General features: G+C 62.3%; 48 protein-coding genes (1 of these 48 running past the window's edge). 32 read left to right on the plus strand and 16 right to left on the minus strand.

What is annotated here, in order from left to right; genetic code table 11:
• Nucleotides 1-100: 100 nt before the first annotated feature.
• The 3 genes from ACCD05_RS21330 to ACCD05_RS21340 all read right to left on the minus strand — a co-directional run bounded on the left by ACCD05_RS21330 (nt 101) and on the right by ACCD05_RS21340 (nt 2007).
• Entirely contained in the window at nt 101-553 is a 453-nt protein-coding gene (locus ACCD05_RS21330) for a DUF2721 domain-containing protein (protein WP_413395162.1), read from the minus strand.
• Nucleotides 554-931: 378 nt separating this feature from the next.
• Entirely contained in the window at nt 932-1297 is a 366-nt protein-coding gene (locus ACCD05_RS21335) for a hypothetical protein (RefSeq protein ID WP_413395164.1), read from the minus strand.
• A gap of 62 nt (nt 1298-1359) precedes the next feature.
• A complete protein-coding gene (locus ACCD05_RS21340; RefSeq protein ID WP_413395166.1) occupies nt 1360-2007 on the minus strand; it encodes a helix-turn-helix domain-containing protein in 648 nt (215 codons plus the stop codon).
• A 168-nt stretch (nt 2008-2175) separates the two neighbouring features.
• On the opposite strand from ACCD05_RS21340, the gene ACCD05_RS21345 reads away from it, so the two are divergent.
• Nucleotides 2176-3150 carry a hypothetical protein gene (locus ACCD05_RS21345; RefSeq protein ID WP_413395168.1) on the plus strand — a complete coding sequence of 325 codons (975 nt, stop codon included), beginning with the start codon at nt 2176-2178 and terminating at the stop codon, nt 3148-3150.
• Nucleotides 3151-3183: 33 nt separating this feature from the next.
• Here ACCD05_RS21345 and ACCD05_RS21350 read toward each other — a convergent pair whose 3' ends face one another.
• The gene (locus ACCD05_RS21350) at nt 3184-4980 is read right to left on the minus strand and encodes a hypothetical protein (RefSeq protein WP_413395170.1); all 1797 of its coding nucleotides are present in this window, start codon (nt 4978-4980) and stop codon (nt 3184-3186) included.
• A gap of 98 nt (nt 4981-5078) precedes the next feature.
• On the minus strand, nt 5079-5747 hold the full coding sequence (locus ACCD05_RS21355; RefSeq protein ID WP_047514070.1) for a response regulator transcription factor: 669 nt from the start codon (nt 5745-5747) through the stop codon (nt 5079-5081).
• A 268-nt stretch (nt 5748-6015) separates the two neighbouring features.
• Here ACCD05_RS21355 and ACCD05_RS21360 point away from each other — a divergent pair, with 268 nt between their 5' ends.
• The 4 genes from ACCD05_RS21360 to arcC all read left to right on the plus strand — a co-directional run bounded on the left by ACCD05_RS21360 (nt 6016) and on the right by arcC (nt 9726).
• Complete coding sequence (locus ACCD05_RS21360) at nt 6016-6366, plus strand: hypothetical protein (protein WP_111564052.1); 351 nt, start codon at nt 6016-6018, stop codon at nt 6364-6366.
• A 148-nt stretch (nt 6367-6514) separates the two neighbouring features.
• The gene (gene arcA / locus ACCD05_RS21365; protein WP_111564053.1) at nt 6515-7744 is read left to right on the plus strand and encodes an arginine deiminase; all 1230 of its coding nucleotides are present in this window, start codon (nt 6515-6517) and stop codon (nt 7742-7744) included.
• A 37-nt stretch (nt 7745-7781) separates the two neighbouring features.
• Nucleotides 7782-8786: an ornithine carbamoyltransferase gene (locus ACCD05_RS21370; RefSeq protein WP_413395173.1), complete on the plus strand. Its 1005-nt coding sequence runs from the start codon at nt 7782-7784 to the stop codon at nt 8784-8786.
• Nucleotide 8787: 1 nt separating this feature from the next.
• Nucleotides 8788-9726, plus strand: a complete 939-nt coding sequence (gene arcC, locus ACCD05_RS21375) for a carbamate kinase (protein ID WP_413395175.1) — start codon at nt 8788-8790, stop codon at nt 9724-9726.
• 24 nt (nt 9727-9750) lie between these two features.
• Here the strand turns inward: arcC and ACCD05_RS21380 are convergent, their stop codons facing one another.
• A complete protein-coding gene (locus tag ACCD05_RS21380; protein WP_413395177.1) occupies nt 9751-11100 on the minus strand; it encodes an amino acid permease in 1350 nt (449 codons plus the stop codon).
• A 208-nt stretch (nt 11101-11308) separates the two neighbouring features.
• Here ACCD05_RS21380 and ACCD05_RS21385 point away from each other — a divergent pair, with 208 nt between their 5' ends.
• The 6 genes from ACCD05_RS21385 to ACCD05_RS21410 all read left to right on the plus strand — a co-directional run bounded on the left by ACCD05_RS21385 (nt 11309) and on the right by ACCD05_RS21410 (nt 19701).
• On the plus strand, nt 11309-12235 hold the full coding sequence (locus ACCD05_RS21385; protein ID WP_413395179.1) for a cation diffusion facilitator family transporter: 927 nt from the start codon (nt 11309-11311) through the stop codon (nt 12233-12235).
• Nucleotides 12236-12381: 146 nt separating this feature from the next.
• Nucleotides 12382-14643: an Orn/Lys/Arg decarboxylase N-terminal domain-containing protein gene (locus ACCD05_RS21390; RefSeq protein WP_413395181.1), complete on the plus strand. Its 2262-nt coding sequence runs from the start codon at nt 12382-12384 to the stop codon at nt 14641-14643.
• Nucleotides 14640-17003 carry an ornithine decarboxylase gene (gene speC / locus ACCD05_RS21395; protein WP_413395183.1) on the plus strand — a complete coding sequence of 788 codons (2364 nt, stop codon included), beginning with the start codon at nt 14640-14642 and terminating at the stop codon, nt 17001-17003. Before ACCD05_RS21390 ends, speC begins: the two co-directional genes overlap by 4 nt.
• A gap of 18 nt (nt 17004-17021) precedes the next feature.
• Entirely contained in the window at nt 17022-18383 is a 1362-nt protein-coding gene (gene potE / locus ACCD05_RS21400; RefSeq protein WP_018896905.1) for a putrescine-ornithine antiporter, read from the plus strand.
• Nucleotides 18384-18401: 18 nt separating this feature from the next.
• Nucleotides 18402-19328: an amino acid ABC transporter substrate-binding protein gene (locus ACCD05_RS21405; protein WP_413395185.1), complete on the plus strand. Its 927-nt coding sequence runs from the start codon at nt 18402-18404 to the stop codon at nt 19326-19328.
• A 121-nt stretch (nt 19329-19449) separates the two neighbouring features.
• Nucleotides 19450-19701, plus strand: coding sequence for a hypothetical protein (locus tag ACCD05_RS21410; protein ID WP_209234831.1), 252 nt, complete (start codon nt 19450-19452; stop codon nt 19699-19701).
• A gap of 27 nt (nt 19702-19728) precedes the next feature.
• Here ACCD05_RS21410 and ACCD05_RS21415 read toward each other — a convergent pair whose 3' ends face one another.
• The 5 genes from ACCD05_RS21415 to ACCD05_RS21435 form a co-directional block, all read right to left on the minus strand.
• On the minus strand, nt 19729-20850 hold the full coding sequence (locus ACCD05_RS21415; RefSeq protein ID WP_413395187.1) for an AI-2E family transporter: 1122 nt from the start codon (nt 20848-20850) through the stop codon (nt 19729-19731).
• A 38-nt stretch (nt 20851-20888) separates the two neighbouring features.
• Nucleotides 20889-21737 (minus strand): polyphosphate kinase 2, encoded by an 849-nt coding sequence (gene ppk2, locus ACCD05_RS21420; RefSeq protein WP_047514045.1) that lies wholly within the window; start codon nt 21735-21737, stop codon nt 20889-20891.
• Nucleotides 21738-21755: 18 nt separating this feature from the next.
• Nucleotides 21756-23471, minus strand: coding sequence for a SulP family inorganic anion transporter (locus tag ACCD05_RS21425; protein ID WP_413395189.1), 1716 nt, complete (start codon nt 23469-23471; stop codon nt 21756-21758).
• Between the two features lie 82 nt (nt 23472-23553).
• Complete coding sequence (locus ACCD05_RS21430) at nt 23554-24711, minus strand: HlyD family secretion protein (protein WP_047514040.1); 1158 nt, start codon at nt 24709-24711, stop codon at nt 23554-23556.
• Nucleotides 24711-25064 (minus strand): DUF3302 domain-containing protein, encoded by a 354-nt coding sequence (locus ACCD05_RS21435; protein ID WP_047514037.1) that lies wholly within the window; start codon nt 25062-25064, stop codon nt 24711-24713. The genes ACCD05_RS21430 and ACCD05_RS21435 overlap by 1 nt, the downstream gene beginning before the upstream one ends.
• 322 nt (nt 25065-25386) lie before the next feature.
• On the opposite strand from ACCD05_RS21435, the gene ACCD05_RS21440 reads away from it, so the two are divergent.
• From ACCD05_RS21440 to ACCD05_RS21450, 3 genes are all read left to right on the plus strand, one after another.
• Complete coding sequence (locus ACCD05_RS21440; protein ID WP_413395192.1) at nt 25387-25677, plus strand: hypothetical protein; 291 nt, start codon at nt 25387-25389, stop codon at nt 25675-25677.
• 66 nt (nt 25678-25743) lie between these two features.
• The gene (locus tag ACCD05_RS21445) at nt 25744-27186 is read left to right on the plus strand and encodes a DUF3300 domain-containing protein (protein ID WP_413395194.1); all 1443 of its coding nucleotides are present in this window, start codon (nt 25744-25746) and stop codon (nt 27184-27186) included.
• Between the two features lie 36 nt (nt 27187-27222).
• Nucleotides 27223-28155, plus strand: coding sequence for a DUF2950 domain-containing protein (locus ACCD05_RS21450; RefSeq protein WP_413395196.1), 933 nt, complete (start codon nt 27223-27225; stop codon nt 28153-28155).
• A gap of 82 nt (nt 28156-28237) precedes the next feature.
• On the opposite strand, the gene ACCD05_RS21455 is transcribed toward ACCD05_RS21450, so the two are convergent.
• The gene (locus tag ACCD05_RS21455) at nt 28238-28672 is read right to left on the minus strand and encodes a hypothetical protein (RefSeq protein WP_402928721.1); all 435 of its coding nucleotides are present in this window, start codon (nt 28670-28672) and stop codon (nt 28238-28240) included.
• A gap of 325 nt (nt 28673-28997) precedes the next feature.
• On the opposite strand from ACCD05_RS21455, the gene ACCD05_RS21460 reads away from it, so the two are divergent.
• From ACCD05_RS21460 to ACCD05_RS21490, 7 genes are all read left to right on the plus strand, one after another.
• Nucleotides 28998-29426: a hypothetical protein gene (locus ACCD05_RS21460; RefSeq protein WP_413395198.1), complete on the plus strand. Its 429-nt coding sequence runs from the start codon at nt 28998-29000 to the stop codon at nt 29424-29426.
• A 4-nt stretch (nt 29427-29430) separates the two neighbouring features.
• Nucleotides 29431-30012 (plus strand): OmpA family protein, encoded by a 582-nt coding sequence (locus tag ACCD05_RS21465; protein ID WP_112945288.1) that lies wholly within the window; start codon nt 29431-29433, stop codon nt 30010-30012.
• A gap of 232 nt (nt 30013-30244) precedes the next feature.
• Nucleotides 30245-31006, plus strand: a complete 762-nt coding sequence (locus ACCD05_RS21470; protein WP_047514022.1) for a glycosyltransferase family 2 protein — start codon at nt 30245-30247, stop codon at nt 31004-31006.
• Nucleotides 31003-31671 (plus strand): phosphodiesterase, encoded by a 669-nt coding sequence (locus ACCD05_RS21475; RefSeq protein ID WP_413395201.1) that lies wholly within the window; start codon nt 31003-31005, stop codon nt 31669-31671. The genes ACCD05_RS21470 and ACCD05_RS21475 overlap by 4 nt, the downstream gene beginning before the upstream one ends.
• The gene (locus tag ACCD05_RS21480) at nt 31668-32294 is read left to right on the plus strand and encodes an HAD family hydrolase (protein ID WP_047514019.1); all 627 of its coding nucleotides are present in this window, start codon (nt 31668-31670) and stop codon (nt 32292-32294) included. The genes ACCD05_RS21475 and ACCD05_RS21480 overlap by 4 nt, the downstream gene beginning before the upstream one ends.
• A 10-nt stretch (nt 32295-32304) precedes the next feature.
• Nucleotides 32305-33027 carry a glycosyltransferase family 2 protein gene (locus ACCD05_RS21485; RefSeq protein WP_413395203.1) on the plus strand — a complete coding sequence of 241 codons (723 nt, stop codon included), beginning with the start codon at nt 32305-32307 and terminating at the stop codon, nt 33025-33027.
• Nucleotides 33024-33350 (plus strand): cupin domain-containing protein, encoded by a 327-nt coding sequence (locus tag ACCD05_RS21490; RefSeq protein WP_112980746.1) that lies wholly within the window; start codon nt 33024-33026, stop codon nt 33348-33350. Before ACCD05_RS21485 ends, ACCD05_RS21490 begins: the two co-directional genes overlap by 4 nt.
• 123 nt (nt 33351-33473) lie before the next feature.
• Here ACCD05_RS21490 and ACCD05_RS21495 read toward each other — a convergent pair whose 3' ends face one another.
• Nucleotides 33474-34181 (minus strand): hypothetical protein, encoded by a 708-nt coding sequence (locus ACCD05_RS21495; protein ID WP_146618528.1) that lies wholly within the window; start codon nt 34179-34181, stop codon nt 33474-33476.
• An 869-nt stretch (nt 34182-35050) separates the two neighbouring features.
• Here ACCD05_RS21495 and ACCD05_RS21500 point away from each other — a divergent pair.
• The 9 genes from ACCD05_RS21500 (at nt 35051) to ACCD05_RS21540 (ending at nt 51378) form a co-directional block, all read left to right on the plus strand.
• Nucleotides 35051-40288, plus strand: a complete 5238-nt coding sequence (locus ACCD05_RS21500) for a beta strand repeat-containing protein (RefSeq protein WP_413395206.1) — start codon at nt 35051-35053, stop codon at nt 40286-40288.
• A gap of 217 nt (nt 40289-40505) precedes the next feature.
• The gene (locus tag ACCD05_RS21505) at nt 40506-42551 is read left to right on the plus strand and encodes a glycosyl transferase (protein ID WP_413395208.1); all 2046 of its coding nucleotides are present in this window, start codon (nt 40506-40508) and stop codon (nt 42549-42551) included.
• Nucleotides 42552-42618: 67 nt separating this feature from the next.
• Complete coding sequence (gene glf, locus ACCD05_RS21510; protein ID WP_413395210.1) at nt 42619-43776, plus strand: UDP-galactopyranose mutase; 1158 nt, start codon at nt 42619-42621, stop codon at nt 43774-43776.
• Between the two features lie 331 nt (nt 43777-44107).
• Complete coding sequence (gene msrB, locus ACCD05_RS21515) at nt 44108-44599, plus strand: peptide-methionine (R)-S-oxide reductase MsrB (protein ID WP_413395212.1); 492 nt, start codon at nt 44108-44110, stop codon at nt 44597-44599.
• A gap of 15 nt (nt 44600-44614) precedes the next feature.
• On the plus strand, nt 44615-46489 hold the full coding sequence (locus ACCD05_RS21520) for a cytochrome c biogenesis protein DipZ (protein WP_413395214.1): 1875 nt from the start codon (nt 44615-44617) through the stop codon (nt 46487-46489).
• A gap of 12 nt (nt 46490-46501) precedes the next feature.
• Nucleotides 46502-47251 carry a peptide-methionine (S)-S-oxide reductase MsrA gene (gene msrA / locus ACCD05_RS21525; protein WP_413395216.1) on the plus strand — a complete coding sequence of 250 codons (750 nt, stop codon included), beginning with the start codon at nt 46502-46504 and terminating at the stop codon, nt 47249-47251.
• 319 nt (nt 47252-47570) lie between these two features.
• On the plus strand, nt 47571-48272 hold the full coding sequence (locus tag ACCD05_RS21530) for a gluconate 2-dehydrogenase subunit 3 family protein (RefSeq protein ID WP_413395218.1): 702 nt from the start codon (nt 47571-47573) through the stop codon (nt 48270-48272).
• 5 nt (nt 48273-48277) lie between these two features.
• Nucleotides 48278-50047, plus strand: a complete 1770-nt coding sequence (locus tag ACCD05_RS21535; protein WP_413395220.1) for a GMC family oxidoreductase — start codon at nt 48278-48280, stop codon at nt 50045-50047.
• 11 nt (nt 50048-50058) lie between these two features.
• The gene (locus tag ACCD05_RS21540; protein ID WP_413395222.1) at nt 50059-51378 is read left to right on the plus strand and encodes a c-type cytochrome; all 1320 of its coding nucleotides are present in this window, start codon (nt 50059-50061) and stop codon (nt 51376-51378) included.
• Nucleotides 51379-51499: 121 nt separating this feature from the next.
• On the opposite strand, the gene ACCD05_RS21545 is transcribed toward ACCD05_RS21540, so the two are convergent.
• Nucleotides 51500-54061, minus strand: coding sequence for a GcvT family protein (locus tag ACCD05_RS21545; protein ID WP_413395224.1), 2562 nt, complete (start codon nt 54059-54061; stop codon nt 51500-51502).
• Between the two features lie 275 nt (nt 54062-54336).
• Between ACCD05_RS21545 and ACCD05_RS21550 the strand changes: the two genes are divergently transcribed.
• Both ACCD05_RS21550 and ACCD05_RS21555 read left to right on the plus strand, forming a co-directional pair.
• Complete coding sequence (locus ACCD05_RS21550; RefSeq protein ID WP_113199456.1) at nt 54337-55365, plus strand: CorA family divalent cation transporter; 1029 nt, start codon at nt 54337-54339, stop codon at nt 55363-55365.
• Between the two features lie 162 nt (nt 55366-55527).
• Nucleotides 55528-56016 carry an RrF2 family transcriptional regulator gene (locus tag ACCD05_RS21555; RefSeq protein WP_413395227.1) on the plus strand — a complete coding sequence of 163 codons (489 nt, stop codon included), beginning with the start codon at nt 55528-55530 and terminating at the stop codon, nt 56014-56016.
• Between the two features lie 163 nt (nt 56017-56179).
• Here ACCD05_RS21555 and ACCD05_RS21560 read toward each other — a convergent pair whose 3' ends face one another.
• Both ACCD05_RS21560 and ACCD05_RS21565 read right to left on the minus strand, forming a co-directional pair.
• On the minus strand, nt 56180-57187 hold the full coding sequence (locus ACCD05_RS21560) for a porin (protein WP_111564079.1): 1008 nt from the start codon (nt 57185-57187) through the stop codon (nt 56180-56182).
• A 342-nt stretch (nt 57188-57529) separates the two neighbouring features.
• Nucleotides 57530-57671, minus strand: partial view of an NAD/NADP transhydrogenase subunit alpha gene (locus ACCD05_RS21565; protein ID WP_413395229.1) — the final stretch only. Its footprint extends 947 nt past the window's final position; only the last 142 of its 1089 coding nucleotides appear in the window; its start codon lies off the right edge, out of view — the gene reads right to left on this strand; its stop codon occupies nt 57530-57532.

Consider the following 57671-nt stretch of genomic DNA (forward strand, 5'->3'; position numbering starts at 1 on the left):
GGAGCAGCCCGGTAGCTCGTCAGGCTCATAACCTGAAGGCCGCAGGTTCAAATCCTGCCCCCGCAACCAATCTTCTTTCCCAAAACACAACACGACAGACTTACCGACCCACCTTCGGAGGCCGGTTGTCGCGGATCTGCAGCAGGATGCTACGGCCGGCTGAGATCAGCTCCATCAGGAAGGCAATGAGCGAGAGCATCAGGGCGACGATGGCACTGCCGAAGAACCAGACGAGGTTCAGCGGGCGGATGCGGATGGCGAGCGCGCCGGACAGCAGATTGAGGATCGCGCAGCAGGTGCAGATGCCGGCGATGACACCGAGGATCACGGCGATTTCGAGCACCAGCGTGCGCCGGCGTAGATAGATCAGCTGCCGCTCTCGCTTGTCGTCGGGCTCATTCTTCTCGACGACCTCGTTCAGCCGATCGGAGACGCGCCCGAGGCGGGTGGCGTAGATGCCGACGAAGGCTGCCGTGCCGGCCAGCAGAAAGACCGGCGCCAGCGAGGTCTGGATGATCCCGGCATAGTCGATGACGATCGGAGGGGTGTCCATCGGTGTCTCCTCGCAAGCCACGCGCCCGTCGCTGCGATACCTGTCGGAGGCCTGTCACGGCACAAGGATCGCTGCGATGGTCGGCCGACACTAACGCTGACGGCCCCGGCAGGGCAAGCCGGAACCCGATTGCCGTTGCCGAAGTCGTTTTTCCGTGGCGGAAGGCGGGTCGCGGTGGATACTGCGCGGGGCAAGGAAGGGCGCGGCATCGACAGACGCAGCTCAAGCGCATCGTTGGTGGCGGCGCTGGTCGCCACATGACGGTTTGAGTGGCGTGGAAGGCTGCCGCTTGTGTCGCTTGGCCGGCATCATTTCAACGGCTTCACTTGGCCGGTGTCATTTGGCTCGTATCACTTGGCTGGTGTCGTAGGGCTGGTCTCACTGCGGCTTCAGATCATAGGCCTGATGGGCGGCGCGGAGATCCGCGAGCGTCTTGCCGACACAGTTGCCGCCGCCTTCGCCGCCGACGACGGCCTTGGCCTGGCCGTCGAGCGAGATGGTGCCGGCGATGCGATCGGAGGCGACGTAGGTTGCGAGACCAGCGTCGGTGACTCTGGATAGGTAGAAGATGTGGGTCGTATCCTTCTGCTGGCAGTGGATGACGATTGGGAAGCTCTTCAAGGGATCATCGGCGGCGTAAGCCGTGGCTGTGCCGGCGAGATAGGGCAGGACGATCGTGGCGGCCGCTAGCGGCAATGCCGGCACGAGGCGTCTGATGGAACGTCGAAGCGCAGCATCTGTCATCGAGATCTCCTGTTTTTCCGGTGCGATATCGTTTGCGATTTGTCGTTGCGCGTTCACCAGGCCTAGAGCGCGAGGGCGGCGAGCGCGTCCCTGTCCATCAATTGCACGCGCCGCTGCAGCTTGCCCTTGAGGCGGATGATGTGTCTCTCGCGCAGCTTGGTGAAGGAGCGCGCCACGGTTTCGATGGTCAGGCCGAGATAATCGGCGACGTCGCTGCGGCACATCATCAGGTCGAATTCGCTCTCGCCGGGGTGACGTTCGGCCATCTCCTCGATGAAGACGGCGACGCGTTTTAAGGCGCTCTGTTCGATCATCGCCAGCTGCCGCGACTGGGCCTTCGCTAGATTGGCAAGGGCGATGTTGAGCAGGCTGCCCGTGGGGGTGCTGTTTGCTGTCGTGGCGAAAGGGCGGATCCTTGCTTCGCAGACGGCCTCGGCGAAGTCGGCGCGGCAGTCGCCCTGTTCTAGGCCGAACCAATCGCCCTTGGCGCAGAAGGACAAGATGTGCCGGTGCCCATCGGGCATCAGCCGGTAGATCCTGATCGCGCCGGCCTCCACCTGGTAGAAGGCGAGCACCTTCTGGCCCTCGCTATAGACGATCTGGTCCTGTTTCAGCCTGATCGTCTGGTCGGCATGGGCGGCAGGTTCAAAAGCGCGCGGACGCGTGGGGACTTGGATAGGCTCCTGTCGCAGATCGTGAACATGCAACATCGTATCTCCCTCCATTCCCCACAGAATAGGCAAATCGGGCGGCGCGGCACATTCGAAATTCCCCTTACGTAGTGCTACGGAAGCTCACTTCGCGCACGGGGTGTATAACGGCCCAAGGTGAGAATCCCAGCCCCACAGAACGACCGGGTCTTTCCGCAGGAGGGATCGATGGCAGCGAGCGACGGCGAGAACCGCGACGCCGAACAGAACCGTGCCGAGATCATCGACCAGCTCGAGCGGATCTTGAGAAGTCGCGAGTTCCAGGCGCCGGATCGTGGCCGTCGTTTTCTGCGCTATATCGTCGAAGAGGCGGTCGATGGTCGAGCCGAGTGGCTGACCGCCTATAATATCGCGCAGGCGGTGTTCGGTCGCGGCGCGGATTTCGATGCGCAGAGCGATCCTGTCGTCAGGATCGAGGCGGGCCGCATCCGGCGGGCGCTAGAGCGCTATTACCTTGTCAGCGGTGGTGGCGACCCCGTGCATATCACCATTCCCAAGGGGCATTACGCGCCGCGTTTCGAGCGGCGAGCCGCGACCCAGGGGGCGGTGAATGGGCCCGCCGCGAGCTCAGGCTTGGCGAGCGGCTCGGCACAGCCGGGGCGGAGTGCGCGCAAGCCCGGCTATCGCGATCTTCTGGTGCCGGTTGGCGTTCCCGCCGTCTTCGCGGCGCTTGCCATGCTGGCGCTTGTTCGTCCGCTGGAGGAGTATCTTGCGCCCGCGCCGGACCGACCGGCGGCAGCGCAGGACCAGGTGGGTGGCGTGCGTGTTATCGTCGAGCCGCTTGCTGTCCTCGGCGCTCCCTCAGGCGGCGCGGAGATCGCTAGGGGATTGAACGACCAGATCATCTCGCAGCTGACGAAGCTCGATGGCGTCGTGGTCATGACGCCCGCCAGTTCTTCCCCCGCGGATGCTGCGGGGAACGCGGTGTTTGCGTTGCAGGGCAATGTCACCTTCGAGGACGAGGCGCTGCATGTGCAGCTGCGGTTGATCCGCAGCGCCGACGGGCGGGTGATATGGGCGAAGCGGTTCGATCACGACACGACGGGGCAGAACGTCTTCGATCTGCAGGACGCGATCGGGACGCGGGTCGTCAAGGACATCGCCACAATCAATGAAATCAAGGATGCGTCGCAGCGGCGATAGCAATGTTCGGCTGGCCGCCCGCGCTCTGTCGGTTCACTTTGGGCTGTTTGCGTTCGGGCGCTCGCCGCTGAGGCCGGCCATCTCGTTGCCGACACCCACCGCGCGCAGCCCGGTCAGCATTCGCTCAAGATCTTCCGGGCGCTGCAGACGCCGGGATACTTCCTCGCGAACGTTCTTCATCATCTCGGGCGCGTGGGCGTTCAACCAGTCTCTCAATTGCACGGCTTCTTCGGTCTTGCCTTCGGCTCCAAGGATGGAGAGCAGAACCAGGCGGTGCATCGGGTTGTATTCCAGGTCAGACATGCGCGACCACAGCTCGGCGGCCTGCAGGTCACCGCGCATATATGCGCAGAGCGCCATGCCGACTTCATAATAACCCTTGGGGCCGGCATCCTTGTTGACGGCGCGGGAGACGAGCTCGCAGCCGGATTGCCACTTGCCGGACATGGCGAGCCGCAGCCCGTATTCGCCGGCGACCTCGGTGTCGTTGGCGTTGGCGGCATAGGCGGCGGCGCCGAGTTTCAGCGCCTTGTCGATATCGTTGGTAAAGAAGCTGACCTGCATCGCGGCCTGCAGCGCGCGGGTATTGTTTGGAGCCATTGTCGTTGCGCGCTCGGCTGCCTTGGTCGCCAATGTCATGGCCTCGGGCGATGGTTGCGCGCCGAGCTTGTAGCGGAACCGGATTTCATCGATGTAGACGAGCGACAGCAGCGCCCAGGATGTGGCATTGTTCGGGAAGCGCTCGGTCGCGCGAAGGAGGCAATCGCGGGCGGCGGCATGGCTTTTTGCATCCATTCCCCGGCGGTAGCTGTAATAGGCGAGCGTGCAGTCGTAGGCTCCGCCCACTTCGCTCAAGGACGGTTCGGCGATCTTGTCGATATCGGTGACGAAGATCGCGCCGTAGGGCTGGGCGACGGACACCGCGATATCCTGTCCGATATCGGCCTGGATTTGCAGGATGCTCTTGGCGCCAAGATCGGCGTCGTAATTGTTTGCCCAGATGACAGCCGCATCCGAGCGGCGGATCAGCCTCGAGATGGAGCGCAGCCTGTTGCCGTCGCGCTGAACGCTGCCCTGCAAGGCAAAGCCGTGCAGGTTTCCGTCCTTGGCCCTCGATGGGTCGGCGACGACGATGATATCGTCGAAGGTTGCGAGCTGGCCGATGATCTCGTCCCTCAACCCCTGGGCGATGTCGGCGGTGGCGCCTTCTTCCCCATCCGATTGGAAGTTCTCGACGATGATCGTCGGGCTGGAGGTATCGGCGACCGGGGATTGCTGCGCGCCGATCCGGCCGTTCAGCAAGCTCGCCGGCCAAAGGAGGTAACCGGCTGTCGCGGCGATCAGGAGTGTCGCGCCAACGGCAAGCGCGGCGAACGCTCGTGTATCTCGCGTCTTGCGATCGGCCGGTGCGCGTGTCGTCGGGGGCTCGGAACGAGGGGCCGGATCGGCGGATGGATGCGATGGTTCGGCATAGTCGAAATGCGGGACGTAGCCACCCTTGGGTATGGTGATCACGATCGGATCGGACTGCCCGGCGACGAGATAATAGCGCTCGAGGCCACGGCGAATGCGGCCAGCTTCTATCCTGACGACGGGGTCGTTCTGTGCGTCGAACGAACTTTGCCTGCCGAAGATTTCATTGGCGATGGTGAAGGCCTTGAGGAACTGGGCGCGTCCCTCCAGGGTCTCTGTGACCACGAAGCGCAGGAACTTCCGGCCACGCTCGGGCGAGTGAAACTCGTCGCTGGCGAGAACACGCTCGAGTTGCTGGAGGATTTCGTCCGGTTTAGGTCCTGGTTCGCCCGAAAACTCGACCTTTGCGCTACTCATGATGCCCCTCCGACACGATCACGCAATCATCTTTAGTCCATGCTAATTGAGCATATCCCATAACCATGTGTGGTTTCAATGACTTTGTCGAGCGCAGCTTAAAGTAGCCTGGCCGGTACCGCTGGTAGAGCCGGGCCGCGAGGCGCGGCGGGCTGCGGCATGCCGCCTGACGTCAAGACCATGCGCAGCAGTTCCGCCAAGTTGCGCGCCTCCATTTTCGCCATGACGTTGGCGCGATGAACCTCGACGGTGCGGGCGCTGATGCCGAGGTTGAAGGCGATCATCTTGTTCTGCAGACCATCAAGAACGGCGGCCAGAACCTGGTGTTCCCTATCGGTCAGCTGCCGCATCCGGTTGGCGACCGTTTCGGTGTCCACTGGTGTGGGCGAGGGGGGCGTACGACGCGATGTGGCCTGGTTGATCGCGGCGATCAGCGCCTGGTCCTCGAACGGCTTCTTGATAAAATCGGCCGCACCCGCCTTCATCGCCTGCACCGCCGTCTCCACGTCTCCGTCGCCGCCGACGAGGATCGTGGGGATGTTGGCATTGAGCGCATTCAGCCGTTCCAGCAGCTGCAACCCGTCAGTGCAGGACATCCGCGTGACTTTGACGAGGCATGCCCTGCCGGAGACCGGCAGCTGATCCAGAAACGCCGACGCGCTCTCATAGGCGCGAACCGCGAAGCCCGAGGATATCAGCAGGAACGTCAGGGATCGCCGCGGTATCTCCTGGTCGTCGACGAGGTGCACGGTCAGGTCATTCGCCATCGAGTAAACTCTCCCTCAAATGCAACGAAAGCGCGAGAGCGCGGTTCCCCTGTCCACTCTCTCACTGACTGTATATTACCACTACACTGCGCTCTTCAGGCGTAGCATCGCGTAACATCTGTGGTAGCCGACACGTTGAAAACATTGATGTTGGACGTTTCAAGCGCCCGTATGCGTTGATCCGGCTCAATGCCTCTTCCCATCCAACGGCCTATTGTCGCGCGACTTTCCCCAATTCGCGCCCCCAATTCTCAATGGAGCCCCTACGATGAGAAAGCTGGTTCTTGCGACAGGAATTGCGATCGCCGCCGTGATGGCGGCCCCTGTCGGTGCGCAGCAGGATCGCAAGGAATATCGCCGCATGAACTGGGCCGAAAACCTGCCCGATGCGGTGAAGGCCTATCACGGCAAGCGGTTCTCGGTCGTCAGCTATCGCACGGCGATCGAAACCGGCGCGCTGCATCAGCCGGGCAAGCCGGATGAGGTGAAAGCCGTTCGGGCGGCTGCGCGGTCCAACAAGTGGCTGGTCGAACAGCTGAAGGCGAAGAAGCTGACGCCCGATGATATCGAGTGGGTCACGCGGGCGCGCAACGGCAACCTCGTCTTCTACGTGGAATGACCGTGGCCGCAGCAATGGCCTCCTGACCAGCAATACCGCTCCGCGCATTGCTTGCGATCAATGACACGGCCGAACCCGTCCCGTTAGGCTGATCTCATCCGTGGGTAGCAGGGCGATCGCTATCCCAGGCAGCTTGGAGGAGAGCGCGATGCGCGGTTTTGGGGTTCATTCGGAAGTCGGGAAGCTCAGAACGGTGATGGTCTGCCGACCGTCGCTCGCCCACCAGCGGCTGACGCCGGGCAATTGCCATGATCTTCTCTTCGATGACGTGCTCTGGGTTCACGAGGCGCAGAAGGATCACTACGACTTCGTGCTGAAGATGCAGGAGCGCGGCGTCGAGGTTCTTGAGCTGCACGACATGCTGGCGCAGACGCTCGCCGACAAGCCGGCGCGCGACTTCGTGCTCGATCGCCGCATTACGCCCAATGTGCTCGGCTCGCAGATCGCCGAGGCGGTGCGGCCCTGGCTCGACGAGATGCCGGCGACACAACTCGCGGCCTTCATGATCGGCGGCATCGCCATTTCCGACCTTCCCGACGTCAAGGCGAAGACGCTGATGCTGAGCGCGCTGTCGGAGACAGAGTTCGTTATCCCGCCCATCCCGAACACGCTGTTCCAGCGCGATCCTTCCTGCTGGATGTATAATGGTGTGACCTGCAATCCGATGTTCTGGCCGGCGCGGCAGCCCGAGACGCTGATCCAGCGCGCGGTCTACAAGTTCCACCCGACGTTCCGCGACGGCGATTTCAAGATCTGGTGGGGCGACAGCGACGAGGATTTCGCCAATGCCTCGATCGAGGGCGGCGACGTCATGCCGATCGGTAATGGCACCGTTCTGATCGGCATGGGCGAGCGCACCACCTATCAGGCGGTCGGCCAGGTCGCGCGCGCGCTCTTCAAGAACAAGGCGGTCACCAGGGTCATCGGCTGCCTGATGCCGAAGAGCCGGGCGGCCATGCACCTCGACACGGTCTTCAGCTTCTGCGACCGCGATGTGGTGACGCTATTTGCCGAGGTCGTCGATCAGATCCGCTGCTACAGCATGGTGCAGACGGATGACGACGGCAATTTCGACATTCATCCCGAGACGGAGCCGATGCTCGATATCGTCGCCAAGGCGCTCGGTGTCGGCAAGCTCAGGGTCGTGGAAACAGGCGGCAACGCCTACCAGGCCGAGCGCGAGCAATGGGACGACGGCAACAACGTCGTCGCCTTGGAGCCCGGCGTCGTGGTCGGCTACGACCGCAACACCTACACCAACACGCTTCTTCGCAAGGCGGGCATCGAGGTCATTACCGTTCGCGGTTCCGAACTCGGCCGCGGTCGTGGCGGCGGGCATTGCATGACATGCCCGATCTGGCGCGATCCCGCCTATTGACAGCAGACATCCTGAAACAGCCCTACGGAGCAAGACCATGAGCTTCAATCTGCGCAACCGTTCGCTTCTGACCGTGCAGGATTATACGCCGCGTGAATTCCGCTACCTCCTCGATCTCGCGCGCGATCTGAAGCGGGCCAAATATGCCCGCACCGAGCAGCAGCACCTGAAGGGCAAGGAGATCTGCCTGATCTTCGAAAAGACCTCGACGCGCACGCGATGCGCCTTCGAGGTCGCCTGCTCGGACCAGAGGGCGAACGTCACCTATCTTGATCCCTCCGGCTCGCAGATCGGGCACAAGGAATCCTTCAAGGACACGGCGCGCGTGCTTGGCCGCATGTATGATGCGATCGAATATCGCGGTTCGGCGCAGCAAGGCGTGGAGACGCTGGCGCGCTATGCCGGCGTGCCCGTCTATAACGGCCTGACGGATGAGTATCATCCGACGCAGATGATCGCCGACGTGATGACCATGCGCGAACATGCCGACAAGCCGATCGCAGATATCAAATACGCCTATATCGGCGACACACGCTCGAATATGGGCCATTCGCTGCTGATCGTCGGCTGCCTGATGGGCATGGACGTCCGGATTTGCGGGCCGAAATCGCTTTGGCCAGCCGAGGAATACATCAAGATCGCCAGGGAATTGCAGGAGCGATCCGGCGCGCGGCTTCTGATCACCGACGATCCGAAGGAAGCGGTGAAGGGCGTCGATTTCATCCACACCGATGTCTGGGTGTCGATGGGCGAACCGAAGGACGTCTGGCGCGAGCGCATCAAGCTGTTGACGCCCTATCAGGTCAATGAAGCGCTGATGAAGGCGAGCGGCAATCCGCAGACCAAGTTCATGCATTGCCTGCCGGCCTTCCACGACACCGAGACGACACTGGGCAAGCAGATCGCCGAGGATTACGGCATGAGCAATGGTCTGGAGGTGACCGGCGAGGTGTTCGAATCCGAGGCCAATGTGGCGTTCGAGCAGGCGGAAAACCGGCTGCACACGATCAAGGCGCTGCTTGTCGCGACATTGGGAGACTAGGATGCGGATCGTCATCGCGCTTGGCGGCAACGCTCTTCTCCGGCGCGGGGAAGCGATGACCGCGGATGTCCAGAGACGCAATACGCGGGTGGCGGCCGAGGCGATCGCGCCGCTGGCCGCCGAGCATCAGCTGATCATCACCCATGGCAACGGGCCGCAGGTCGGCTTGCTTGCGCTGCAGGGCGCCGCCTACAAGCCTGATGAGGCCTATCCGCTCGACGTGCTCGGCGCCGAGACGGAGGGAATGATCGGCTACATGCTGGAACAGGAGCTCGGCAATGTGCTGCCTTTCGAGCAGCCGCTGGCGACGCTGCTCACCATGGTCGAGGTCGATGCCGACGATCCTGGTTTCACGAACCCCACCAAGTTCGTCGGCCCGGTCTACGAGAAGGCCGATGCCGATCGCATCCGCGCGGAAAAGAACTGGGTGTTCAAGCAGGATGGCGACAAGTGGCGCCGTGTTGTCGCTTCGCCCCTTCCCAAGCGCATCTTCGAGATCCGGCCGGTGCGCTGGCTGCTAGAGCAGCGCACCATCGTCATCTGCGCCGGCGGCGGCGGGATTCCCACCATGTACGAGAAGGGCAAGGAGCGTCACCTGGTTGGCGTCGAGGCGGTCATCGACAAGGACCTCTGCTCGGAACTGCTGGCGCGCGAGATCGGCGCCGATCTGCTGATCATGGCGACCGATGCGCCGGCGGTCTGCCTCGATTGGGGCAAGCCGTCGCAAAAGGCGATCCACAAGGCCCGCCCCGGAGACATGAAGCAGTTCGATTTTCCGGCGGGTTCCATGGGGCCGAAGGTCGATGCCGCATGCCATTTCGCCGAGACGACGGGCAAGGCTTCGGCGATCGGAGCGCTTGCGGATATTGCCGGCATGGTGCGGGGCGAATTGGGCACGATCATCGATGGCCGTTTCGGTGGGCTCAGCTGGCACGGGTGAACGGGCGGACCGAAGAGGCAGAGATTAGAGCGAGGCAGCGGGGCGTATCGGCGCCCCGTTTTGCGTTTCGACGCCTTGTGTGCGCGCGACCTCGCCGTTTCGCCGTTGCCAGACATAGACGGGAATGCCGAGCATCAGGAGGACCATGCCATAGAGCACCGGCTCGGCGCCCGAGCCATAGAGCGTGAACATGGCAAAGAGGAAGGCGATCAATTCGATGATGGTGACGCGGGGCGTCTTCTGCCCGTTGCTCAGCCGCGAGGCGACAAGGGTGCCGGCGAGCGCGCAGAAGGCGTAGGGGACGACTGCCGTCATCGTGCTCAGCCCCACCATCAGCCGGTAGACCGCCGCGAAGCTATCGGAACCGACCGCCTGGACGAGGACGAGCAGGGTCGCGAAGGTGGCCGAGACGACCATGCCGATGGCGGGAACGCCGCGGCTGGAGAGGCGGGCGAAGAGCGGTGGAAACAGGCCGTCGCGGGCGGCGGCCATCGGCACCTGGCCCATCAGCAGGGTCCAGCCATTGAGCGCGCCGATCGAGGAGATCACCACCGCGATCGAGATCGCCAGTTCGCCGCCACGCCCCCACATCAGCCCCGCCGCTTCCGAGAAGGGGGCGACGGAGTGGATGAGTTGCGGGCGCGGCACGACGCCCATCACGACGACGGTGCCAAGCACATAAAGAGCCGCGGCGATGGAAATACCGAGCACGGTCGAACGGGGGATTGTTCGGCGCGCGTCTCGGACATCGCCAGCGGGAACGGTGGCCGATTCAAGACCCAGATAGGCAAACATGGTGAGCGGCGCCAGGGCCGCGAAGGATTGCAGCAGCGACTGGCCGCTCGGGTTGAATTCGGCGAAATGCGAGGTGTCGATATAGAGGAGACCGATGATGGCGACTGCGCCGAAGGGGAGGAGCTTGGCGTAGGTCGTCACCTGCGCGAAGAGCCCGGCCGCGTGCACGCCGCGCAGGTTGATGACGCCAAGCGTCAGGATCGTTGCCGTCAGCCGGTTGCCGAGGGCAGGGAAGAGATCGATCATCACGCCGGTAAAGGCGATGGCGATGACGGGAAGCGACGACCAGATCGAGATCCAGTAACCCCAGGCGATCAGAAAGCCTGCGAAATCGCCATAGGCAAGCCGTGTATAGGCGTAGGGACCGCCGACTGCCGGCACCATGCCGGCAAGCCGCGCGAAGGTGAGACCAAGGCAGATCGCGCCGGCGCCCATGATCATCCACACCAGGATCGCCAGATTGCCATAGGGGGCGACGGCGGCCGGCGACAGATAGAAGCCGGACCCGACCATGTTGCCGACGACGATGGCGGTACAGGCGGCGAGCCCGAGGCTTTTGCCGTTCTGCGAGGTCGTCATGAAATCCCTCCCGAAGATCGGTTCACCGCTGTGGACGATAGCCGTCGGACGGTCCGGGATAGCGTCCCGGCTTGTGCGGCCACGGGCATCCTCTTCCCAATCCGCAAGGCTCGCAATCCGGATCAATGCGTAGTACGCCCCAACGCCTGAAGCCTTCACCATTCGTGTGAACGCGCTAAAATGAGATGGGCAGCCAGCGGAGACGGTGATGCGGAACGAGCAGCGCTTTTTGACCATATCGATCGTGGCGACCGTCGTGGTGGCGGCTCTCGGCATCGTCTTCGGCATCATCTCGGGCTCATTTTCCATCGCCTTCGACGGCGTCTATTCGCTGGCCGATGCGGCGATGACCGGGCTCGCGCTCTGGGTGTCGAGCCTGATCGTGCGGTCGGCGGAAAGCAATGCCAAGTCCGGCCGCATCCGCAATCGCTTCACCATGGGCTTCTGGCATCTGGAGCCTATCGTGCTTTTGCTCAACGGCTGCCTGCTGATGACGGTCGCCGTCTACGCGCTTGTTAATGCCGTCATCAGCGTCATCAATGGCGGGCACGAGCTGCATTTCGGTGCCGCGATCGTCTATTCCGGCGCCACGCTTGTCGTCTGCGTGGTCATGGCGTCGATCGGCATTGCATTGAACCGCAGCCTGAAGTCCGATTTCATCGCGCTCGATATCAAGGCCTGGATCATGTCCGGCGGCATCGCGTTTGCGTTGCTCGTCGCCTTCGTGATCGGTCTTGCGGTGCTGCCGACGCCAATGGCCTGGATCGCCCGATATGTCGACCCCGTCGTGCTCGGCCTCGTCTGCCTGGTGATGATCCCGCTGCCGATCGGCACGATCTGGAAGGCGCTGAGCGAGGTGCTCTTGATCGCGCCCGTCGATCTGCAGGAGCATGTCGACCAGGTGGCGTCGGAGACCGTTCAGCGCCTTGGCTTCCTCTCCTACCGCGCCTATGTCGCGCGCGTCGGAAGGGCGACCGAGGTCGAGCTCTATTTCATCGTGCCCGAGGGGCTGCCCGCCAAGACGATCGAGGAATGGGATGCCCTGCGCGACGATATCGGAGACCGGATCGGCGGCGAGGGGGCCAATCGCTGGCTGACCATCGCCTTTACCGCCGATGCCGAATGGGCCGAATAGGCACCGTTTCTCTTAGCTGTATGCTTTTGCCTTCACGTTGACTGCAATCAACGACGGTCCGCAACCTCCCGTGTACCATCCGCCCAATCTCAGACGCACGCAGCGGCATGGCAGCCGCTGTCCAAACTTGGGTTCTGGAGGGGCGCATGGAATTCCACAAGTCATTTCCGATCGCAGTCATCGACGAGGATTTCGACGGCAAGAGCGCTGCCGGCCGAGGGATGCGCGATCTGGCGGCCGCCATCGAGGCGGAAGGGTTTCGTGTCGTCTCCGGCGTCACTTATGAGGATGCGCGGCGGCTGGTGCATATCTTCAACACGGAGTCCGCCTGGCTGGTTTCCGTCGACGGGACGGAGGACAAGGCGTCGCGCTGGCAGGTGCTGGAGGAGGTTCTGAGCGCCAAGCGCCGCAAGAACGACCGGCTTCCGATTTTCCTGTTCGGCGACGACACGACGGCCGAAGACGTGCCGGCCAGCGTGCTGCGCCATGCCAACGCCTTCCTGCGGCTCTTCGAGGATTCCGCCGAGTTCATGGCCCGCGCCATCGTGCAGGCGGCGCGCAACTATCTCGACCGGCTGCCGCCGCCGATGTTCAAGGCGCTGATGGATTACACGCTGGAGGGGGCGTATTCCTGGCATACGCCGGGCCACGGCGGCGGCGTCGCCTTCCGCAAAAGCCCGGTCGGGCAGCTCTTCTACACCTTCTTCGGCGAGAACACGCTGCGGTCGGACATCTCGGTGTCGGTCGGCAGCGTCGGGTCGCTCCTGGATCACGTCGGGCCGATCGCGGAAGGGGAGCGCAACGCGGCGCGCATCTTCGGCACGGATGAGACGCTGTTCGTCGTCGGCGGCACATCGACCGCCAACAAGATCATCTGGCACGGCATGGTCGGACGCGGCGATCTCGTTCTTTGTGACCGCAATTGCCACAAGTCGATCCTGCATTCGCTGATCATGACCGGCGCGACGCCGATCTATCTCATTCCCTCACGCAACGGGCTCGGCATCATCGGGCCGATCTCCAAGGATCAGTTCACACCCGAGGCGATCGCACAGAAGATCGCGGCCAGCCCGTTTGCGGGCGAGACCAGCGGCAAGGTGCGGCTGATGGTCATCACCAACTCCACCTATGACGGCCTCTGCTACAATGTCGACGCCATCAAGGTGTCGCTCAAGGATTCCGTCGAGGTGCTGCACTTCGACGAGGCCTGGTATGCCTACGCGAATTTTCACGAGTTCTACGACGGCTTCCACGGCATCTCGTCGACGCAGCCGGCGCGCTCGCAGAACGCCATCACCTTTGCAACCCATTCGACGCACAAGCTTCTCGCGGCCTTCTCGCAGGCGTCGATGATCCACATCCAGCACGCCGAGAACAAGAAGCTCGACGTCACGCGCTTCAACGAAGCCTTCATGATGCACACCTCGACCTCGCCGCAATACGGCATCATCGCGTCCTGCGATGTCGCCGCGGCGATGATGGAGCAGCCGGCCGGCCGCGCGCTGGTGCAGGAGACGATCGACGAGGCCATCAGCTTCCGCCGGGCGATGAATGCGGTGCGCGGGCAGATGGGGCAGAGCTGGTGGTTTGATGTGTGGGAGCCCACGATCGCCGAGGAGACGCCGAGCGATACGCATGCAGAGTGGGTGCTGAAGCCCGGCGATGCCTGGCACGGCTTTACCGGGCTTGCCGAAAACCACGTGATGGTCGATCCGATCAAGGTCACCATCCTGTCGCCGGGGCTTTCGGCGGATGGGACGATGCAGGAGCACGGGATACCGGCGGCTGTTATCACCAAGTTCCTCTCCTCGCGCCGGATCGAGATCGAGAAGACCGGGCTTTACTCCTTCCTCGTGCTGTTCTCGATGGGGATCACGCGCGGCAAGTGGAGCACGCTCGTCACCGAGCTCATCAATTTCAAGGATCTCTACGACAGCAACGCGCCATTGACGCGGGCGCTGCCGGCGCTGGCCGCCGCTCATCCCGAGGCCTATGGCAATATGGGCCTGCGCGATCTCTGCGAGCAGATCCACGCCATCTACCGCAAGGACGATGTGCCGAAGGCGCAGCGCGAGATGTATACGGTGCTGCCCGAGATGGCGCTGCGGCCGGCCGATGCCTACGATCATCTCGTCAAGGGACGGATCGAGAGCGTCGAGATCGACAATCTGATGAACCGCATCCTGGCGGTGATGATCGTTCCCTATCCGCCGGGTATTCCGCTGATCATGCCCGGCGAGCGGATCACCGAAACGACGAAGTCCATTCAGGATTACCTGCTTTACGCGCGCGATTTCGACCGCAAGTTCCCCGGCTTCGAGACCGATATTCACGGCCTGCGCTTCGAGGCCGGCAGCAATGGGCGGCGCTACCTCGTCGATTGCGTGGCGGAGGGGGCGGCCCAATGATCCCGCGCGACGTGAAATCCCCGACGGTTGCGATACCGTTTAACAAGATGCTGAAGATCGTCGCGGTCGTCGATCGCGACAACCGCCAAGTGCAGGAGCTGCTGGCGCAGCTTGCCGCCGACAATTTCGAGGTCGAGCTCCGCGATGACTACACGGCCGACGTTTCGGAAGACGCGTCGGTGGGCGCCTATATCGGCTCCGTCGAGGGCGGGTTGTTGCCCTATGCGCGCGGCTTTCTCCGCTCGCTGCGCGAGGCGGGTTTCCGCACGCCGGTCTGGGCGATGGCGGATACGCTCAGTATCTCGGACATGGACGTCGTCGAGATGGCGGGCGAGGTGGATGGCTTCGTCTATCTCGGCCAGCAGACGCCGGCCTTCTACGCCAAGCAGATTGTTTCCAGCCTGATCAACTACGGCAAGTCGCTGCTGCCGCCGTTCTTCGGGGGCATGATGGCCTATGACGGCGAAGCCAATATCGCCTTCGATTGCCCCGGCCACCAGGGCGGGCAGTTTTATCGCAAGTCTCCGGCCGGGCAGCTGTTCTTCAAGTATTTCGGCGAGAGCATCTTCCGCAACGATCTTTGCAATGCAGACGTCGATCTTGGCGACCTGCTGATCCATGAAGGCCCCGCTGTCGAGGCGCAGAAGCAGGCGGCGCGGATATTCGGGGCGGATCGAACCTATTTCATCCTGAACGGCACCAGCACCTCCAACAAGGTGGTGACCAACGCGGTGCTGCGCGCCGGCGATCTCGTGCTGTTCGATCGCAACAATCACAAGTCGCTGCATCAGGGCGCGCTGGTGCAGGCCGGCGCGATCCCGATCTATCTGCCGACGGCGCGCAATTCCTTCGGCATGATCGGCGCCGTCGACTGGGCGGCGTGGGACGAGGGCTGGCTGCGCCAGCAGATCGCGGCCCATCCGCTTCTGGCGGACAAGAGCCGGGCCAATGCCGAGCGGCCCTTCCGGCTCGCCTGCATCCAGCTCGCCACCTATGACGGCACGATCTACAATGTCCGCCAGGTCATGGAGAAGATCGGCCATCTCTGCGACTACGTGCTCTGGGACGAAGCCTGGATCGGCTACAACGCGTTCCATCCGCTGTTCGAGGGCCATAGTCCGATGCGGCTCAAGGACCTCAAGCCCGACATGCCCGGCCTGTTCTCGACGCAGTCGGTGCACAAGCAGGGGGCGGGCTTCTCGCAAGCGTCGCAGATCCACAAGCGCGACGAACATATCAGCGACCAGCGCCGCTTCATCGAGCACAAGCGCTTCAATGAATCGCTGCTGATGCATGTCTCGACATCGCCCTTCTATCCGCTGTTCGCCTCGCTCGACGTCAATGCGAAGGTGCATGAGGGCAAGGCCGGCGAGATGCTCTGGGACCGCTGCATCGGTCTCGGGATCGAGGTGCGCAAGAAGCTGCGCGGTTTCGTTCAGCACTACGAGAGCAAGGCGACGAGCGCCGAGGAGCAATGGTTCTTCGACCCCTTCGTGCCGGACAAGATCTCCGTCACGGGGTCCAAACATACCGGCGATCTCAAGGGCATAAGGTGGGAGGACGTGCCGACCGATGTCTTGAAGCGCGAGCAGCAGTGCTGGCGGTTCGACCCCGAGGCGACGTGGCACGGCTATGCCGGCTACGCGCCCGGCTACACGATGGTCGATCCCAACAAGCTGACGCTTCTGACGCCCGGTATCGACCGGAAGACCGGCGAATATCGCGAGTTCGGCATCCCGGCGACCGTCGTCGCCAACTATCTGCGCGAGCAGCGCGTCGTGCCGGAGAAATGCGATCTGAACAGCCTGCTCTTCCTGCTGACGCCGGCCGAAGACGAAAGCAAGCTCAACACGCTGGTCGCCAAGCTGGTGAAATTCAAGAACCTGTGGGATCGCGACGCGCCGCTACAGGATGTGTTGCCGACCGTCTTTGCCGCCAATCGCGAGCGCTATCAGGGCTATACGGTGCGGCAGGTCTGCAAGGAGATGCACAGCTTCTACCGCTCTGCCGGCGTCAAGGAATTGCAGCGCCTGTGCTTCCGTTCCGAGAGCTTTCCGGAGCCGGCGATCTCGTCGAAGCAGGCTTACGAGGCGCTGGTCGCCAACAATGTCGACTACGTGCCGCTGTCGGAAGCCGCCGGGCGCATTTCGGCGACGCTGGCGCTGATTTATCCGCCCGGCATCGGCGTGATCGTGCCCGGAGAGCGCTGGGACAACAGGGCGCGGCCGATGCGCGATTATTTCCTGGCCTTCGAGGAGTCCTTCAATCGCTTCCCTGGCTTCAACTACGAAGTCCAGGGCGTGTTTCAGGAACGGATCGATGGGCGCATCAAGTTCCACACATATGTCGTGCGCGAGTAGGGCGAGGGGAGTGTCATCATGACCGATCACACAATGCATGCTGCGGCCGATACCACGGCCAAGAAGAAGATGAACCTGATGCAGCTGACCTTCATCGTCGCCGTCAACATGATGGGGTCGGGCATCATCATGCTGCCGGCGAACATGGCGCAGGTCGGCGCCATCTCGCTGCTCTCCTGGATCGTCACGGCGCTCGGCTCGATGGCGATTGCCTACGGTTTCGCGCAGGCCGGGTTGTTCAATCAACGCCCCGGCGGCATGTCAGCTTACGCCGAGGATGCCTATGGCAAGGACGGCTACTTCCTCGTCTTCTTCCTCTATTTCCTGTCGCTGGCGATCGGCAATGTCGCGATCGGCATCTCGGCGGTGGGCTATCTCGCCGGCTTCTTCCCGGTGCTGACCTCGACGCCCGTCATGACCTGCGTCGCGCTGATCGCCCTCCTGTGGCTCACCACGGCCGCCAATTTCGGCGGCCCGCGCATCACCGGGCGGATCGGGTCGATCACCGTGTGGGGCGTCATCATTCCGGTCGGTCTCTTGTCGATCATCGGCTGGTTCTGGTTCAGTTCGAGCACGTTTGGTGCTGCCTGGAATCCGAAGGGGCTGACGCTGGCGCAGGGGATGGGATCCAGCATCTCGCTGACGCTCTGGGCGTTCCTCGGCATGGAATCGGCGGCGCAGAACTCCGATGCCGTCGAAAATCCGAAGCGTGACGTGCCGCTTGCCTGCATGTTCGGCACGCTCGGCGCCGCCGTCATCTACATCCTGTCGACGACTGTGATCCAGGGCATCGTGCCGAACGCCGATCTTGCGGCCTCGACCGGTCCCTTCGCGCTTGCCTATGCAACCATGTTCAATCCGACGATCGGCTCGATCATCATGGCGCTCGCAGTGCTTGCCTGCGTCGGGTCGCTGCTCGGCTGGCAGTTCACCATCGCGCAGACGGCGCGCACGGCGGCGCAGGAGCGGATGTTCCCGGCGATCTTCTCGCGGGTGAACCAGATGGGGGCGCCGGTCCAGGGCATGATCATCCTCGGCATCGTGCAGACGGGCCTTGCCCTGATGACCATTTCTCCGACGCTCAACGAGCAGTTTTCGGCGCTCGTCAACCTCGCGGTCGTCACCAACGTGCTCCCCTATATCGTGGCGCTTTCGGCTCTCTTCGTGATGATGAAGAAGGCGGGTGTGCCGCCGGCGAAGTACCGGCTGAACTCCATCATCGCCACGCTCGGCATGCTCTACAGCGTGTTCGCGATCTATGCCTCGGGCAAGGACGCGGTGCTTGGCGGCATGCTGGTGACGGGTATCAGCTTCATCATCTACGGCCGGATCGCGCCGCGCTTTGCGAGCGGCCTGAACCGTGTCGCGGCGGCAGAATAGTTCCGGGGAGGATGTGTCATGCAACAGAAAAGTCGTTTGAAGACATTGCTGACCGCGTCGATCCTCGCCGGCGCGGCCGCCTCCATGGCGCTGTCGGCGGCCGAAGCGCAGACGCTCGATCGCATCAAGACGAGCAGTTCGCTGAAGCTCGGCTATGAGCCGGATGCCCGGCCATTCTCGTTCAAGACCGAGCAGGCGGCACCCGGCGGCTACGCGGTCGCGCTGTGCGGCAAGATCGCCGATAGCCTGAAGACGGCGCTGAACCTGCCGCAGCTGAATGTCGAATGGGTACCGCTGACGGACAAGGGGCGGGAGCCGGCGATAAAGGACGGGACGGTGGATCTCGTCTGCGGGGCCGAGCCGATCACGCTCACGCGTCGCGCCGAAGTGTCCTTCTCGCTGCCGATCTTTCCGAGCGGCACGGGCGTGGTTTTGAGCAAGAGCGCGCCTTTGGCGTTGACCGAGGTGCTGGCCTATGGGCAGCCCACCAGCCGGCCGATCTGGCGCGGCTCTCCCGCTCGCACCATCCTCGAGCACAAGACCTTCTCGTCGATCGCGGGCACGACCAGCGAGCGCTGGCTGGCTGACCGGATCAAGACATTCCAGCTGGCGGCGACATCCGTGCCGGTGGAAAGCTATGCGATCGGTATCGAGCGTGTCGTCGACGGCAGTTCGGCCGCGCTGTTCGGCGACATGCCGTTGCTGATGGATGCGGCCGCCCGCAGCGACAATGCCGGCAATCTCGTGGTGCTGAGGCGGCATTTCACCTATGAGCCGCTGGGGCTGGAACTGGCGCGTGGTGACGAAGACTTCCGGCTCGCCGTCGATCGCGCGCTCAGCCAGACTTATGCCGCGGCCGACTTCGTGGACCTCTTCACGACATGGTTCGGCGTGCCCGACGAGGCGATCGTCACCTTCTTCCGGCAGACCGCGCTGCCGGAGTAATCCTGATGCCCACTCGCCTCATCATGGTTGTTAGTCGATAAAAAGCGATATTTGTTGCATCGCGGAACAATCCGACACCCTCAGGGATTCGTACAAGGAGTAGCGAATGCGGAGGTAAGCCATGAACCGGGAGCGCGGACGGAGGAGGCTGATGCTCAGACTGCCGGATATCCGGCATGTGCTGTCAGGCGTGCCCACGGAAGCGCTCGGTGACATGTTCGAGTCCTACGCATTGGCCGCCGACGCACTTGACCGGTTTCGCAGCGAGAAGCCGCTGCAGGAAAGTCTGATCGCGGAGTATTCCGAGCTCTGTCATGAGATCGAGCAGGAGGTCATCCTCTATTGCTCCGGCGGGCTCAGATCTCAGGGGTGAGGTCGTTCAGCCATCATGCGTTCTTGCTCAATCAACCGGCACAAGCGGCTTCGTCTCGGTGCTCTCTCGCGGCGGCCAAGCCCAGGCACGCAGCAGTTCGTAAAACACGCTGAGCACGATCGGCCCGAGGAACAGGCCCAGCAGCCCATAGGATAGCGTGCCGCCGATAACCCCGATCAGGATCACCAGCATCGGCGTCGAGAGACCTTTCGCCATCAGGATCGGCTTCAGCACATTGTCGACAAGCATGATCGGTACCGCGACGACTGTCAGTGCCAAGGCGACCGATGTCGGCCATGAGAGCCAGCCCCAGATGATCGCCGGCACGAGAACGAGCCCCGGACCCAGCTGCATCACGCAGAGCATGAAGATGATGAAGGTCAGCGCGCCCCGTGCGGGCAGGTCGAAGAAGGCGAAGCACAGGCCGCACATCAACGTCTGCAGGAAGGCAACGCCGATGACGCCGCGCGAGACGTTCCTGACCGTCGTTCCCGCGAGCTTGGCGAAGCCGACGCCCCGGTCGCCGGCGATACGGCTTGCCAGAACCTGAATGGTTTCGGCGAGCCGCGTCGACTGGGTGAGGAAGAAGCCGGAGAGGATGACGGAGGCGACGAAGCTCAACACGCCGCCGCTGATCGAGGCGAGCTTGGCGACTACGATGCCCATCACATGCAGGATCGGCTTCTGATATTCGATGATGTTGGAGGCGAGATCGCCGGCGACCTTGTTCCAGCCGGCATAAAGGCGTTCGCCGATGACGGGCCATGCGCGAATGCTCTCGGGTGCTGACGGCAGCGCGAAGCTTTCCGCCTGGAGCTTTCCGACCAGCCCTTCCACCGCGTCGGCGAAATTGACCGCCACGAGCGCCACGGGCGCGATGATCAGCACGAGGCAGGCGACGACGATGACCGTCGCGGCGATCACCGGCCGGTTGCCGATCAGCCGCGAGAGTGCGTTGAACATCGGGTAGAGCGCGACGGCAAGGATGGCCGACCAGACGACGATCAGCGCGAACGGCGCGATGAGAAGCACCGTCCAGTAGGCGAAAAGGCCGATGATCCCAAGGCGCACAAGGTCGCTGACCCTTGCCTCGATCGAGATCTGTCCGGCGTCTTTTGCCGCCATGCCCACGTCGTTCGTCTGGTCCATCGTCATAACCCGCGCCGCGAGCCCCCTTGCGCGTCTGGTTACTGCGTCGTGTCAGGTACGACGTGGCGGACGCTGCCGTCCTCGATGAAGTCCGACGGCCGCTTCTGGCGCTTGCCGAGATCGGGCTCCTCGAACTTGATGCGCTCGTAGGGGATGGACTGCAGAATGTGCGAGATGCAGTTGATCCGGGCGCGCTTCTTGTCGTCCGAGGGGACGATCCACCATGGGGCGTGATTGCTGTCGGTCATCCGGAGCATCTCGTCATAGGCGCGGGTATAGTCCCACCAGCGCTGATAGGACTCGACGTCCATCGGGCTCAGCTTCCACTGCCGGACCGGATCGTCGATGCGGCGCCGGAAGCGACGTTCCTGCTCCTCTTCGCTGACGGTCAGGAAGTATTTGAGCAGCGTCACGCCGCTCTCGACGATCGCCGCCTCGAAACGTGGCGCGAGCTCCAGGAAGCGCTGCACCTTCTTCTCGCTGCAGAACCCCATGACGCGGTCGACGCCGGCGCGGTTGTACCAGCTGCGGTCGAAGATCACGACTTCGCCGGCGGCCGGTAGGTAGTTGATGTAGCGCTGCATGTAGATTTGCGATTTCTCGCGTTCGGTGGGGGCGGGCAGCGCGATGACGCGGAAGACGCGCGGGCTGACCTTCTCGGTGATCCGCTTGATCATGCCGCCCTTGCCGGCGGCGTCGCGGCCTTCGAAGACGATGACCACGCGGGCGCCGGATTTCTTGACCCACGCCTGGAGATGCGCCAGCTCCACCTGCAGGCGGGCGATCTGCTTGTCGTAATCCCACGCCTTCTTTTTCTTCTTGTCCTTGCCGTTGGACTTTGCCGATGGCTCCGGGTCGTGCCCCTTGGTTTCCAGTATCTCGTCCATGGTTCTCCCTCCGTGCTCTTAAACCGTGCTGCCTGCCGATGTCGTGCCTGCCTGGTCGTAATTCCCGATCAGCGCCCGCAGCGCTTCTTCCCTGCCGTTGAAGATGTTGTCCGGACCGATCGTCCTGATGACGCCGGCGCGGCTGAGAATGCCGCGGCTCTCCTCGCTGAGATCGGCGATCGCGAAGGTGATGTTGCGCTTGGCGAGGATCTCGGCCACGGCTTCGAGCGCGGTGGCGCCCGTGCTGTCGATATGGGTGATCGCGCTGGCATCGAGCACGAGGCATCGGGTCTCGGCGGGCAGGTTGCGCGCCACCGAAGTCAGGCGGTTCCTGATGTAATCGGCGTTGTAGAAGAGGATGCTGCCCTGCACGGCGAAGACGGCGGCGCCGTCGACCGGGCGGGCTTCGGGGTGGCGGGCTAGGTCGAAGAAACCGTGCCGGCCTTCGATGCGGCCAAGCAGGCCGTCGCGCGGGAACATCGTCTGGCGCAGCAGATAGACCAGCGTTGCGGCCACCGCGACGATGACGCCGTTGAGCACGCCGAAGCTGATCGCGCCCCACATGGCGATCAGCGCGAAGATGAACTCCATGCGGCTGATGCGCCAGATCTTGCGCAGCTCGTGGACGTCGATGAGGCTGATCGCCGCCATGGCGAGGATTGCGGCAAGCGCCGGAATGGGAAGGATGCGAAGCGCGCTGTGCAGGAAGACGAGGGCCGCGATCAGCGTTGCCGCCGAGACGAGGCCGGCCGCCTGCGAGACGCCGCCGGTCGACAGGTTGATTGCCGTGCGGGAATCCGAAACGCTGATCGGAAACGAGCCGAACAGCCCCGGCGCGATGTTGGCCGCGCCGAGGCCTATCAGCTCCTGGTTCGCATCGACCTCTTCGCCGGTGCGCGAGCCGAAGCTGCGGGCCGCCACGATGCCCGCGCCGAAGCTCACCAGAAAGATCGCGGCAGAGCCGAGTATGATCTTGTCGAGTGGCATCTGGTGGAGCGCGGGCAGCGAGAAGCTTGGCAGGCCGCTCGGGATGTCGCCGACGACGGCGATGCCGCGCCCCTGAAAATCGAAGATGGCCGAGAGCACGACCGAGAGGACGACGACCAGCACCGGCCCTGGAATCTTGAGCTGGAAGGCCCGGACGAGCCACAGCAGCGCGAACATCGCAAGGCCGAGGAGCAGCGAGGGCCAATGGATCAGGCCGCTCTTGCCGGCGATCTCGACGAGCGGCGGGATGAGCCCGTCGGATTCGATCTTCACGCCGGTGAAGCGGCCGATCTGGCCGACGAGGATCGACAGCGACACGCCGGCGAAGAAGCCGACGAGGATGGGGCGCGAAAGGAAGCTTGCGAGAACGCCGAGGCGCAGCAGCTTGGCGGCGATGCAGCAGATGCCGACGCCGAGCGCGAGTGCTGCCGCGATGGCGACCCGATCGACCGGCGTGCCGGCGGGATAGGCGGCGACGATCGTTCCCATGGCCGCGGCAAGCACGGTCATGGTGGCCGCATCGGGGCCCACGACGAGGAGCCGCGAGGGGCCGAAGATCGCGTAGGCGATCGGCGCGACGATGCTGGCGTAGATGCCCGTTTCCGGGGGAAGGCCGGCAATGGCGGGATAGGCGATGGCGCTCGGCAGGCCGACAGCCGCAATCGACAGCCCGGCCGGGATATCGCTCTTCAGCCAATCCCTGCTGAAACCGCTCAGGCCTCGCAACATCGGAAGACTGCCTATCACCGCGGGCTCCTTATCACTTCGTCATCGCTATTCCCGTATTGGTGCCGGCCCCACCCGCAAGAGCGGGACCGGCCTTCTCCCCTCAGTGTTCCAGGAAGACGTAGTTCATCCAGCTGCTCATCCGCAGCAGCACCTTTCTCAGAACCGCGACGTGGTGCCAGTGGTGGGTGTAGACGGCGACCTCGGCGACGACACCGCCGGGTAGCTGGTATCCCTCGGTGCTTTCTAGGAGCTCGATGCTGGCGATCGTCTGGCCGGGTGCGGCGCGTTCGGGCGATTGCGGGTCGATCAGCGCGCCGGAGGGCTGCAGCTGGCCTTGCGCCATCACGTCGATGATCCCCTGCACGCGGGCCTTGAAGATCTTGCCCGGGACCGCCTTGAAGGCCACCTCTGCGTCGTCGCCGACATTGACGCGTTGCAGCGAGTTCTGGATGAAGGCGGCGCCGAGCATCTGGTCCTGGCTGTCGATGAAGACCATGACCGGGCGCAGCGGCAGCGGGTTCGCCATCATGCCAGGGCGCAGGAAGACCTGGGTGACGTAACCGTCGCTCGGGGCGCGGACCGTCGTCTGATCGAGCTCGTATTCAGCGTTGGCAAGCTCGGCCTGCAGGCGGGCGACGGTGGGGTTCGTACCGTTGATTTCCGATTCATAAGCCAGTTTTGCCTGCGTGGCCTGGGCGCGGGCGGTATCGACCGCGGCCTCGGCCGTCAGGTAGAGGCCCCTGCGGTTTTCGACTTCGAGTTCGGAGTAGACGGCGCCACGACCGCTCGACTTGGCGTTTTCGTTGGACGCCTGGAATTTCTCGAAGGCCTGCAGCGAACGATCCCTGGAGGCTTCGGCGCCGGTAACGGCCGCGTTGGCGGCGTCGAGTGCCGCTTTCAATTGCAGCACTGTCTGCTTCGCCTCAGCGAGCGCTGCAGTCTTCTGGTCGACCGTGAATTGGTAGGGGCGCGGATCGATGCGGAAGAGGACGTCACCCTTCTTGAGTGGCGCATTGGGCGTTACCGGCACCTCGATCACCTGGCCGCCGACCGTCGGGATGACGGGCGCGGAGGTGAAGTAGATGCGGGCGTCGCTGGTGTAGGGGTGATTGTAGCTCATCAACAGCAACAGCGTCCCGATCAGGAAGATGCCGCCGAGAACCGATGTCGCCAGCGTCCACTGGTTCACAGGGATGCGGAAGATCTTGAAGATCGCGTAGCAGAGCGCCGCGTAGGTCAGTATGAGAAGCAGGTCCATCAGGCGTTCTCCTTCTCCGATGTCTGGCCTTCCGACTGGCCTTCGAGTTCCGCGATGCGCGCATGCAGGCGTGCGATTTCAGCGTTGGCCTCCTGCGCCGGCGACAGTTTCCCATCGCTGCGAATGCCCCAGCCGCGATCCTCGCGGTAGATCGTTGCCCAGATGAACAGGAACGGCCAGATGGCGTGGAGGGTGAACAGGCTCACCCATCCCGCGACATGGATCGCATCCTGATGCGGATGGTTTCTGGCCTTTGCCATCAGGTGCGGGATGTCGTGGATCGCGATCACCGCGTAGAATAGCGTGATCACGACGAAGAACAGAACGCCCAGTGCGAAATAGTCGAGGAACACGGTTTTTGCCTTTCGACAACGAATGGTCGACCTCAGCGGGTGCGGGGAATACGCAAAAACAATAGACCTGCGGGGCCGGAGACGCCCGTAGCATCACGTAACATCTATCGGATCGAGGGCGGGCGGGTGGTCTTTCGCCGCCGTCGGGGTCATCGCCGATCTGCGAGCTCACGGTGTCAATTCGGGCTGTTCGCCACCATCGAGTACAAGCCGAAATGATCGCGGATGCCGCGTATCTTCGCGTATCTTACGTCTGCGTCCGCGCTCATCCGCCCTATAATCAGCTGGTCTTCCTGGGGGGAGATCGGCGGTGGGGGGTGCGATGAGCTGGAGAGAAAGCAATACGCCGCGACTGTCCGCTCTCGCCGTCGCCGAGGTCCATTTTCCCGAGAAGGCCAAGAGGGTTCGGCATCTCTACCAAGTCAGCGAAACGTTCCGCAGCATGTGCGAAGACCTCGCGGTGATCCTGGAGACGCTGGCCCATCTCGACGATCTTCCGCGCACGGAGCGGGAGGCGCGCCGGCAGGAATACAAGGAACTGGAGAAGGCGCTTCTCAGCGAAATCGGCGAGGCGCTGTCGCAATCGAACGTCGTATCGCTCAAGCGCTCCTGAGCGCCCGGACATGGAGCGCGCCAAGAGCAGCATTCATCGCCATTTGCACGGAAAGGTCGACGCGTCATGAAATCAAGATCGTTCAGACTAACTGCCGGCCTGACAACTGGTTTGACGGCGCTGGCGCTCATCTCCATGCAGGAGCCATCCTTCGTGTTCGCCCAGACGGCGGCTCCCGCTGCCGCGCCGGCGCCCGCGGCGCCTGCTGCTGCGACCGACCTCTTGTCCGAGGATGAGCTGGAGGTGCTGGTCGCCCGTATCGCGCTCTATCCGGACGAGCTGGTCGCCGCGATTTCGGCGGCGTCGCTTTTCCCGCTGCAGATCATCGAGGCGCAACGTTTCCTGGACTCCAAGAAAAAGAACGCCGATCTCAAGCCCAAGGATGACTGGGACGGCAGCGTCATTTCGCTGCTGAACTATCCCGACATCGTGAAGATGATGAGCGACGATCTCGACTGGACGCAAAAGCTCGGCGATGCGCTGACCAACCAGCAGAAGGATGTGCTCGTTGCCATCCAGCAGCTGCGCGACGAGGCGGTGGCGAAGAACATCATCAAGACGGACGACAAGGTGACCGTCGTCACCGAAAACAACAACGTGGTGATCCGCCCGACCGATCCTCAGAAGGTCTACATCCCGCAATATGAGCCGCAGATGCTCTACGAGCCGGGCTACGCGGCCGAGCCGATCTCCTACTATCCGAGCTCCTACGACAATTACTATTATCCGGGCGCCGCGTTCTTCGCGGGGGCTGTCACCGGCGTCGCCTGGGCGGCGATCGTCAACTGGGACGATTGGGGTGTCTGGGGCGGCCGGTGGAACGGCGACGTCGATATCGACTGCAACAACTGCTTCAACGACCGGAATTTCAACGGCAAGGTCAAGTGGAACGATGTCGACTGGACGAAGGTCGATCGCAGCAAGCTCAGCATCGACAAGAGCCAGTTCGCCAACCTGGATCGCACGGCGATCAAGTCAGGCCTTGAAGGCGACAAGCGCAACCAGCTGAAAAACCAGGTCGGCGACCGCCGGGCGGATATCGGGGCAGGAGGGCGCAACACGGCGGCGCGCGCCGACGACATCCGCAAGGGAACCGTCAACGGCCTGAAGGCCAACGGCAAGCCGGGCATCGCCAACAGACCGGCGGACCGGCCGAATGCCGGCAACCGTCCGGCGAATGCCTCTCGTCCGGACGCTCGTCCCGGCAATGCCGGGGCCAATCGTCCATCGAAGGGCAATGTGAAGAAAAACGGCGCACCGAAGATGGCGGCGAGACCGGACAACCGCTCACGGCAGCCCAACGCGCTCGGTAACCCCCAATCTTCAGGACGCCGGGAAGCGATCGCATCCCAGCGTGGCGGCCAGAGCATGGGTGGCGGTCAGCGCGGTGCGCCGCGGGCCCAGAGCCGCCCGGCACCGAGGTCTTATGCCGGCGGCGCCGGGCGTGGCGGTGGCGGTCATTCGCGCCCGCCGCCACGGCGCGGCGGTGGTGGTGGCGGAAGACGATAGGATCTGACCGGGTTTCCAGAGCCAATGGAGGCAACCATGGCATTGCGACTGAAGTTGATGCGTTTGCTGGTTGGTGTGGTCCTGCCCTTGACGTTCGCAAGTTCGTCCATGGCGCAGACCGCCCTGTCGGCGTACATCGGCAAGGCGCCGCAACCGTCCTTCGACACGCCTGACATGGCGCTCGACAAGCTGAAGGCGGTGCTTGCGGCGAACGATCTGAATGGGCTTGCGGAGCTGCTCGGGCTGAAGGCCGACAAGCTCAAGGACAACAACGCGGCCATGGTCAGCTATGCGCTGATCCGCGAGGGCGCGTCGCGGCTGATGAAGCTCGAGGATCTCGATGGGCGCAAGGTCGTGGCCATCGGCGACAGGCTCTGGCCGCTGCCGTTTCCGCTGACGAAGGGCGCCGACGACAAGTGGACGTTCGACACGCGCACCGGACTGGAGGAGATCGTCAACCGCCGCATCGGCGAGAACGAGCTCGCGACGATCGAGACCATCCATAACTTCGTGATTGCCCAGCACATCTATGCCTCCGAGGATCGGACTGGTTCTGGCATCTACGAGTATGCGCAGAAGCTGATCAGCTCGCCCGGCAAGCGGGACGGTCTGTACTGGCAGGCAGGCCCCGGCGACGAGGACAGCCCGGCGGGGCCGCTGATCGAGACCGCTGCCTTCGGCAAGGCCAAGCGCGGCGAGGGCTACTTCGGGTATCACTACCGGATCCTGACGGGGCAGGGCGACAACGTGCTTGGCGGCAAGCAGAGCTACATCGTCAACGGTCACATGACGGCGGGCTTCGCGGTGATCGCCTGGCCGGTCAAGTACCGGGAGACGGGTGTGCAGACATTCATCGCCAATGGCATGAGCGTCATCTACCAGCGCGATCTCGGGCCGGAGACGGAAAAGAAGGCGGCGGCGATCAAGACCTTCAATCCCGACAACAACTGGTCGGTCGTGTCCGAATAGGCCGAGATGCATTCGGGTGGCGGTTGTCAGAAACAACCGCCACCCGTGAAATCGATGCGCTCCTGCTGCCCCTCCCGGGGCTTTATTTGACCGGGGGTTCCCAGGTCAGGAACAGACCGACATCGCCGGGCATGCCCCCGGGAAAATCGATGATCATGGCCTTCAGGCCGTAGCCCTGCGGCTTGGCCAGTTGCTCGAACAGGTCGAGAAGCTCCTTCGCCTTGCCTTGAAGCGTCTTCTGCCATCCTGGAAGGCTGTTGTTGATGGCGCGGCCGCCGTCGTCGCAGAAGCTCGAGGGGAAGCTGTAGATCATCGCTTCGTACTTGCCATCCGCCGCGGCCTTCATGACGAGGCGCTTGATCATCGCGCGTTCCTTCTCGTCGATATGCTTGCGGAAGAAGTCCTCGACGAACTCGGCATGCTTTTCAGCTTCTCGCGCCTTGATCTTCTCGTCGCGCTCCATCTCGGCGATCTGGAGCTCAAGGGCGCGTTTGCGCAGTTCTTCGGCGCTGGCCATGGAATGGGGTGCGGATGTCTGCGTCGATGTCATCTCTACGTCCTCCAAGTTCATCCTCAGGGGATGATAGGGCGGATGGAGAAGCGAAGGCAGTATGATACGCGGGGGTGGCTGTAAGATACGGTATGTTACGGCTGCGGCCCGAACGGGCCTGGAAAAGGCTTCGAATGCTGGCCGTCGAGGTCGATCCGACTCCTGTTGCAGTGGTGTGACGGCTCCAATTCAGCCCGCCAAAGCCGATGTGCGTTACGGTAATATACGCTCCATTCGCGTGACATCATGCCATCGTCCCGCCCGTCGATGTGACCAGTCAGGGACGGATAGGATGAAAAGATCAAGACGAGGGATTCTGATAACGGCCGTTGCGTGTGTCTCCATGGGCCTTGCCTGGGGAGCGTCGGCGCAGACCTTGAGCTATGCGGATGCGGTGACGAAGCTCGCAAGCGATTGCGGCACCGACATCCAGAAACTGTGCAAGGGACTGAACCTCGGCAGCGGCCGCATCGCCGACTGCCTGCAGCAGAACGCGGCGAAGGTTTCGCCGAGCTGCAAGGCTTCGCTTACCACCGTCTTCCAATCGATCACGACGCGCGAACAGGCGCAGACGGCCTATGAACGCGTCTGCCAGCGCGACATGTCGAAGAGCTGCAACGGCATCAAGGGGGACGGCTTCGTGCTGGCCTGCCTGATCAAGAAGCAGCCGCGCGTCAGCGATGAATGCAATCAGACGATCACCAATGCGGGATGGAGATGAGATGATGAAGCGGGTTCTTTCGAAAGCAATCATTGTCGCGGCGGCGGTTATCCTCGTTCCTGCCCTGGCATCGGCGCAGGAAGTGTCGCAGGAGCGCATCGTCAAGGGGCTCGGCAAGCTGACCTCTGCTGCGCCAGCCATCGATCTCGAGATCCTGCGGCAGGAGGCGATCAGCGGCGGCAGCAAGCAGATGTCGGAGCTGCCGAACTGGAAGCGTATCGCCAAGCTGCCGCAGATGGTGGTCGAGATCAATTTCGAGAACGATTCCGTCGCGATCCAGCCGAGTTCCTATCGCACGCTAGGCCTGCTTGCCGACGCGCTGCACCATCCGAACCTCTGGGACTATAAATTCCTGGTGGTCGGGCACTCCAGCTCGACGGGCGACGAGAAACACAATCTCGATCTCAGCGAGCAGAGGGCGGCCGCCATCAAGGAGGCGTTGTCCACGACCTTCGCGGTCGATCCGCAGCGGCTTTATGCCGTCGGCGTCGGCGAATACATGCCGATCCCTGGCACGGATACGACAGGATCGAACAACCGGCGGGTACAGCTGATCAATCTCGGCGTTTTCACGAAGAAGTCCTGACGTCGTCTTCAAGTCAGCCGGAAGCTGGTGAAATATTTCCCGCATGCGTCCGAAAGACACTGAATAAGAATAGATGAAACGACCCGCGTGGACCGATCCACGCGGGTCGTTTCATTTCGGGTAAGTTTCTTTGCTCAGCCGGGCTTCTGGCCCATCCGGGACAGCGTGACGCCAGCTTCGGCCGCTATGGGTCGCCTCACGGTGTAAGCTGATACAATTCGGGATATACGCAATGTTGAACATCGTCGTACCAATGGCAGGGCACGGAAGCCGCTTCGCCAAGGCCGGCTATACTCTCCCCAAGCCACTTCTGCCTGTGCACGGCGTGCCGATGATCCGGCTGGTGATCGAAAACCTTCGCCCCTCGGTCGAGCATCGTTTCATCTTCATCTGCCAGGCAGCCCATGTCAGGGAGCACGGGCTGGGCGAGAACCTGCGCGCCTGGGCGCCGGGCTGCGAGATCTTTCTCGTCGAGCAGGTGACCGAGGGTGCCGCCTGCACGGTCCTTCTCGCGCGCGACGAGATCGATAACGATCAGCCGATGATGATCGCCAATTGCGACCAGTATATCGACGTCGACATCGACGATTATCTGCAGGCCATGGGCGATCTCGACGGGATGATCATGACCATGACGGCGGATGATCCGAAGTGGAGCTTCGTTTCCTTCGGTGCCGATGGCTATATCGACAACGTCGTCGAGAAGCAGGTGATTTCCGACCACGCGACCGTCGGGATCTACAATTTCCGCAAGGGCTCCGACTTCGTTTCCTATGCCGACCGGATGATCGAGCGCGACTTCCGCGTCAACGGCGAGTTCTACGTGGCGCCGGTCTATAATTTCATGATCGAGGACGGCTCGAAGATCGGCGCCTATTCGATCGGCTCGGTGGATGCGGGGATGTACGGTCTCGGCGTGCCCGAGGATCTCACCCATTTTCAGAGCCTGCCTCTGTCCGTCGATGTGACGCGCTCGCTGGGTGCCGCGGCATGATCGAGGTTCTCAGCCATCGCGGCTACTGGAAGACGCCTGAAGAGAAGAACTCGGTCGAGGCCTTCGTTCGCTCCTTCTCGCTCGGCTTCGGCACGGAGACCGATGTGCGCGACAGCCAAGCGGACGGCGCGCCTTCGATCGTCATCTCGCACGACATTCCGCGCGGGGGAGAAATCTCCTTTGCGGAGTTGCTCCGGATCGCCAAGCAGCATGGCTCGCCGTTGCTGGCGCTGAACATCAAGGCCGATGGCCTGCATGATATGCTGGCCGAGGTGCTCTCGAGCGAAGGCTACAGCAACTATTTCCTGTTCGATGCGTCGGTCCCCGATCTCATCCAGGGCGTGAAGCGCAAGATGGTCTCGTTCACGCGTCTCAGCGAATATGAGCGCGAGGCGTCGCTTTACGACGATCCCGGCGTGACCGGTGTGTGGATCGACAACTTCCTGCCGGGGCGCTGGTATGACGCGGCGCTGATCGAGCGCATTCTCGCCGACGGCAAGTCGGCCACGCTGGTGGCGCCGGATCTTCATGGCCGGCATGACGAATATGAACCATTTCTCCAGTGGCTGGTGTCTTCGGGGCTCAACGAGCGGGACGGGCTTTCCGTCTGCACCGACTTTCCGGAGCGCGCGCAACTGATTTTGACTGGCCGGGACGCAGCATGACCACGCTTAAGGCGATTATCTTCGACATGGACGGCGTGCTGATCGATGCACGCGAATGGCACTACGAGGCGCTGAACCGGGCGCTCGAGCTCTTTGGATACACCATTCCGCTGCACGAGCACCTGACGATCTTCGACGGCCTGCCGACGCGGCGCAAGCTGGAGATCCTGACGACGACGCGCGGGCTTCCCGAGGCGCTGCACGGCTTCATCAACGAGATGAAGCAGCTCTACACGACCGAGATGATCCATACCAAGTGCAAGCCGACCTTCAAGCAGGAATACGCGCTGGCGCGGCTGCGGGAAGACGGATACCGGCTCGCCGTGGCGTCGAACTCGATCAAGAGCACGGTGTCGCTGATGATGTCGAGAGCCGCGCTCGATGGCTATCTCGAGTTCCAGCTGAGCAACGAGGACGTCAAGCACGGCAAGCCGAGCCCTGAGATCTACACCAAGGCGATCACTATGATGGGCCTGACGCCCGAGGAATGCCTGATCGTCGAGGACAACGAGAACGGCATCAAGGCCGCCAAGGGTTCAGGCGCCCATGTCATGGTGGTGAACGATATCGCGGATGTGAACTACCCCGCGATCACCGAGACCATTCGAAAAATCCACGGTTGATGAGCTTGCGATGAATATTCTGATCCTGATAGCCGGCGAGCCTCGCATCCAGGCGATGGAGGCCTATCCGACCGCGCTGGTGGAAATCAACGGCGTACCCCTGGTGCAGCGGCAGCTGGCCGAATGCGCCAAGATCCCCGGCCACCGCATCATCGTGGCGATGCAGAAGAAAGACCTGGCGCGCTACCATCTCGACGAGGTCGTGCGCCTGCTGTCGCCGGAGGCCGCGGTGGTCTCGGTCGAGGACAAGACCGAAGGGGCTGCCTGCACGGCGCTACTCGCCGCCGGCTATATCGACAATGACGAGCCGCTGCTGATCCTCAACGGCGACGAATTCCTGACAGTTCCCTTCGACGGCGTGATCCAGAACTTCGTGGAGCGCGAGCTCGACGGCGGCACGATGACCTTCAAGTCCGTGCATCCGCGCTACTCCTTCGTTCGGCTCGACGACCAGAACATGGTGGTCGAGGCGGCCGAGAAGCATCCGATCAGCGACAACGCGACGGCCGGTTTCTACTATTTCCGGCAGGGACGCGATTTCGTGCGCGCGGCGAAGAACGCGATCCGCAAGGACGCGCGGCACAACAACATGTTCTATGTCTGCCCCGTCTATAACGAGATGGTGCTCGAGGGTAAGAAGATCGGGATCTTCCCGATCAACGCCAAGGACTTCCATCCCATCAAGTCGGATCGCCAGCTAATCGAACTATCAGTCACGGAAGGTGACAAATGAGCGACAAGCCACTCACCCTCAACGACATGATCGGCGGCTGGTTCATCGGCGACTTCGACCCCACCGTCGTGAAGACGGATGCGTTCGAGGTCGGCGTGAAGCATTACGTGGCCGGCGACAAGGATGCGGCGCATTACCACAAGATCGCCCGCGAGATCACGCTCGTCGTCTCCGGCACGGTGCGGATGATCGATCAGGTGTGGGAAGCGGGGAGCATCATCGATATCGAGCCCGGCAAGGTCAACCAGTTCGAGGCGCTCACCGATGCGACGGTGACGGTCGTGAAGATCCCGAGCGCCAAGAACGACAAGTATCTGGTCTGATCTACCTGGAGAAAGGCGGTCGCGGATGGTTTCGCGGGCGCTATACTTTGAAGGCAGTCCTATAAAGCAGAACGCCCGCATCGATGATCTCGATGCGGGCGTTCTTGTTTGACTGCTTGCTTGTTATTCCGCGCGGATTTCGTGCAGGACCATGCCGGTGCTGCCTGCCATGCTGGTCAGCCGCGGCCGGTTGAAGACCGTGTAGAGCGGGTTGACGCATTCAGGGTTGGCGAACAGCGTGTTGGTGTCGAAGTAACCGTCCTCGATGAACTTCAGATTGTCGTGCATCGTGCGGAGGTAATAGTACATCATGTGCAGATGACCGCGGCCGGCCAGCTGGTTCATGATCAGCGCATTGTGGAAGGCGGGAATGGCGGCCTTGCCGATTACGTGGATCGCATCGCCGACGCGGCGGTGATCGCGCCAGTAGTCGCGATATTCCTTCCAGGTGAAGTGGATGCTGTTGATGTCGATCTTCAGGTCCCAGGCGTCGAAGGGCTTCTTGAAGGCCAGGTCGAAGCGGACCACGACAAGCGCATCGTAATCGGTCTTCTCGAAGATATGCTTCAGCGCTTCCTTGTAGGTCTCTGCCTGCGAGCTTCCCTTGGGGTCGAGCAGGATCAGCTCGCATGGCGCGAACTTTTCCTGCAACTCGGCCAGCGCCGGGCTTTCGTATGTCGCCAGATAGACCGTGGCGTCGGGGTTCTTCGCGCGGATCGGCGCGATCACGTTCTCAAGCAAGGACGCGGCGTTGTCCCGCCCGTCCATCGGCAGGCCGAAACGATCCTTTTCAAGAAAGTTATGGCCTCTAATCAATATAGACAGTCGCATTCTGGTCGTCCCTATCACCCAATAGCTCGATGAACGCCATTTTACTTGTGCCGGGCTTGCCTCGGGGACGAATCGGTGTGCGCCGCAGCATCCGGAGCCGCCGCCACGGCAGGAATTGTGCGTTAGGCCCAAAAAAGGTCGGAAATTATTGCGGGCGGGCGGCTCTATGCTGCTGGAGCGTCGCGCCGACATTTGCTATCCGCCACTTCGGATCGACAGGTAACTTGCGTTTCCATGATGATTCGTTTTTGTTTCTATAGTATTTCTAATTGATAATCTGGGAATTAAAAAAGAGAATCATGGTTCTGGATCAGTTTTTCTCTTTCCTATTCTATCGTTTTGAATTGATACGTTAAGCGCTGGCCCGTGCATGCAGCCATTGTTGCAATCGCCAGTCGAGCCGTACGGTTTCGGCTTGAAAAAAGACATAGTGTCCCAATTGCATCTAAAAAAATGACGATTTAGACTTCCGGCGACCGAATCTGTAACAAGAGTGCAGCTCCGCTACAGCCGACGTTAACTCGAAATTAAAGACTGCCGAATAAGAGTTTTACTGCTCGCGATAGCTCTACCGAGGAGCGCGGTTGGCCGGTTTGTCCATGATGGACGCTGGTAAACGGTGCCGGGGGTTAAGAAGTTCGCGGTCATTGGCGTAGGGATCAGAGCCATTTTGGCTCTGGGCGCATGATGCCCTCCTTTTGCGCTGGCTCGTCCGAGCCATGTTTAGTTTGACCCAATTTTGTTCCGACAGGAAACCCGGATCGTCGATGCCGACGACGCCGTGTGGCCGGCTTAAGTGCGGCTATACGCGTCCGACCGACGAAGCGGGATGATGTCTTTTGATCAGCTAACGCGAGGGGCGCTCGTCCATGACTTCCATTGTAACTTCTCTGACCGTCAATCAGATCCGGGCGCTGTCGACGACCGCGATCGCCAATCTGTCGTCCGATGACGTGGCACTGCTCACGACGACACAGATCAAGGCCTTGAGCTCCACGCAGCTCGGCGCTATCGAAACCCAGGACTTCGTTGCTCTTTCTTCCCAGCAGATGAGCGCCGTATCGGCGACCGCGCTGGTTGGTCTGAAGCTCGAGCAGCTGGCAGTTCTTACCACGGGCCAGCTCGGCGGTCTCTCGACCACGCAGGTTGCTGCTCTCTCCACCACTGAAGTCGCAAACCTCTCCTCCGAACAGATCGGCGCGCTTTCGACCGGTCAGGTGGCTGCTCTTACCTCCAAGCAGATCGCTGCGATGGGCACGGAAGACGTTGCCGCCTTCACGACCAACCAGATCGCGGTTCTGAAGACCACACAGCTCGCCGCGCTCTCCTCCGCGCAGATCGCTGGTCTCTCCACCGATCAGGTCGTTGCGTTCACGTCCTCGCAGGCCGCAGCGCTGACCTCGGTTCAGCTCGGCGCCATCTCGTCCGACGGCATTGCCCTGTTCTCGACCGACGAGATCGCGGCCATCAGCACGAAGGCTCTCGGCGGCCTCAGCACCGATGGCATGGCGGCGCTCACCAGCGACCAGGTCATCGCGCTGAAGACCAGCCAGGTTGCTCTCCTCAGCAGCGCCCAGTTCGGCGCCCTGAGCTCTGACCAGATCGGCGTTCTCACGGGCTCGCAGATCGGCGCTCTCGGCTCCAAGCAGCTTGCTTCGCTCTCCACCGACGTCATCGCATCGCTCAACACCGACCAGATCGTCGCGCTGAAGACCACGCAGGTCGCAGCCCTCACCACCGACCAGCTCGCAGCACTCGACGTCGCCCAGGTCGGCGCATTCAGCTCCGCCCAGACCGCAGTGCTTTCCTCCGCGCAGTTTGGCGCGCTGACCACCGACGACATTGCGAGCTTCTCGACCGACGAGATCGCCGCCATCAACACGAAGACGCTGGCCGGCCTGTCGACCGCGACGCTCGCAGCTCTCGACACGGACCAGTTCGCAGCCCTCAAGTCCAGCCAGATCGCTCTGCTCACGACCTCGCAGGTCGCATCGCTGGGTTCCGACAAGATCGCCGCGCTGAAGAGCGACCAGGTCGTCGCCCTGACCTCCAGGCAGCTTGCAGCACTGACCACCGATGAAGTCGCAGCGATCACCACCGACAACGTCGCCGCCATGAAGACCGGGCAGATCGCCGCTCTGAACAACAGCCAGATCGCCGCGATGTCCTCCGAGCAGATTTCGGCGCTCACCGGCGCACAGATCGGCGCAATGTCCTCGTCCGAACTCTCGGCGCTGTCGACCGACGACATCGCGACGTTCACGACCGATGAAATCGCTGCCATCAGCACCAAGGCTCTCTCCGGCCTGTCGACCGATGTCATCAACTCTCTGACCAGCGATCAGGCAGTCGCCCTGAAGTCGAGCCAGATCGCAATTCTCAGCACCGCCCAGATCGGCGCATTCTCCACGGACAACATCGCTATCCTGACCAGCGATCAGGTCGGCGCCCTGAACTCCAGGCAGATCGGCGCGCTCACGGCGGACGAAATCGGTGCGATTTCGACGGATAACGTTGCCATCCTGAAGACCGCGCAGGTCGCGGCCCTCAGCTCGGCGCAGATCACCGCGATGTCTTCCGAGCAGGTCGAGGCTCTGACCAGCAGCCAGGTTGGCGTCCTCAGCTCCGCACAGCTCGGCGCGATGTCCACGGACGGCGTCAGCTCCTTCACCACGGATGAAATCGCCTCCATCAGCAGCAGAGCTCTGACGGGTCTGAGCACCGACGACGTCGCCGCTCTCAGCAGCGACCAGATCGTTGCGCTGAAGACGAGCCAGGTCGCTCTCCTGAGCAGCGCGCAGCTCGGCGCCATCTCCACCGACAACATTGCTCTCCTGAAGAGCGACCAGGTCGGTGCCCTGACCGCCAAGCAGATCGCCGGTCTCTCCAGCGACGCTCTTAGCGCTATCTCGACCGACAACGTCGCAACTCTGAAGACGGCGCAGATCGCCGCCCTGACGACGGCGCAAATCGGCTTCCTGTCGACAGACCAGGTCAAGGCTCTGACGACCGGCCAGGTCGGCGTCCTGACGGCCGGCCAGATCGGTGCGATGTCGAGCGACGACATCGTCACGTTCTCGACCGACGAAATCGCCGCGATCAGCACGAAGGCCATTGCACAGCTCTCCACCGACGGCCTCGCTGCACTGGATAGCGATCAGGTCAAGGCTCTGAAGTCGACCCAGGTCGCGCTTCTGACCACCGCTCAGGTCGCATCGCTTACGACGGACCAGGTGTCCGTGCTCGGCAGCGACCAGGTTGGCGCCCTGAACTCCAGGCAGATTGGCGCTCTCACCACCGATGAGCTTGCTGCCCTGTCGACCGACAACGTTGCCATCCTGAAGACCACGCAGATCGCCGCGCTGAGCAGCCTGCAGATCGACGCCCTGACGTCCGATCAGGTGACCGCACTGACCAGCACCCAGGTCGGTGTGCTGACCTCCGGCCAGCTGCATGCTCTGTCGAGCGACGACATCGTGTCCTTCACCACGGATGAAATCGCTGCGATCAATACCAGGTCGCTGTCGGGTCTGACCACGGATGCCGTCAACGCTCTCAGCAGCGATCAGGTTGTTGCTCTCAAGACCAGCCAGATTTCCGCGATGGGCACCATCCAGCTGAACGCGCTGACGACTGACAACATCACCAAGCTGCTGAGCGACCAGATCCTGGCGCTGAGCACCAGCCAGCTTGCTTCGCTGTCGACCGATGACATCGCTGCGATCTCCACCGACAATGTCGGCATCTTGAAGAGCTCGCAGGTTGCCGCTCTGACGACGGCGCAGATCGACGCCATGTCGAGCGACCAGGTCGAGGCACTGACGACCGGTCAGGTCGCGGTTCTGACGGCCGCCCAGATCGGCGCAATGTCGAGCGACGACATCGTGACGTTCTCGACCGACGAAGTGGCCGCGATCAGCACGAAGGCCATTGCGCAGCTCTCCACCGACAGCCTCGCGGCTCTGGACACAAACCAGTTTGCCGCTCTGAACTCGGGCCAGGTCGCGCTGCTCACCACCAGCCAGGTCGCATCGCTGTCGACCGACAAGCTGGCTGCCATCGGTAGCGATCAGCTCGGAGCCATGAACTCCAGGCAGATCGCAGCTCTGACCACGGATGACATCGCTGTCCTCTCCACGGATAACGTCGCCATTCTGAAGACCGGCCAGATCGCCGCCATGACCACGGACCAGCTCAATGCGCTGACCGCCGATCAGGTGACCGCGCTGACCGCCGATCAAGTCGGTGCGATGTCCTCGCTCCAGCTTGCGGTCATGACAACCGACGACATCACGTCGTTCTCGACCGATGAAATCGCGGCCATCAGCACCAAGGCGCTTGCCGGTCTGAGCACGGATGACATCAACGCGCTCAGCAGCGACCAGGCCGTTGCCCTGAAGTCGAGCCAGATCGCACTGCTCAGCACGGCGCAGATCGCCGCCCTGTCGACCGACAACATCGCGCTTCTGACCAGCGACCAGGTCGGTGCACTGAAGTCGAACCAGATCGCGGCACTGTCCACGGACGAAGTCGCGGCTCTGAGCACCGACAACATTGCCCTGCTGTCGTCGGGTCAGGTCTCCGCTCTGAACAATACTCAGATCGGCGCCATGTCCTCCGACCAGATCAAGGCTCTGACCAGCGCCCAGATCGGTGTTCTCACCGCCGACGAGTTCGCCGCAATGTCCACCGATGACATCGCGACCTTCTCGACCGACGAAATCGCGGCGATCAACACCAAGATCATCGCGGCCCTGTCGACCGACACGCTCGAGGCATTCGGTACGGATCAGTTCGCTGCTCTGACCACCGGTCAGGTGGCACTGCTGAGCACCTCTCAGATCGCGTCGCTGACGACCGACAAGGCGGTGGCCCTGAGCAGCGATCAGATTGGTGTCCTGAACTCCAGGCAGATCGCGGCGCTCAGCACCGACGACCTCGCGGTTCTGTCCACCGACAACGTGGCACTGCTGAAGACGGCCCAGGTGGCCGCACTCAGCACCGCGCAGATCACGGCGATGTCGTCCGATCAGGTCCAGGCTTTGACCAGCACTCAGATCAGCGTGCTGACCTCGGCCCAGCTCGGCGCCATGTCGACGGATGGTGTCTCGTCCTTCTCGACCGACGAGATTGCGGCGATCAGCACCAGGGCTCTGACCGGCCTGAGCACTGATGATATCAGCGTGCTCAGCAGCGATCAGGTCAAGGCTCTGAAGACCGGCCAGATCGCTCTGCTGACGACCGGCCAGCTGGCTGCGATCAGCACCGACAACATCGCTCTCCTGTCTTCGGATCAGGTCGGTGCGCTGACGTCGGCACAGGTCAAGGGTCTGACCACCGACGAGGTGGCGGCTCTGACCACCGACAACGTCGCAGTGCTGAAGTCGGGTCAGGTCGCGGCTTTGACCACGGATCAGATCACCGCCATGACCTCGGATCAGGTCACGGCGCTGACGAGCTCCCAGGTCGCGGTTCTGACCGCAGCCCAGATCGGCGCCATGGACACGGACGATATCACCTCGTTCACCAACGACGAGATCGCGGCCATCAGCACCAAGGCTATCGTGGAACTTTCCTCGGCCAGCATTGAGGCAATGACCACCGATCAGTTCAAGGCCCTGACGACGAACCAGGTAGCGCTTCTGACCACCAGCCAGATCGCTTCGCTCTCGACCGACAAGATGGCTGCCATGAGCAGCGATCAGCTCGGTGTCCTGAGCTCGCGGCAGGTCGCGGCTCTCAGCACCGACGATATCGCGGTTCTGACCACGGACCAGGTCGCAGTGCTCAAGACCGGCCAGGTGGCTTCGCTGACGACGGCTCAGATCGACGCGATGACGTCCGATCAGATCCAGGCGTTCAACAGCACCCAGATCGCGGCCATGAGCTCGGCGGAGATCGGCGCGATGTCCAGCGAGGACATCGCGACCTTCACCACCGACGAAATCGCGGCGATCAGCACGAGGGCTCTGGCCGGACTTGCAACGGAAGACATCGCGGCCATGAACACCGACCAGCTGGGCGCCTTCACCTCGACGCAGGTGCCGGCTCTGAACTCGGCCCAGGTCGATGCGGTTCTCGCAGCCTACGCAGCGCTGAACTCGTAAGTCACGGATAGACGAAAACAGGACGCCGCCCGATCATCTCGGGCGGCGTTTTTCGTTTCTGCGCCCGGTGCCGAACCGCCTTGGATATCAGGCGTTCTCACGCTGTTTTGACGCCAATCAGCCAGCCCGACGCAAGCTCTATCCGATAGCAAGGAGCCCGACGCTTTCGTGCGTCTGTTGATCTCAGGCCATCCGGCCGCCTTGCCGTAGGACGTCCATGAACGCGAACACCGCAATTGCATCGAGCCAAGTCTCTCCAATCGCAAACATTTTGGAGCAGGCCCGTCATCAACGCCTGTCGCTTGGCGATCTGATTTCCATCGCAGAGGGTCTTGCGAATGCCGACCAGCGGCAGCAGGCGGCAGAGCTCTACAAGACGTGGATCGCGTTCAACGACAACAATCCGCTGCTGCATCTCGCCTATTTCAACTACTCCGTGGTGTCGCGTCAGGCCGGCGACATGGCCGGCGCGATCAGCGCGCTGCGTGCCTGCCTGAAGATCGATCCGCGCTTCGGCCCGGCGCATATCAACCTCGGCCGTGCGCTTGAGGATTGCGGTCTCGGCCATCAGGCCGTCGAGCAGTGGCGCAGCTACGCGGAGACGACCAACGACATCACCAGCGAGCGCATCGAGCACCGCTTGATGACGCTTCAGCATATCGGCCGCGTTCTTGAGGGCGGTGGCGTGCTGGAGGCGGCGGAGACCACGCTGTGGCAGGCGATCGAGCTGCAGCCGAACCGCCCGGAAGCCGGTCAGCACTGGACGTCGCTGCGCCAGCGGCAGTGCAAATGGCCGATCCTGACGCCGTCGATCCATGTCAGCGCACGCCAGCTGCTCGACGCGATGTCGACGCTGACGCTCTCCTGCTACGCCGACGACCCGCTCTATCAGCTCGCCAAGGCCTATCGCTACAACAAGACGCTTGTCGGCCGCCCGAACCTTTCGGCCTTCCCGCGCAAGCCCGCACGCGTGAAGACCGGCACCGGCCAGCGCCTGCGCGTCGGCTATGTCTCGTCGGATCTGCGCGATCACGCCGTCGGCTTCGCGCTCAGCGAAGTGCTGGAGCTGCACGACAAGACGACCGTCGAGATCTTCGGCTATTACTGCGGCGAGCCGCGCACCGGTGACGCGACGCAGGAGCGCATCAAGGCGGCCGTCGACGGCTGGCGCGATATCAGCGCGCTCAGCGATACCGATGCCGCTAACCTGATCCGCAAGGACGAGATCGATATCCTGATCGACGTCAACGGCTACACCAAGCATGCCCGCACGAAGCTGTTCGCCTATCGCCCGGCGCCTGTCATCGTCAATTTCTGCGGCTACCCGGGCTCGATGGGCAGCCCCGTGCACCAGTACATGATCGCCGACGAGACGATCGTGCCCGTCGAAAACGAGATCTACTATACGGAAAAGGTCCTGCGGATCGCCTGCAATCAGCCGATCGACCGCAAACGCCAGATCGCCGCGACGCCGACCCGCACGCAGGCGGGCCTGCCCGAGGATGCCTTCGTCTTCGCCTGCTTCAACGGCATGCAGAAGATCAGCGAGCCGTGCTTCGCGCGCTGGATGACGATCCTGGCTGCGACGCCGGGCAGCGTGCTCTGGCTGCTTGCGGCGGACGAGGCCGTGAACGACCGCCTCGTGCAGGCTGCCGTCAAGGCCGGCATCGATGCCGAGCGGATCATCTTCGCGCCGAAGGCGCCGAACGCGCATCACCTGGCGCGCATCGCCCTTGCCGATCTCTTCCTCGACACCTTCCCTTATGGCGCGCATTCGACCGCGGGCGACGCGATCACCATGGGTCTGCCGGTGCTGACGGTTCCGGGCAAGAGCTTTGCCTCGCGCTTCTGCAACAGCATCGTGGCCGCCGCCGGCGTGCCGGAGCTCGCCTGCAGCGGGCCTGATGATTACGTCAAGCGTGCCATCGGCTTCTTCAAGGACCGTGCAAGCCTGGCCGCCATCCGCCAGTCGCTGAAGGACAAGCGCGAGGGCAGTGCGCTGCGTGATATTCCGGGTCTCGCCCGTCGTCTGGAAGAGCTCTTCTGGCAGATGCAGGGCGAAGCCGAGCGCGGCGAAACGCCGACGCCTGACCTCAGCAACCTCGACGCCTATTACGAGATCGGCGCCGAGCTCGTGCAGACGCTCGGTGAGTTCGAGGACGATGCGAGCTATCGCCGCCACTACCGCGAGAAGCTGGCGCAGTGGAACGACTACGCGCCGCTCGCCATCGACACGCGCCTGTGGACGGAGCCGACGGTCTAACGCCGCCGGTCCATCCTCAAGGGGTTTCAACTTGCCGCAAGGCCACAGGCAACGGGTGCTTTAGAGAATGCAGGGGAATGGAAAGATCGTGATCGTCGGCGCCGGACTGTCGGGCGCCGTGATCGGGCGGGAACTGGCGCTGGTGGGGCACAAGGTCGAGATCCTTGATGCTCGCGACCATATCGCCGGCAACTGCCATACCGAGCGCGATGCCGACACCGGCGTGATGGTGCATGTCTACGGACCGCACATCTTCCATACCGACGATGCCGAGGTCTGGGACTACGTCAACGGTTTCCAGACCTTCATGCCCTACAAGAACCGGGTGAAGACGACAAGCAAGAGCCAAGTCTATTCGCTGCCGGTCAACCTGCACACGATCAACCAGTTCTTCGGCAAGACCTTGCGTCCCGCCGAGGCACGTGCGTTCATCGAGGAGCAGGCCGACAAGACGATCACCGATCCGCAGACCTTCGAGGAGCAGGCCATGCGCTTCGTCGGCAAGGATCTCTACGAGGCCTTCTTCAAGGGTTATACCGAGAAGCAGTGGGGCTGCTCGCCGACCGAACTGCCGGCCTCGATCCTGAAGCGGCTGCCGGTGCGCTTCAACTACGACGACAACTACTTCTTCCATAAATTCCAGGGCATGCCCGAGAATGGCTATACCGACATGATCGGCCGCATTCTCGACCATCCCAATATCAGCGTGAAGCTGAGCACGCGGTTCGAGCGCGCCGAGCATGCGGATGCCAGCCACGTCTTCTACTCCGGACAGCTCGACGGTTATTTTGAGTACGAGGCCGGGCGGCTGGGTTACCGGACGCTGGATTTCGAGCGCTTCAGCTATGATGGCGATTATCAGGGCTGTGCTGTCATGAACTACGGCGATGCCTCGGTTCCCTTTACTCGCATCACCGAACACAAGCACTTCTCCCCGTGGGAGGAGCATCAGGGTTCGGTCTGCTACCGCGAGTTCTCGCGCGCCTGCGGTCCTGATGATATTCCCTACTATCCGATCCGGATGGTCGAGGAGAAAGAACAGCTGGCGCAATATGTTACGCGCGCCGAGAAGGAAGAGGGCGTCACCTTCGTCGGCCGCCTTGGCACCTATCGCTATCTCGACATGGACGTGACGATCCGCGAGGCGCTCGACACGGCGCGGCTCTATCTCTCGACGCTATCAGAGAGCGCCCGCATGCCGGCCTTCCTGCATCGTCCGGTCTGAGCTGAACATCATCGTCGTTATTGCGAAAGGCGCTGGCTGCAAGGCTGGCGCCTTTTGCGTTTCCCGCGTCGGATTTCGGCCAAGCAGCGTTCGATCCGACAAGACAAGCTCCCTTAGGCAATCACATATTGGTGAATTGGCAGTCGCAGCTTGTCCGGAAGGCCGGTTTGGCCTTCGTATAGCGTTGTATTCGCTTGAATATATTGCTCTGCTGATGCGGCAGCCGGCGCTTTGGTGAGGGCGAGGTATTTCGGGTGCGGCGCGTAACAAAATGGCTGCGTCGCCCGTAGTTGTTGTCAGACACACAGTTGATACCGGAGGAGACCACGAGATGATGAATAGACGCAGACTGCTCTTCAGTGCCGGCATTGCCGCGATCGGCCTGCCGCTTGTTCTCGGTCGTTCGAAGGCTTCGGCCGCGGAGACCTTTCCCGTCACCCATACGGATGCCGAGTGGAAGAAGATGCTGACGGCGGATCAATATGCCGTTCTGCGCGAGGAGGGGACCGAGCGCCCCTTCACCAGCGCCCTGCTTCACGAAGAGCGCAAGGGCAACTTCGCCTGCGCCGGCTGCGGACAGGATGGCTTTGCATCCGCGACCAAATTCGACAGCGGAACAGGATGGCCGAGCTTCTGGGCGCCGCTTGACGGCAAGGTCGTCGGCACGACACGCGACACGCAGTTCGGCATGGTACGCGAGGAGGTTCATTGCGGCCGCTGCGGCGGTCATCTCGGGCATGTGTTCGATGACGGGCCGCAGCCGACCGGCCTGCGCTACTGCCTGAACGGTGTTGCCCTGACATTTCATCCGGCTTCGGCCTGATCAACGGGACCTGACATGATCCTCTTCATTCTCGCTTATCTCGGGGGCGTGCTGACCATCGTCAGCCCCTGTATCCTGCCGGTGCTGCCTTTCGTCTTCGCGCGCGCCGGCCAGCCGTTTCTGCGCAGCACGCTGCCGATGCTTGTCGGCATGGCGGCGACGTTTGCGGCCGTTGCGACGCTGGCGGCGCTTGGCGGCGGCTGGGCGGTGCAGGCCAACGAGTATGGCCGCTATGCAGCGCTGGTGCTGCTCGCCGTCTTCGGCGTCATCCTGCTTTTCCCGACCCTGTCCGATTATCTGACGCGGCCGCTGGTATCGCTTGGGGCGCGGCTGTCGCAATCGGCCGATCGTGGTACCCGAAGCGGTGGATCGACCGTCGCTGCGTCGGCCTTGCTGGGTGTTGCCACGGGCCTGCTCTGGGCACCCTGCGCGGGCCCGGTTCTCGGGCTGATCCTGACGGGCGCTGCGTTGCAGGGAGCGAGTGTCGGCACGACGTTTTTGCTGCTCGCTTACGCTCTGGGTGCGGCGACGTCGCTGGCGCTGGCGCTTTTGATCGGTGGCCGGGTGTACCAGGCGATGAAACGGTCGCTTGGCGTCGGTGAATGGGTGCGTCGCGGGCTTGGCGTTGCCGTTCTGGCCGCTGTGGTGGCGATCGGTCTCGGCCTCGACACAGGCTTCCTCACACAGGCCTCGCTGGCCAGCACCGGCACGCTGGAGCAGAGCCTGATCGATAAGCTGCATCCGCAGCAGCAGGCGGCAGAGAATGCCGGCTCCGTCGTGATGAAGGGCGACGCCATGAGCGGCAGCAACCAGATGATGATGTCCGGCAATGCTCCGGCCGTGATATCAGGCAACAATGCGATGATGGCCGGCTCGAACGCGATGATGATGAAGGGCGGCCCGAAGACGACTGCCACTGAAGCGCTTCCGGTCGAGGGAACGATGCCGTCGCTGGATGGTGCCGTGCAGTGGCTCAATTCGTCGCCGCTCTCGGCGCAGTCGCTCAAGGGTAAGGTCGTTCTCGTCGATTTCTGGACCTATTCCTGCATCAACTGCCTGCGCGCCATTCCCTATGTCCGCGCCTGGGCGGAAAAGTACAAGGATCAGGGGTTGGTGGTGATCGGCGTTTATGCGCCGGAGTTTGCATTCGAAAAGAACATCGACAACGTCAAGAAGGCGATCGGCGATCTCAAGATCACCTACCCCGTCGCCATCGATAACGACTATGCCATCTGGCGCGCCTTCGAAAACCAGTATTGGCCGGCGCATTATTTCATCGATGCCGAGGGGCGCGTGCGCCATCATCACTTCGGCGAGGGCGATTACGACGGCTCAGAGCGGGTGATACAGCAGCTTCTGGCGGAGGCCGGCAAGGCAAACGTCGCCGCCGATGTGGTCGAGGTCAAGGCGACCGGTGCCGAAGCCGCATCGAACCAGGCGGATGTGCAATCGCCGGAGACCTATGTCGGCTGGCAGCGCTCCGAAAACTTCGTCGACCAGAAAGGCACGGTCAACGACGCCGCCCATACCTATGTCGCGGCGACACCGCGGCTCAACGAATGGGGCCTGACGGGCAACTGGACTGTCGGTTCCGAGCAGGCCGCGCTGAACGACAAGGACGGCAGCATCTACTACCGCTTCCATGCCCGCGATCTGCATCTGGTGCTTGGTCCGGGTGCCGACGGCAAGCCGGTGCGCTTCCAGGTGACCGTCGATGGCAAGCCGCCCGGTGACGGGCATGGGGCCGATACCGATGCCGACGGCAACGGCACCGTGACCGCACAGCGGCTCTACCAGCTCATCCGCGAGCCGGGCGCCGTTGGCGATCACACATTCGAAATCCGATTTCTTGATCCCGGCGTACAAGCCTACGCCTTCACCTTCGGTTGATAGGAGACCATCATGACTGACCATAAGGGCATGACTGACTATAAGGGTTCGACTACACGCCGCTCGATGCGCATCGTCGCCTTTGGTGCGGCGGGCGTGCTGGCCGCGGGTCTGGCGATGTATTTCACACCTTCGTCCGCCGAAGAGGCGCGTGTCATTCCGGCGCCTGTCATGGACGAGCCGGCCGGCGGTGGCAGCGAGACGGCGACCTTTGCCGGCGGTTGCTTCTGGGGTGTGCAGGGCGTGTTCCAGCACGTGAACGGGGTGAAAAGCGCGACGTCGGGTTATGCCGGCGGCTCCAAGAATACCGCGCAGTACGAAACGGTCAGCGGCGGCGATACGGGCCATGCGGAATCGGTCAAGGTCGTGTTCGATCCGAGCAAGGTCAGCTACGGCCGGCTGCTGCAGATTTACTTCTCCGTTGCGCACGATCCGACGCAGTTGAACCGCCAGGGTCCCGATACCGGCACGCAATATCGCTCGGCGATCTTTCCCGCCAATGACGAACAGGCCAAGGTCGCGAAGGCCTATATCAGCCAGCTGAACCAGGCGCGGGTTTTCGATGCAGCCATCGTCACCAAAATCGAGCCGGGCAAGAGTTTTTATGCCGCGGAGGGGTATCATCAGGACTTCCTGACGAACAATCCAACCTACCCCTATATCGTCATCAACGACCTGCAGAAGGTCGCCGCTCTGAAGCAGCTGTTCCCGAAAGATTACAGCGAAAAGCCGGTATTGGTCGCGGCCTCCGGTTCGAACTGAACGCCATCCGTATCGCATGCAAAACGCCCGCCCGGTTTCGAGCGGGCGTTTTGCGTTGAATCGCACTAGCTGGTCAACTCATTATACCTGAGTGAAAAATTCCACAAAAGAGCGATTGGTACGTGAAATATCGCGACTTGCTTTGAACATGTGCAAAATAATTCTCAATTGTGGCGGAAATCGAACCGGTTTGCGCTCACCGGTGCTTGTCACCCGGCTCCAGCGGGCGTACGGCGCTTAGCGTCAAATTGCCCTGCGCTGAATTGACGCTTCAGCAAAACTTGAGCGACCGACTCCCACGGTCGTGAAGGAGCCAATCATGAGAGACCTCCCGGGCCTGCCGTCCCGCAGAAGCTTCCTGAAAGCTTCCGCGGCGACCGCGGCTATTGCCGGCATTGCCGGTGCAGCGAAAGCCGAAACCAAACCCGAACCCGCCGCGCTCACCGAATACAAGCCGGACTGTCTTCAGCCCACGGAGTGGGCCTTCGTCATGGCTGCGGTCGCCAGACTGATTCCGTCGGAGGGCGACGGCCCCGGCGCGATCGAGACGCGCGTTCCCGTTTTCATCGACAAGCAGCTCGCCGGCGATTACGGCAAGGCATCAGACTGGTACATGGTCGGCCCCTATGAGCCGGCGGCTAGCCCGCTGCGCGGCTGGCAGACGCCGCTCAACCCGCTGGAAACCTACCAGCAGGCGATCCCGGTGTTCAACGAGTGGTGCAAGCAGACCCACGGCAAGATCTTCGCCGAACTCGACCCGGCAACGCAGGACAAGGCGCTCACCTCGCTCCAGAAGGACGAGATGAAGATCAAGCCGGAGCTGCGCGAGTTCTTCTCGATCCTGCTTGCCAACACCAAGGAAGGTTACTTCTCCGACCCGATGTATGGCGGCAACCACGGCATGGCTGCCTGGAAGTATATCGGCTTCCCGGGCGCCCGCGGCTCCTACAAGGAGTGGGTCGGCAAGCATAACGTCAAGTATCCGCTTGGCCCCGTCTCGATCTCCGGCGAAAGGGGCTAACGATCATGGCACGCACAGAAAAGAAAAAAGACGTCGTTCTCGTCGGCTTCGGCTGGACGGGCGCGATCATGGGCATCGAGCTTGCCAATGAAGGCCTCGAGGTTCTGGCGCTGGAGCGCGGTCACGACCAGGCGACCGTTCCCGACTTCCAGTACCCGAACATGATCGACGAGCTGAAGTACGGCATTCGCTACGGGATGATGGAAAAGCCGGCGAACACGACCGTCACCATCCGCCGCTCGCTGGATGAGACCGCGCTGCCTTACCGCAGCCTCGGCACCTTCCTGCTCGGCACCGGCGTCGGCGGCGCTGGCACGCACTGGAACGGCCTCAACTGGCGTCCGATGCAGTCGGAGTATCGCCTGAAGTCCTACGTGACCGAAAAGTTCGGCGCGGGCGTCATGACCGAGGACATGACGATCCAGGACTATCCGATGACCTACGAAGAGCTCGAGCCGCATTTCGATCGCTTCGAGAAGGTCGCGGGCATTTCCGGCCAGGCCGGCAACGTCAACGGCAAGATCGTCGAGGGCGGCAACCCGTTCGAGGCGCCGCGTTCCAACGACTATCCGATGCCGGCCATGCCGTCGACATGGGATGGCGTGAAGTTCCGCGATGCGGCGAAGGCTGCGGGCTATCACCCGTTCCCGAGCCCTGGTGGCATTGCCTCCAAGGACTACGTCAACGAATACAACATGCAGATGGGCCCGTGTAACCATTGCGGTTTCTGCGAGCGCTACGGCTGCTACAACTATTCGAAGTCCTCGCCGCAGACGGCCATCATCGATGCCCTGAAGCGCAAGAAGAACTTCGAATACCGCGTCAACTCGGAAGTGCTGCGCGTCGAGAAGGCTGAAGACGGCAAGACCGCGACTGGCGTTACCTATTTCGACCACAAGACCGGCGAAGAAGTCTTCCAGCCGGCCGATCTGGTCATCCTGACCGCATTTGCGCTGAACAACGTCCACCTGATGCTCGTCTCCGGCATCGGCCAGCCTTACGACCCGAACACCAACGAAGGTGTCGTCGGTCGTAACTATGCCTACCAGATCACCGGTGGCTACACGCTGTTCTTCAAGGACGAGGAATTCAACCCGTTCATCGGCACCGGCGCAAACGGCTTCTGTATCGACGATTTCGGTATCGACAATATCGACTTCGCCAAGGAAGGCTTTGTCGGCGGCGCTTACTGGCGTGCCGGCCAGACCAACGGCCAGCCGGGCCACACCATGCCGCTTCCTGCGGGCACGCCAAGCTGGGGTGCAGGCTGGAAGAAGGGCATCGGCGAATGGTACGGCCATGCGATGAACATCGGCGCCCACGGCTCCGTCATGTCCTATCGCGGTCACTATCTCGACCTCGACCCGACCTACAAGGACCGCCACGGCCGTCCGATGCTGCGCATGACCTACAACTGGCACGAAAACGAAATCCGCCAGACGCAGTTCATGAAGCAGAAGATGGAACCCATCGCCAAGTCGATGAACCCGACCACGATGCAGGAAGGTTTCAAGAAGGAAGGCGCGATGTTTGACGTCCGTCCTTACCAGACCACCCACAATACCGGCGGCACGGTGACCGGCGACGATCCGAAGACCTCGGTTCTCAACCGTTATCTGCAGTCCTGGGACTGCCATAACGTCTTCGTCATGGGTGCCAACGTCTTCCCGCAGAACACGCAGTACAACCCGACCGGCATGGTCGGCGGTCTGGCCTACTGGGCGGCGCATCACATCCGCAAGGATTACCTGCCCAACCCGCGGCCGCTGGCATAAGGAGAACAGAGATGAAAACCTTTCTCCGCATCATCGGAACGCTGGTCGTTCTCGGCGTCATCGCCTTGGTTGCCTTCATCTTCGTGCCGGTGCAGCGCACCGGCCCGGTCACTCAGCTCGCAGCCGACTTCAAGCCGGCCAAGGGGCAGGGTGAATATGTCATGCGCGCCGGCGACTGCATGGCCTGCCACACCAGCGAAGGCGGCAAGCCTTTCGCCGGCGGTCGCGCCATCCAGAGCCCGATGGGCACGATCTGGACCACCAACATCACGCCCGACAAGGACACCGGCATCGGCAACTGGACGCTCGCCGATTTCCGCGCTGCCCTCTACGACGGCGTGACGCCCAACGGTACGCATCTCTATCCGGCCATGCCGTACGAGAACTACCGCAAGCTCTCGGAAGAAGATGTCGTGGCGCTTTACGACTACTTCATGCACGAGGTCGAGCCTGTCTCGAACAAGGTCGAGGAAACCAAGCTTTCCTTCCCGTTCAACATGCGCTTCGGCCTGCGCGCCTGGAACTGGCTGGCCGCCAGCTACCCGGCCGGCTTCAAGCCCGAGCAGGGTGAGGACGAGCAGTTCAACCGCGGCAAGTATCTTGTTGACGGCGCCGGCCACTGTGCCGCCTGCCACAGCCCGCGCAACCTGTTCATGGCGCAGGACGGCATCGACAATTCGTCGAAGGCCTTCCTCTCCGGCGGCGAGATCGACGGCTTCACGGCCCCTGATCTGCGTGGTCCGGCAAGTGGTCCGCAGACGTGGAGCACCGAGCAGCTGGCGGCTTATCTCTCGACCGCTCGCAACGCTCACTCATCGGCAACCGGTGAAATGATGCTCGTCGTTCGTGACTCGCTGCAGTACATGAGCCACGACGATAACCTCGCCATCGCCACCTATCTGAAGAAGATCGGTAGCGCTGGTGGTTCGGCTTCGGCCGTACAGCCGGAGAAGGCAGAGGTGACGGCGACCGAAACGCTGCTTTCGGACGCCAAGCCCGACATGCCGCTCGGCCCGCGTCTCTATATCGACAACTGCGCCGCCTGCCACATGGTAAGCGGCAAGGGTGCCGGCGAGACCTTCCCGGCGCTCGATGGCAACTCGCTGGTTGATGCCAAGTCGCCCAAGGGCCTGATCAGCGTGATCCTGCACGGCGCCGAGCTGCCGTCGACGCCGGATCGCCCGATGAAGCTGCGCATGCAGGGCTACGAAAACCGCCTGTCGGATGACGAAGTCGCCGCACTCGCGACCTTCCTGCGCGATGGCTGGCACAACAAGGCCGCCACTGTTTCGGCAGCCGACGTGACCGCCGTTCGTGGCGAGAAGCACTAGGACAAGAGGCCGGCAGCGCGAGAGTGCTGTCGGTTTTGTTCGTGAGACTGGACATGAAACAGCCCGCGGGAGAGATCCCGCGGGCTGTTTTGTTTCGGATTTTCTGAGCCGGGGCCTGAAATCAGGTGCGCGGCTTCAGGTTCTCAGGGTCGTAGATCGGCTTGTAGCCGACGCTGACCACTTCGACCGGATAGGTCTCGGCGAAATACTCGACATTCAGCTTGCGGCCGACCTGGCAGTATTCCTGCGGGAGGTAGGCAAGCGCGATGTTCTTGCCGACCGTCGGGCCATAGGCGACCGAGGTCGTGTAGGAGATGCGGCCGAGGCTGTCGACCAGCGACTTGCCTGTTTCCGGATCCATGACCGGCATGGAGCCGACGGGGTAGCGCTTGACGCCCTTGCTGTCGGTGTTTTCGGTCATGACGAGGGTGCAGAGCATCGCCGGCTGGTGTTCGCGGGCCTTGTATTCCAGGTGCTTGGCCTTGCCGCGGAAATCGGCTTCCTTGACCTTCGGGCGGGCGAGGTCGGCTTCCAGCAGATTGTACTGGGTGAGCAGGTCGCCGTTCTGCAGGCGCAGCGACTTTTCCATGCGGCGGGAATTGGCATAGGTCTCGACGCCGAAGGGCATGACGCCGGTGGCGCGGAGCGCATCCCAGACGGCGAGGCCATCCTCGTACTTCATGTGCAGTTCCCAGCCCTGTTCGCCGACATAGGAGATGCGGAAGGCGGTGACCGTCTTGCCGGCGATCTCGATCGGCTTGATGGCCGCGAAGGCGAAGTTTTCGGGATCGAGCGCTGCCGGATCGGCGACCACCTTCTTCAGCGTGTCACGGGCATTCGGGCCCCAGATGCCGATCGTGATGAACTTTTCCGAGACGTCCGTGATCGTCACGTCGAGGCCGCGATCTTCTGCCACGCGCTTCATGTAGTGGAAGTCGCGCGGGCCGGCATCGGCGCCGTTGATGAGGCGGCAGCGGTCGGCCATGCGGATGACGGTGAAGTCGGCGCGGACCATGCCCTCGTCATCGAGGAAGTGGGTGTAGATGCCCTTGCCGATGTTTGCGTCGCCGCCGATCTTGGCGGCGCAGAGCCATTCCAAGAGCTCGACATGATCGGGACCTTCGAGGTCGACCATGTGGAAGTGGCTGAGGTTGACGATGCCGCAATCCTCGCTCATCGCCAGATGCTCGGCGTTGGAGACGCGCCAGAAGTGGCGGTTGTCCCATTCGTTTTCGCGCACCGGAACTTGGGAACCGTATTTCTCCAGCAGGTGCTCGTTGGCCTTGTAGCCATGTGCACGCTCCCAGCCGCCGAGCTCCATGAAGTAGCCGCCGAGTTCCTTTTCGCGCTCGTAGAAGGGCGAGCGCTTGGCGTTGCGGCCCGACGCGTAGGGTTCGCGGGTGTGGACGGCGGGGAAGTAGATCTTCTGCGCGGCCTCATAGCAGCGGCCGGCGATGAAGTCCTCGGTCAGCTGGTGCGGGTAGAAGCGGGAATAGTCGATCGAGTTGTGGTCGATCTCGGTGCGGCCGTCGGTCATCCAGTCGGCGATCAGCTTGCCGTAACCAGGGCCGTCCTTGACCCAGATGGCGACGCAATACCACAGGCCGCGCACCTTCTGGCTCTCGCCGCAGGAGGGGCCGCCGGCGGCGGAGACCTGCAGCAGGCCGTTGAAGGAGTGGCCTTCGTTATAGCCGAGTTCGCCGAGGATCGGCGTCAGTTCCATGGCCTTTTCGAGCGGCTCGAGGATCTGCTCCATTTCGAGATCGCGCTGCGAGGGCGAGAGGCGCGCCTCGTGCTTCTCAAGCAGTTCGCGCGGGTGGCACATGCGCGGATTGGTGGTCTCGTAGTAGCCCCACTCGATCTGGCCGCCTTCAGTGGTCTTCGGGTCGCCGGTGTCGCGCATATAGGCGGAGTTGCCCTGGTCGCGCAGCAGCGGATAGCCGATTTCCTTGCCGGTGCCTTCGAACTCGTTATAGGGGCCGAAGAAGGTGAGGGGGTGATCGACCGGCATGACCGGCAGGTCCTCGCCGACCATCTCGGCGATCAGGCGGCCCCAGAGGCCGGCGCAGACGATGACGTGATCGGCCATGATCGTGCCGCGATGGGTGACGACGCCCTTGATGCGGCCGCCTTCGACGATCAGCGACTGGGCCGGCGTGTTGCCGAACATCCTGAGCTTGCCGGATTTCTCGGCAGCATCGACCAGCTTGCCGGCAACGGTCTGCGAGCGCGGAATGACGAGGCCGGCGTCGGGGTCGAACATGCCGCCCTGGACCTGGTCTTCCTCGATCAGCGGGAACATTTCCTTGATCTCAGCGGGAGAGACGTAATGTGCCCGGGTGCCGAAGGCCTTGGCGGAGCTCAGCTTGCGCTTGATCTCTTCCATCCAGGCATCGTCGCCGGTGCGGGCGACTTCCAGGCCCCCGATGCGGGAGTAGTGGCCCATCTTCTCGTAGAAATCGATCGAATACTGGGTGGTCCAGACCGACAGATAGTCGTGTGATGTGGTGTAACAGAAGTCCGAGGCGTGGGCGGTCGAGCCGATGTCGGTCGGAATACCCGACTTGTCGATGCCGACGATGTCGTCCCATCCGCGCTCGATCAGGTGATGGGCGATGGATGCGCCGACGATGCCGCCGAGACCGATGATGACGACCTTAGCCTGCTTAGGAAACTCTGCCATTGAGTGCGACCCTGATTGAATATTGAGATCGGATTTTAGGGATAGAAACGCGACGTGTAGAGCCTGTCTACGACATAATTATCAAACTGCACGACCAGAGCCATGTGGCTTGTGGATGACGGGCGCGGGCGAGGTGCGCTTTCGCGGTCTTCGAGAGCTGACCGGTCGCTGTCGGACAGGGTCGATGTTGCGTCGTTTCCGCGACATGGTAGAATCCTGCTAATATTCAGAGAGTTGGCTCTATTTCCGTCACCCCCGGCGGGCAAGGACCGGCAATGAAGACTGCGAGTGCGCCGATGGCAAGCTACGGTGTCGAACCAGGGATACGCTTTGCGTTGCTCCTTGATGGGCGAGGCGGCTGCAGGCAGATCGACATGGATGATGTCTGCGCCTGGAAGCCGGGCGATGGCGTGATCTGGCTACACTTGGAGCGCGATCATCCGGCTGCCGCCGAATGGGTGAATGCCAAGGGCGGTTTCGACAGTTTCGTGGCCGAAGCGCTGCTGGAGGAGGAGACGCGGCCGCGCGTCGAACCCGTAGACGATGGATTGCTGATCATTCTGCGCGGTGTTTGCGCCACCGCCCCCGACGAGGCCGAGGAGCCGCATTCCGGGCTCGATCTGGTGCCGCTGCATCTGTGGGTGGATGGCGACCGTGTCGTATCTCTGCGCGACAGCGGCCACTATATCACGGCGCTTCGCGATATCAGGGCGGCGTTGGAGAAGGGCAAGGGGCCGCAGCGCAGCGGTGACCTTCTGGCGCTGATCGGCGAGAAGCTGGTGCGCGACCTTGAACCCGTTCTCGACGGCATGGACGAGGAGGTCGACGAGCTCGACGAGATGATCTTTCACGGCGAGGCGAGCGAGGTGCGCGAGCGGCTGAAGCTCCTGCGCCGCCGTTCCGTGCAGCTTCGCCGCTATCTGGCGCCGCAGCGCGACGCGCTGAACCGGATCGAGCACGACGACGCGCCCTGGCTGCTCGAACGCGACAAGCTCAGGTTACGCGAAGTGATCGACAAGCTGATGCGCTTCATCGAATATCTCGACGCGATCCGCGACCGCACGGGCATTTTGCACGACGACCTATCGACCGTGATCAGCGAGCGCATCGCCCGCAATTCCAACCGGCTGGCGGCTCTTGCGGCGCTGCTTCTGCCGCCCAGCGTGGTGGCCGGGCTGTTCGGAATGAATGTCGGGGGGATACCCGGGGTCAACGACACCTGGGCGTTCATCGTCATCGTCGGTTTCGTCACCATCACGTCGATCGCGACGCTGTGGGCGCTCCGGCGGATCGGCTGGCTCTAGCTTGGGCGAGTGGTAGCCGGATATCAAACAAGCGTGATTCCGAGCCTGCTTCATTGACAATGCAATTTCGGAGGAAATATCACTTCCTCTACCGCTGCAGCGTGTGGCTTCCTACATCCGTGTCCCCGCCACCTGTTGCCTTCAACAAGGCTGAAGATCAGCATGATCGATACGCGTTTTTCCACGGCGATGCAGATCGTCGTCAGCGTCGCCGTCAACGACGAAGCCGGCGTGCGCTCGACGAGCCAGTCGCTGGCGGCGGGTTTGGACACGAATGCGAGCTTTGTGCGCAAGCTGCTGCCGCCGTTGACGGAGAGCGGCATTCTGGTTTCGGCAGCGGGGAGCAAGGGCGGGATCAGGCTGGCGCGGCCGAGCAAGGAGATACTGCTCAGCGAGATTTACGCGGCCGTGACGGGAAACAAAAAGCTCTGGGCAACGCGCCACGAAATCCCGCATGCGGGGCTGGTGGGCGAGAATATCGGCGATCTCTCCGAGTATCTCTGCGACCGGGCGGAGCAGGCCGTTGTTGATATGCTGGGAGCGGTGACAGTCGAGGATAGTGTGGCGGAGCTGCGTCGCCTCGATGTGGAGCGGCACAAGCTTGATGCAAGCGCGGCACCAGCGGCCGATCAACGCGATGCCGCCGAGTAGACAATTCAGCCAATAGCAAAAGGTGGCTCAGCAGGGAAACCGAACCACCTTCCGTAAACTGATCGGAGGTCAATCTGATCAGAAACACCTGATTCGGGCGCCATTCCTCGCTCACGCCGGATCAGAGGATCCAGCGTGATTGAAGAGTGGCGCCCGACGATTATTAGAATGCGCGCTGCAGGCGGAAGAAGCCCTTGGTGATGCTGTCTGCGTTGTCGGCGTCCGTGTAGTCCACGGTTGCCTTGACGTAGAGGTTGTCAACGATCTGGTAGTCGACCGTCAGGCCGGCCTTCCAAGCGTCGTTGTTGTCACGGAACTGGCCGGCAGTGATGCCGTAGTTGCCGTAATACTGGAACGCAGGGGTGATCTTCAGCTTGTCGGTTGCCTTGATGGCGTATTCGACAGCCACTGCCCACTCAGACTTGTTGTAGTAGGAGTTCGGGCCAGACGAGTAAACGCCAGCGAGGCCGAGCGTGCCAGGACCGATTGCAACGGTACCCATGGCGCGAACTGCACCTTCTTCGTTGTCGGTGTCGTAACCGCCGGTGATCTGGTACGTGAAGGCGCCAGCCTTACCACCGATAGCAGCGGCAACGCCGAAGTTGTTGGCGGTTTCGCCCGGCTTGTAGTAGCCGTCTTCCAGTTCGTCGATTGCGATACCAGCGTAGAAGTCGCTGGTTTCGTACTGGTAACGAATGGAGTTGCGCAGGGTAACGGAGGAGCCGATATCGTCGGTTTCGCCGGAGAGACCATCGTCCCACCAACCATAGAACAGACCAGCGCGCAGGCCAGCGATGTCGATGTAAGCGGAGTCGAGCGTCGTGGTCGTCGAAGAGTTGTCGCCGTTGTTACGGAGAACGATAACGCCGGTCAGCGGGCCGTACTCGGTGTCGCTCTTAGCGGTGAACTGAACCTGGGCGCGCGTACGAGCGTTCCAGTCCGAGGTGCCCTTCTGGTTCGGGCCGCCGTAGACTTCAAAACGGAGGTAACCGCCGACCTTGAGGCAGGTTTCCGTGCCCGGGATGTAGAAGTAGCCGGTGCCGTAAGCGTCGCAAACGCGAACGTATTCTACAGCTTCCGGTTCAGCAGCGACGATAGCGTCTGCAGCCTGGGCGCCCGAGACGGCGGCGAGAGCCGCTGCCGAGCTGATGAGCATCATACGAATAGTCATAGTTGAGTCCAATCTATTTAGGATTGGGCACAGGTCATTGCTGCCGAAAACGGCTTCTACCTACCCCAATTTCAAAACAAGCCCTCACGGGGACGTGATGTCTCCGTGACCGGCAAATTACATTTCGGCTTAAATGTATCAATTACAGATACAGTCATAATTCGTTATATTTGCGATGCAAAAAGACGGTGTTGCAGAAAGGCAACTTTCGCGACGATGAACACGGTTCATCAGCAGCTCGATCCTGATAATCAAGCTATCTCAATACTATATGGCGAAATGCTTATGCACGCCTATCGTGCTGCAATGCAATATTATTGCCGAATTACGGTTGTCCTTCGGTCATGATGCAGCACTCACGCCAGCGAATCGCTCGCCAATCAGGTGACGGGTCAATTGGTCTTTGAGGTCGAATTGAAGACGGCCGTCCGGCGTCGTCAGGCGCTCCAGCAGCTTGCGAACGCCTTCGCTGAACAGGAGGCTC

The sequence above is a fragment of the Rhizobium sp. Rhizsp42 genome (assembly GCF_047304155.1).
Taxonomy (GTDB): domain Bacteria; phylum Pseudomonadota; class Alphaproteobacteria; order Rhizobiales; family Rhizobiaceae; genus Rhizobium.

Coding starts and splice junctions, on each gene's coding strand:
- ACCD05_RS21330 (WP_413395162.1), bottom strand. CDS start 553: ATGGACACCCCTCCGATCGTCATCGACTATGCCGGGATCATCCAGACC.
- ACCD05_RS21335 (WP_413395164.1), bottom strand. CDS start 1,297: ATGACAGATGCTGCGCTTCGACGTTCCATCAGACGCCTCGTGCCGGCA.
- ACCD05_RS21340 (WP_413395166.1), bottom strand. CDS start 2,007: ATGTTGCATGTTCACGATCTGCGACAGGAGCCTATCCAAGTCCCCACG.
- ACCD05_RS21345 (WP_413395168.1), top strand. CDS start 2,176: ATGGCAGCGAGCGACGGCGAGAACCGCGACGCCGAACAGAACCGTGCC.
- ACCD05_RS21350 (WP_413395170.1), bottom strand. CDS start 4,980: ATGAGTAGCGCAAAGGTCGAGTTTTCGGGCGAACCAGGACCTAAACCG.
- ACCD05_RS21355 (WP_047514070.1), bottom strand. CDS start 5,747: ATGGCGAATGACCTGACCGTGCACCTCGTCGACGACCAGGAGATACCG.
- ACCD05_RS21360 (WP_111564052.1), top strand. CDS start 6,016: ATGAGAAAGCTGGTTCTTGCGACAGGAATTGCGATCGCCGCCGTGATG.
- arcA (WP_111564053.1), top strand. CDS start 6,515: ATGCGCGGTTTTGGGGTTCATTCGGAAGTCGGGAAGCTCAGAACGGTG.
- ACCD05_RS21370 (WP_413395173.1), top strand. CDS start 7,782: ATGAGCTTCAATCTGCGCAACCGTTCGCTTCTGACCGTGCAGGATTAT.
- arcC (WP_413395175.1), top strand. CDS start 8,788: ATGCGGATCGTCATCGCGCTTGGCGGCAACGCTCTTCTCCGGCGCGGG.
- ACCD05_RS21380 (WP_413395177.1), bottom strand. CDS start 11,100: ATGACGACCTCGCAGAACGGCAAAAGCCTCGGGCTCGCCGCCTGTACC.
- ACCD05_RS21385 (WP_413395179.1), top strand. CDS start 11,309: ATGCGGAACGAGCAGCGCTTTTTGACCATATCGATCGTGGCGACCGTC.
- ACCD05_RS21390 (WP_413395181.1), top strand. CDS start 12,382: ATGGAATTCCACAAGTCATTTCCGATCGCAGTCATCGACGAGGATTTC.
- speC (WP_413395183.1), top strand. CDS start 14,640: ATGATCCCGCGCGACGTGAAATCCCCGACGGTTGCGATACCGTTTAAC.
- potE (WP_018896905.1), top strand. CDS start 17,022: ATGACCGATCACACAATGCATGCTGCGGCCGATACCACGGCCAAGAAG.
- ACCD05_RS21405 (WP_413395185.1), top strand. CDS start 18,402: ATGCAACAGAAAAGTCGTTTGAAGACATTGCTGACCGCGTCGATCCTC.
- ACCD05_RS21410 (WP_209234831.1), top strand. CDS start 19,450: ATGAACCGGGAGCGCGGACGGAGGAGGCTGATGCTCAGACTGCCGGAT.
- ACCD05_RS21415 (WP_413395187.1), bottom strand. CDS start 20,850: ATGGACCAGACGAACGACGTGGGCATGGCGGCAAAAGACGCCGGACAG.
- ppk2 (WP_047514045.1), bottom strand. CDS start 21,737: ATGGACGAGATACTGGAAACCAAGGGGCACGACCCGGAGCCATCGGCA.
- ACCD05_RS21430 (WP_047514040.1), bottom strand. CDS start 24,711: ATGGACCTGCTTCTCATACTGACCTACGCGGCGCTCTGCTACGCGATC.
- ACCD05_RS21440 (WP_413395192.1), top strand. CDS start 25,387: ATGAGCTGGAGAGAAAGCAATACGCCGCGACTGTCCGCTCTCGCCGTC.
- ACCD05_RS21445 (WP_413395194.1), top strand. CDS start 25,744: ATGAAATCAAGATCGTTCAGACTAACTGCCGGCCTGACAACTGGTTTG.
- ACCD05_RS21450 (WP_413395196.1), top strand. CDS start 27,223: ATGGCATTGCGACTGAAGTTGATGCGTTTGCTGGTTGGTGTGGTCCTG.
- ACCD05_RS21455 (WP_402928721.1), bottom strand. CDS start 28,672: ATGGCCAGCGCCGAAGAACTGCGCAAACGCGCCCTTGAGCTCCAGATC.
- ACCD05_RS21460 (WP_413395198.1), top strand. CDS start 28,998: ATGAAAAGATCAAGACGAGGGATTCTGATAACGGCCGTTGCGTGTGTC.
- ACCD05_RS21465 (WP_112945288.1), top strand. CDS start 29,431: ATGAAGCGGGTTCTTTCGAAAGCAATCATTGTCGCGGCGGCGGTTATC.
- ACCD05_RS21470 (WP_047514022.1), top strand. CDS start 30,245: ATGTTGAACATCGTCGTACCAATGGCAGGGCACGGAAGCCGCTTCGCC.
- ACCD05_RS21475 (WP_413395201.1), top strand. CDS start 31,003: ATGATCGAGGTTCTCAGCCATCGCGGCTACTGGAAGACGCCTGAAGAG.
- ACCD05_RS21480 (WP_047514019.1), top strand. CDS start 31,668: ATGACCACGCTTAAGGCGATTATCTTCGACATGGACGGCGTGCTGATC.
- ACCD05_RS21485 (WP_413395203.1), top strand. CDS start 32,305: ATGAATATTCTGATCCTGATAGCCGGCGAGCCTCGCATCCAGGCGATG.
- ACCD05_RS21490 (WP_112980746.1), top strand. CDS start 33,024: ATGAGCGACAAGCCACTCACCCTCAACGACATGATCGGCGGCTGGTTC.
- ACCD05_RS21495 (WP_146618528.1), bottom strand. CDS start 34,181: ATGCGACTGTCTATATTGATTAGAGGCCATAACTTTCTTGAAAAGGAT.
- ACCD05_RS21500 (WP_413395206.1), top strand. CDS start 35,051: ATGACTTCCATTGTAACTTCTCTGACCGTCAATCAGATCCGGGCGCTG.
- ACCD05_RS21505 (WP_413395208.1), top strand. CDS start 40,506: ATGAACGCGAACACCGCAATTGCATCGAGCCAAGTCTCTCCAATCGCA.
- glf (WP_413395210.1), top strand. CDS start 42,619: ATGCAGGGGAATGGAAAGATCGTGATCGTCGGCGCCGGACTGTCGGGC.
- msrB (WP_413395212.1), top strand. CDS start 44,108: ATGATGAATAGACGCAGACTGCTCTTCAGTGCCGGCATTGCCGCGATC.
- ACCD05_RS21520 (WP_413395214.1), top strand. CDS start 44,615: ATGATCCTCTTCATTCTCGCTTATCTCGGGGGCGTGCTGACCATCGTC.
- msrA (WP_413395216.1), top strand. CDS start 46,502: ATGACTGACCATAAGGGCATGACTGACTATAAGGGTTCGACTACACGC.
- ACCD05_RS21530 (WP_413395218.1), top strand. CDS start 47,571: ATGAGAGACCTCCCGGGCCTGCCGTCCCGCAGAAGCTTCCTGAAAGCT.
- ACCD05_RS21535 (WP_413395220.1), top strand. CDS start 48,278: ATGGCACGCACAGAAAAGAAAAAAGACGTCGTTCTCGTCGGCTTCGGC.
- ACCD05_RS21540 (WP_413395222.1), top strand. CDS start 50,059: ATGAAAACCTTTCTCCGCATCATCGGAACGCTGGTCGTTCTCGGCGTC.
- ACCD05_RS21545 (WP_413395224.1), bottom strand. CDS start 54,061: ATGGCAGAGTTTCCTAAGCAGGCTAAGGTCGTCATCATCGGTCTCGGC.
- ACCD05_RS21550 (WP_113199456.1), top strand. CDS start 54,337: ATGAAGACTGCGAGTGCGCCGATGGCAAGCTACGGTGTCGAACCAGGG.
- ACCD05_RS21555 (WP_413395227.1), top strand. CDS start 55,528: ATGATCGATACGCGTTTTTCCACGGCGATGCAGATCGTCGTCAGCGTC.
- ACCD05_RS21560 (WP_111564079.1), bottom strand. CDS start 57,187: ATGACTATTCGTATGATGCTCATCAGCTCGGCAGCGGCTCTCGCCGCC.